This is a genomic window from Paenibacillus amylolyticus (assembly GCF_047302515.1).
Taxonomy (GTDB): Bacteria; Bacillota; Bacilli; order Paenibacillales; family Paenibacillaceae; genus Paenibacillus; species Paenibacillus amylolyticus_G.
Window position 1 is genome coordinate 6,801,480 of sequence record NZ_CP168019.1, and the last position, 57,671, is coordinate 6,859,150.

General features: G+C 49.7%; 32 protein-coding genes and 1 riboswitch (1 of these 33 only partly in view). Of the genes, 20 read left to right on the forward strand and 12 right to left on the reverse strand.

Features of this window, described 5'->3' with window-relative positions; genetic code table 11:
• From ACDJ59_RS29810 to ACDJ59_RS29830, 5 genes are all read left to right on the forward strand, one after another.
• Nucleotides 1-1,857 carry the end of an amino acid adenylation domain-containing protein gene (locus tag ACDJ59_RS29810; RefSeq protein WP_413409943.1) on the forward strand. The gene continues 13,122 nt to the left of window position 1, outside the view, so 1,857 of the gene's 14,979 nt are visible here — the last part of the coding sequence; its start codon lies off the left edge, out of view; the stop codon is at nucleotides 1,855-1,857.
• A gap of 166 nt (nucleotides 1,858-2,023) precedes the next feature.
• Complete coding sequence (locus ACDJ59_RS29815; RefSeq protein ID WP_413407113.1) at nucleotides 2,024-5,332, forward strand: non-ribosomal peptide synthetase; 3,309 nt, start codon at nucleotides 2,024-2,026, stop codon at nucleotides 5,330-5,332.
• Nucleotides 5,322-7,148 carry an ABC transporter ATP-binding protein gene (locus ACDJ59_RS29820; RefSeq protein ID WP_413407114.1) on the forward strand — a complete coding sequence of 609 codons (1,827 nt, stop codon included), beginning with the start codon at nucleotides 5,322-5,324 and terminating at the stop codon, nucleotides 7,146-7,148. The genes ACDJ59_RS29815 and ACDJ59_RS29820 overlap by 11 nt, the downstream gene beginning before the upstream one ends.
• Nucleotides 7,145-8,878: an ABC transporter ATP-binding protein gene (locus ACDJ59_RS29825; protein ID WP_413407115.1), complete on the forward strand. Its 1,734-nt coding sequence runs from the start codon at nucleotides 7,145-7,147 to the stop codon at nucleotides 8,876-8,878. The genes ACDJ59_RS29820 and ACDJ59_RS29825 overlap by 4 nt, the downstream gene beginning before the upstream one ends.
• Nucleotides 8,879-8,960: 82 nt before the next feature.
• Entirely contained in the window at nucleotides 8,961-27,854 is an 18,894-nt protein-coding gene (locus ACDJ59_RS29830) for a non-ribosomal peptide synthase/polyketide synthase (protein ID WP_413407116.1), read from the forward strand.
• Between the two features lie 364 nt (nucleotides 27,855-28,218).
• Here the strand turns inward: ACDJ59_RS29830 and ACDJ59_RS29835 are convergent, their stop codons facing one another.
• A complete protein-coding gene (locus tag ACDJ59_RS29835) occupies nucleotides 28,219-28,869 on the reverse strand; it encodes a nitroreductase family protein (RefSeq protein ID WP_413407117.1) in 651 nt (216 codons plus the stop codon).
• A 129-nt stretch (nucleotides 28,870-28,998) separates the two neighbouring features.
• Between ACDJ59_RS29835 and ACDJ59_RS29840 the strand changes: the two genes are divergently transcribed.
• Nucleotides 28,999-29,364: a MerR family transcriptional regulator gene (locus ACDJ59_RS29840; protein WP_413407118.1), complete on the forward strand. Its 366-nt coding sequence runs from the start codon at nucleotides 28,999-29,001 to the stop codon at nucleotides 29,362-29,364.
• A 49-nt stretch (nucleotides 29,365-29,413) separates the two neighbouring features.
• Here the strand turns inward: ACDJ59_RS29840 and ACDJ59_RS29845 are convergent, their stop codons facing one another.
• Together ACDJ59_RS29845 and ACDJ59_RS29850 are read right to left on the reverse strand one after the other, a co-directional pair.
• Complete coding sequence (locus ACDJ59_RS29845; protein ID WP_413407119.1) at nucleotides 29,414-30,088, reverse strand: VOC family protein; 675 nt, start codon at nucleotides 30,086-30,088, stop codon at nucleotides 29,414-29,416.
• 21 nt (nucleotides 30,089-30,109) lie between these two features.
• Nucleotides 30,110-30,991, reverse strand: a complete 882-nt coding sequence (locus tag ACDJ59_RS29850) for a LysR family transcriptional regulator (RefSeq protein ID WP_413407120.1) — start codon at nucleotides 30,989-30,991, stop codon at nucleotides 30,110-30,112.
• 169 nt (nucleotides 30,992-31,160) lie between these two features.
• Here ACDJ59_RS29850 and ACDJ59_RS29855 point away from each other — a divergent pair, with 169 nt between their 5' ends.
• Nucleotides 31,161-32,342 (forward strand): CynX/NimT family MFS transporter, encoded by a 1,182-nt coding sequence (locus ACDJ59_RS29855; protein ID WP_413407121.1) that lies wholly within the window; start codon nucleotides 31,161-31,163, stop codon nucleotides 32,340-32,342.
• A 37-nt stretch (nucleotides 32,343-32,379) separates the two neighbouring features.
• Here the strand turns inward: ACDJ59_RS29855 and ACDJ59_RS29860 are convergent, their stop codons facing one another.
• Nucleotides 32,380-33,348 (reverse strand): helix-turn-helix transcriptional regulator, encoded by a 969-nt coding sequence (locus tag ACDJ59_RS29860; protein ID WP_413407122.1) that lies wholly within the window; start codon nucleotides 33,346-33,348, stop codon nucleotides 32,380-32,382.
• Nucleotides 33,349-33,435: 87 nt separating this feature from the next.
• Between ACDJ59_RS29860 and ACDJ59_RS29865 the strand changes: the two genes are divergently transcribed.
• The 8 genes from ACDJ59_RS29865 to mmuM all read left to right on the forward strand — a co-directional run bounded on the left by ACDJ59_RS29865 (nucleotide 33,436) and on the right by mmuM (nucleotide 42,939).
• Complete coding sequence (locus tag ACDJ59_RS29865) at nucleotides 33,436-33,879, forward strand: VOC family protein (protein ID WP_413407123.1); 444 nt, start codon at nucleotides 33,436-33,438, stop codon at nucleotides 33,877-33,879.
• A 229-nt stretch (nucleotides 33,880-34,108) separates the two neighbouring features.
• Nucleotides 34,109-34,633, forward strand: a complete 525-nt coding sequence (locus tag ACDJ59_RS29870; RefSeq protein ID WP_413407124.1) for a VOC family protein — start codon at nucleotides 34,109-34,111, stop codon at nucleotides 34,631-34,633.
• 487 nt (nucleotides 34,634-35,120) lie between these two features.
• Complete coding sequence (locus ACDJ59_RS29875; RefSeq protein WP_413407125.1) at nucleotides 35,121-36,026, forward strand: methyl-accepting chemotaxis protein; 906 nt, start codon at nucleotides 35,121-35,123, stop codon at nucleotides 36,024-36,026.
• Between the two features lie 149 nt (nucleotides 36,027-36,175).
• The gene (locus ACDJ59_RS29880; RefSeq protein WP_413407126.1) at nucleotides 36,176-37,888 is read left to right on the forward strand and encodes a spore germination protein; all 1,713 of its coding nucleotides are present in this window, start codon (nucleotides 36,176-36,178) and stop codon (nucleotides 37,886-37,888) included.
• A gap of 38 nt (nucleotides 37,889-37,926) precedes the next feature.
• Entirely contained in the window at nucleotides 37,927-39,027 is a 1,101-nt protein-coding gene (locus tag ACDJ59_RS29885) for a spore germination protein (protein WP_413407127.1), read from the forward strand.
• Nucleotides 39,024-40,226, forward strand: coding sequence for a Ger(x)C family spore germination protein (locus tag ACDJ59_RS29890; RefSeq protein ID WP_413407128.1), 1,203 nt, complete (start codon nucleotides 39,024-39,026; stop codon nucleotides 40,224-40,226). Before ACDJ59_RS29885 ends, ACDJ59_RS29890 begins: the two co-directional genes overlap by 4 nt.
• A gap of 70 nt (nucleotides 40,227-40,296) precedes the next feature.
• Nucleotides 40,297-40,398: riboswitch (SAM riboswitch) on the forward strand.
• 92 nt (nucleotides 40,399-40,490) lie between these two features.
• Complete coding sequence (mmuP, locus tag ACDJ59_RS29895) at nucleotides 40,491-41,903, forward strand: S-methylmethionine permease (protein ID WP_413407129.1); 1,413 nt, start codon at nucleotides 40,491-40,493, stop codon at nucleotides 41,901-41,903.
• Nucleotides 41,881-42,939, forward strand: coding sequence for a homocysteine S-methyltransferase (mmuM, locus tag ACDJ59_RS29900; RefSeq protein WP_413407130.1), 1,059 nt, complete (start codon nucleotides 41,881-41,883; stop codon nucleotides 42,937-42,939). The genes mmuP and mmuM overlap by 23 nt, the downstream gene beginning before the upstream one ends.
• An 87-nt stretch (nucleotides 42,940-43,026) precedes the next feature.
• Here the strand turns inward: mmuM and ACDJ59_RS29905 are convergent, their stop codons facing one another.
• The 5 genes from ACDJ59_RS29905 to ACDJ59_RS29925 form a co-directional block, all read right to left on the reverse strand.
• Nucleotides 43,027-45,429: an ABC transporter permease gene (locus ACDJ59_RS29905; RefSeq protein ID WP_413407131.1), complete on the reverse strand. Its 2,403-nt coding sequence runs from the start codon at nucleotides 45,427-45,429 to the stop codon at nucleotides 43,027-43,029.
• A gap of 2 nt (nucleotides 45,430-45,431) precedes the next feature.
• Nucleotides 45,432-46,190, reverse strand: coding sequence for an ABC transporter ATP-binding protein (locus ACDJ59_RS29910; protein WP_413407132.1), 759 nt, complete (start codon nucleotides 46,188-46,190; stop codon nucleotides 45,432-45,434).
• A gap of 101 nt (nucleotides 46,191-46,291) precedes the next feature.
• The gene (locus tag ACDJ59_RS29915) at nucleotides 46,292-47,734 is read right to left on the reverse strand and encodes a sensor histidine kinase (RefSeq protein WP_413407133.1); all 1,443 of its coding nucleotides are present in this window, start codon (nucleotides 47,732-47,734) and stop codon (nucleotides 46,292-46,294) included.
• A gap of 20 nt (nucleotides 47,735-47,754) precedes the next feature.
• Nucleotides 47,755-48,456 (reverse strand): response regulator transcription factor, encoded by a 702-nt coding sequence (locus ACDJ59_RS29920; RefSeq protein WP_413407134.1) that lies wholly within the window; start codon nucleotides 48,454-48,456, stop codon nucleotides 47,755-47,757.
• Nucleotides 48,457-48,692: 236 nt separating this feature from the next.
• The gene (locus ACDJ59_RS29925; protein ID WP_315939870.1) at nucleotides 48,693-49,523 is read right to left on the reverse strand and encodes an AraC family transcriptional regulator; all 831 of its coding nucleotides are present in this window, start codon (nucleotides 49,521-49,523) and stop codon (nucleotides 48,693-48,695) included.
• Between the two features lie 198 nt (nucleotides 49,524-49,721).
• Here ACDJ59_RS29925 and ACDJ59_RS29930 point away from each other — a divergent pair, with 198 nt between their 5' ends.
• Nucleotides 49,722-50,498 (forward strand): sugar phosphate isomerase/epimerase family protein, encoded by a 777-nt coding sequence (locus ACDJ59_RS29930; protein WP_047841639.1) that lies wholly within the window; start codon nucleotides 49,722-49,724, stop codon nucleotides 50,496-50,498.
• 55 nt (nucleotides 50,499-50,553) lie between these two features.
• A complete protein-coding gene (locus ACDJ59_RS29935; protein ID WP_076212960.1) occupies nucleotides 50,554-51,573 on the forward strand; it encodes a Gfo/Idh/MocA family protein in 1,020 nt (339 codons plus the stop codon).
• Between the two features lie 269 nt (nucleotides 51,574-51,842).
• Here ACDJ59_RS29935 and ACDJ59_RS29940 read toward each other — a convergent pair whose 3' ends face one another.
• Complete coding sequence (locus tag ACDJ59_RS29940) at nucleotides 51,843-52,790, reverse strand: aldo/keto reductase (protein WP_100529885.1); 948 nt, start codon at nucleotides 52,788-52,790, stop codon at nucleotides 51,843-51,845.
• Nucleotides 52,791-52,810: 20 nt separating this feature from the next.
• Nucleotides 52,811-53,815: a Gfo/Idh/MocA family protein gene (locus tag ACDJ59_RS29945; protein WP_413407135.1), complete on the reverse strand. Its 1,005-nt coding sequence runs from the start codon at nucleotides 53,813-53,815 to the stop codon at nucleotides 52,811-52,813.
• Nucleotides 53,816-53,933: 118 nt separating this feature from the next.
• On the opposite strand from ACDJ59_RS29945, the gene ACDJ59_RS29950 reads away from it, so the two are divergent.
• From ACDJ59_RS29950 to ACDJ59_RS29960, 3 genes are all read left to right on the forward strand, one after another.
• Nucleotides 53,934-54,773, forward strand: a complete 840-nt coding sequence (locus ACDJ59_RS29950; protein ID WP_339195655.1) for an AraC family transcriptional regulator — start codon at nucleotides 53,934-53,936, stop codon at nucleotides 54,771-54,773.
• A gap of 106 nt (nucleotides 54,774-54,879) precedes the next feature.
• The gene (locus tag ACDJ59_RS29955; RefSeq protein WP_017692155.1) at nucleotides 54,880-55,287 is read left to right on the forward strand and encodes an RrF2 family transcriptional regulator; all 408 of its coding nucleotides are present in this window, start codon (nucleotides 54,880-54,882) and stop codon (nucleotides 55,285-55,287) included.
• A gap of 165 nt (nucleotides 55,288-55,452) precedes the next feature.
• Nucleotides 55,453-55,902 (forward strand): nuclear transport factor 2 family protein, encoded by a 450-nt coding sequence (locus ACDJ59_RS29960; RefSeq protein ID WP_074096526.1) that lies wholly within the window; start codon nucleotides 55,453-55,455, stop codon nucleotides 55,900-55,902.
• A gap of 202 nt (nucleotides 55,903-56,104) precedes the next feature.
• Here ACDJ59_RS29960 and ACDJ59_RS29965 read toward each other — a convergent pair whose 3' ends face one another.
• Nucleotides 56,105-57,484 (reverse strand): MFS transporter, encoded by a 1,380-nt coding sequence (locus ACDJ59_RS29965; protein WP_413407136.1) that lies wholly within the window; start codon nucleotides 57,482-57,484, stop codon nucleotides 56,105-56,107.
• Nucleotides 57,485-57,671: the final 187 nt, after the last annotated feature.

Below are 57,671 nucleotides of genomic sequence, written 5' to 3' on the forward strand. Positions count from 1 at the left end.
GAAGCGGTGGTGCTGGTTCGAAGTGATGCGAACGGGCAGAAGACGCTGTGTGCGTATTACACGCCGGATACTGGTGCGAAGCTGTTAGTGAACGATCTGCGCAGTGCGTTGGCACAGGAGCTGCCAGGTTACATGATCCCGTCGTACTTCGTGGAGCTGGAGCGCCTGCCTCTTACGCCGAACGGAAAGATGGACCGGAAGGCGCTGCCGGCGCCGGAAGGGGAAGCTGGAAGTGGAACGGAGTACGTCGCACCGCGCAATGAGCTGGAAACGAAGCTGGCGGTAATTTGGCAGGAGGTGCTGGGGCTTACGAAGGAGATTGGCGTTTACGATAACTTCTTCGACATCGGCGGGCACTCCCTGCGAGCGACGACATTAGCGGGCAAGGTATTTAAGGAATTAAACGTCAACCTGCCGCTGCGCGACGTATTCCGTCACTCCACGATTGCGGCGATGTCCGATGCGATTGCCCGGATGGAATGGCGGGAGCATGAGGCCATTCCTCAAGCGGAAGAGAGAGAGTACTACCCTCTGTCCTCCGCGCAGAAACGGCTGTTCATTCAGCATACGCTGGATGGAGCGGATCAGCTTTACAACATGCCGGAACTGGTGCAGGTGGAAGGTCAGTTTGATTTAGACCGGTTGGAAGCCTCATTGCGGAAACTGATAACTCGGCATGAATCGCTGCGCACCGGTTTTGAAATGGTGAAGGGCGAAGCGGTCCAGCGGATTTATACGCAGGTCGATTTTGCTATCGAGCATCATCAAGCGGATACAGAGGATGCAGCTCAAATCGAGCAGATCGTCCGCAACTTTGTTCGTCCGTTTGATCTCTGCAAGCCGCCGCTGCTGCGCGCCGGAGTCATCGAACTGGAGCCGAACCGGTATATTCTCCTTTTCGATATGCACCATATTGTGTCGGATGGCGTATCGATGGCGATTGTGATGGATGAGTTCTCGAGTTTCTACGCCGGGGAAGAACTGCCGCCACTACGCATTCAATATAAGGATTATGCCGTTTGGCAGCAGTCGGAGGTTCACCGAGAGCGGTTCGGGCGGCAGGAAGCATACTGGCTGCAAACCTTTGAAGGAGAACTGCCGACGGGGGATCTGCCGATGGACTACGAACGTTCTACAGTTCGCAACTACGAAGGCGCGCATCTGGAGTTCGATGTCGAAGCTTCTCTCTCTGCGCGGCTGCGTGAATTGGCGGCCGAGCTTGAAAGCACGTTGTACATGGTACTGCTTGCGGCATATACCGTGATGCTATCCAAGTACAGCGGACAGGAAGACTTAATTGTGGGCACCCCGGTGGCGGGAAGAACTAACGCCGATTTGGAGCCGGTCATCGGCATGTTTGTTAATACACTGGCGCTCCGCAATCGTCCGTCAGGCGAAAAAACGTTCTTGTCCTACCTTGATGAAGTCAAGGAAACGGCTTTGGGGGCTTTTGAGAATCAGGATTATCCATTCGAAGAGCTCGTGGAGCGTTTGAATGTGAAGCGGGAGCCGGGCCGCTTCCCGCTGTTCGATGCCGTTTTTGACTTGCAAAATATCGAAGAACGAGATGTCGAGCTGGAAGGGGTCAGCCTGAAGAATTACGAGCTTGACCATTTGGAGGAAGCGAAGTTTGATCTGACGCTGTTTATGTATGAAAACGAAAGGGCGCTGAGCGGGGGCTTTTTCTACGCCACCAAGCTGTTCAAAGAAACGATGATCCGCACCTTAACCGAGGATTACCTGCGGGTACTTTCTCAAATTGCGGAAAATCCACAACTTGAGCTAAGTCGGATTGAATGTCATAAACCGGCGGCAGGCGCAAAGAGTGCCGTCGATACGATCGAATTCGCGTTCTAATATTACAAGCGCGCTCCGCCGTCAAGCGAAAGTGGTGCGCATCCCAAGGAAGACGGCGAACAACTTGCACGTCCGTAAATCAAGCCCGTAAACGCGCAGGCCGAAAGCAAGCTTTATCGGACCTGCGCCGGGGCATGCGGTCACTTCATTTTTAGGGGAGGTACGAATGAAATCTTTATTTGAAAAGGAAGAACGGTACTGGAGCAGCAAGTTTGACGACGATGACAGCCTGAGCTTCCTTCCCTACAGTCAATCCTCCAAATTATCTGCGGGCGGCGAAGCTGCTGCAGAGCCGGCTTTGCTTTACCGTACCCTGCCGAGTGAACTCTCGGAGAGAATTATTCGCCTCGCCAATGGTTCGGATCTGGCTTTGTACATGATTGTTTTGGCAGGAGTAAAAGGCCTGCTGTTCAAATATACCGGGCAGGATCAAGTACTGGTCGGCATGCCTTCTTATAACGCGGACCCGGACGTGACTCAGCCGCCGCATGATATCCTGGTGATCAAAACGTCCGTAAGCAGCCAGAATACGCTGAAAACGCTGCTCGGGGGCATCAAAGCCTCCATCGGCGAGGCGCTGGAGCATCAGCACTTGCCTTTTCGGAAAATGGTGGAGCCACTCCATCTGGACTATACAGGGGGAGGCGTTCCGGTCATCAACACCGTCGCATCCTTCGCTCCGATTCATTCTGAACCGCTGGGTAACCGGGTGGCGGCCGATACGGTTTTTCGATTCGACCGCCAAAACGACTCTATCGAGCTGGAAATAAGCTTTGACGGGAATCGATACGAGCGGGCATTTGTGGAACAGGCGGCCGACCACCTTGTTCGTCTTCTGTCCGTGCTTGTATTTGAGCCGGATCTGGAGCTTGGACAAGCTAATGTGCTTTCCCCGGACGAGAGGGAGACGTTGCTGAATCGATTTAATGACACCGAAACCGGGTTTGAGCGGGGGAAAACGATTCACGGTTTGTTTGAAGAACAGGCGGAGCTTTACCCGGACAACATGGCCGTTGTCATGAACGAACGGCAGCTGACCTACCGCGAGCTGAACGAGCGATCCAACCGGCTTGCGCGCAAGCTGAGGGAGATGGGAGTTGAAGCGGACCAGCTGGTAGCGATTCTGGCCGGACGCTCACTCGATATGGTTATTGGCATACTGGCGATTCTCAAAGCGGGCGGAGCCTACGTGCCTGTCGATCCCGACTACCCGGAGGAGCGCATCCGCTTCATGATCGAGGATTCCGGTGCACCGTTATTGCTGATTCAAAAGCATCTGCATGAGAAGACCGATTTCGCAGGAACGCGCCTTGAAATAGATGATTTCGTTTGGGGCGACAGCGGGGCGGACTCGGAAGGTGCGCTGGACGCTTCGAACATGGAGCCAATTTCCGGGCCGGAGAACCTAGCATATGTCATCTACACGTCGGGAACGACCGGCAAACCAAAAGGCACGTTGATCGAGCATAAAAACGTCGTGCGCCTTTTGTTCAACGACAAGAACTTGTTCGACTTCGGGCGGTTCGACACGTGGACGCTGTTCCACTCGTTCTGCTTCGATTTCTCCGTCTGGGAAATGTACGGAGCGCTGCTGTATGGAGGCAAGCTGGTCATTGTACCGCCGCTCACGGCGAAAAATCCGACCGATTTCCTGGCGCTGCTGGGCCGCGAACAGGTCACGATTTTGAACCAGACGCCAACGTACTTCTATCAGCTGCTGCGTAAGGTCTTGGCGGATCATCCATACGATCTGCGGATTCGCAACGTCATTTTCGGCGGCGAAGCGCTTAGTCCACTTTTGCTCAAGGGCTTCAAGACGAAGTACCCGGAGACAAAGCTGATCAATATGTACGGCATTACCGAAACGACGGTTCACGTGACGTATAAGGAAATTACGTGGGTCGAAATGGAGGCGGCGAAGAGCAATATTGGCAAGCCGATCCCAACGCTGAGGGTGTACGTCCTGGATGAAAACCGCCGCCTAGTGCCGATTGGCGTAGCGGGCGAAATGTACGTGGCCGGGGAAGGGCTCGCGAGAGGATACCTGAACCGTCCGGATCTGACGGCGGAGAAGTTCGTTGATTCCCCGTTTGCGGAGGGGAAAAAACTGTATCGCTCAGGCGACTTGGCGACCTGGCTGCCTGACGGCAACATCGAATACCTCGGCCGAATCGACCATCAGGTCAAAGTCCGCGGGTACCGGATTGAGCTGGACGAAATCGAGACGCGGCTTCTGAACGTCCGGGGGGTGGAAGAAGCGGTGGTACTCGCCCGGGACGACGTGAACGGCCATAAGCAACTTGTTGCTTATTACGTCGCGGAAACAAAGCTGGCGGCGAATGAACTCAAGGAGCAGCTTGCCAAGCAGCTTCCGGGGTATATGATTCCTGCGCATCTTGTGCAGCTTTCGCAGATGCCGCTGACCGCGAACGGGAAAATCGACCGCAAAGCGCTACCCGCGCCAGAGGATGCCGCCACTGGAGGAACGGAATATATCGCGCCGAGAACGCTGCTCGAAATGAAGATCGCCCGCGTGTGGCAGGATACACTTGGCATTCCACAGGTCGGCGTAAAGGATAACTTTTTTGAGCTGGGAGGCAATTCCTTAAGTCTGATGAGGCTCGTTCAAGCCGTTTACGATGAAACGGGCATCGAGATACCGCTGAACCGCCAATTCCATCATGTATCCGTTGAAGCTATGGCTTTCGGAGAGGGGAATCTGGGCCTGGATAAAGGTGGAGACTCTTTCATTAAGCTGAATAAAGAAGGAGATCTGAACGTGTTCTGCTTCCCTCCAGGCAGCGGCTTCGGCATCGGTTACCGTGAGCTCGCAAGCAGACTCGAGGACGGGTTCGTGCTCTACGGTACTGATTTTATCGACGATGCCACCGATTACGAGGCCATGCTGAACCGTTATGTGGATGAAATTGTTCGCATCCAGCCGGAAGGACATTACGTGCTGCTCGGTTACTGCTTCGGAGGCAACCTGACGTTCGAGGTAGCCAAAACGATGGGAAGAAGAGGGTATTCCGTAACGGACGTGCTCATGGTGGACTCGTGGATTAAGGACACACTCACACCTTATGAAACGTCTGAGAAAGAGCTTGAAGAGATGCTTGCGGATTTCGACGAAGAAGAGAAGGAATTAATGAGCAATCCGCTCGTGCGGGAGCATGTTCATCGGAAGATCAAAGCCACATTGACGTACGAAGCGCAGCTTATTAATTCAGGCACGATAACTGCCCGGATTTACGAACTGATTGCGAAGGACAGCGAAGCGTTCCGCCTGGAGCACCAGTTGCCGTCCTGGCAGAGGGCAACGACGCAAGCATACGCCGATTACCGGCTGGAGGGCGCACACGAGGAGTTACTGGAACTCGCGCGCGTGGACGAAACGGCCGTTGTCATCCGTGACATCTTAGTGCAAATCAAGCGGCAGATCAAAGCGGAGGCCGGGGTCCTGCATGGGAGCTGACCGGCAGACTTCTGTTCAAGAACAACGCACAGCGGCGCCTTCCAAGCGCCGAACCGCCTATGCCACCTGGAAAGCGTTCCGCTGGCTGATGTCCTATGTAAGCCGTCACAAAGGCTGGATGATCGTCGGTATCCTGTCCGCAATTGCCGCCGCGGTTATTGAGATATGGACGGGACGTTTGGTCGAGCAGCTGACCACACAGGCCGAGAATGGGGCGGGGCCAATCGTTCTGCAGATCGTGTACACGGTCTTTGTGGTCATCTTGATCGGTGTGCCGGCGAAGTTTTTCATGAGCTTTGGTGTGGAGCGAAGCAGTGCCTCTGCGGTGCAGGATATCCGCAACCATGTCATGCGTCATATCGGTAAGCTCCCGGTCCCCTATTTGGAAAAACAGCACTCTGGCGACGTGTTGTCGCGGATCAACAACGATCTGCAGCTCATCCAGCAATTTATGATTCGGGACCTCGCCCAGTGGTTTTATCATCCGCTATTATTTATCGGCTGTTTCGCTTATTTGATGTATCTCCAATGGGAGCTGATGCTGTACAGCCTGCTGTTATTTCCCTTAGCACTGCTGGTTTCCCAATGGATCGGCAAGCAGTTGGAACAGTTGACGGAGGAAGCCCAGGCGAACATGGGCCGAATGAACGTCAACCTCCAAGATACGCTTGGGGGGATGCCTATTGTAAAAAGCTACCTGCTATCTGGTATGTTATCTCGCTCCTACCAAGTGCTGCTGCAATTGACGGCTCAAAAAAAGCTGGCCGTGAAAAAACGGGAAGCCTGGGTCAACCCGCTGCTTTCTACGCTGATGATCAGCCCGATCATTTTCGCCGTCAGTTACGGAAGCTATTTGATCTACAACGGGCAGCTAGGCGCTGGAGAACTGATCGCCTTCCTGTACTTGCTTAATCTGTGTCTGGAGCCGCTGGAGCATATTCCCGAACTCATCACGCGCACGTTCGAAATGAGCGGTGCCCTGAGAAGGGTCTCCGAAATCGTCGAGCAGCCGACCGAAACGGAAAATGGCCGTTTGCTTCCAAAAGCAAGCGCCGCCCCCATCCAGTTTCAGAACGTAACCTTCGGGTATGAAGAGAGTTCTCCGATTCTGCGGAATGTTAGCTTCTCGGTGCCGGAAGGCAAGACGATTGCACTTGTCGGAGCGAGCGGCGGAGGGAAGAGCACGGTGTTTAAGCTGGTATGCGGCTTTTATCCACTTCTGGAGGATCAGGGCGAGATCCGCGTGTTCGGAAGCCTGATCCACGGTGCAGATCCGGAGCAGCTTCGGTCGCATTTTTCCGTGGTAACCCAAGATTCATATTTGTTTAGCGGTACGATCGCCGAAAATGTCGGCAATGGGCGGGAAGAAGCGTCGATGGACGAGATTATCGAAGCCGCCAAAGCCGCTCAGGCTCATTCTTTCATTATGCAGCTTGAGGACGGTTACCAGACGTATGTCGGAGAGCGCGGCGGGTTTTTGTCCGGTGGGCAACGCCAGCGCATTGCAATGGCTCGGGCGTTTCTGAAGGATGCTCCCGTTCTGCTGTTGGACGAGCCCACATCGGCACTTGATCCGGAGTCGGAAAGCGCGGTTCAGGAAGCGTTGGGCGTATTGATGAAGCAGAGAACGACCATGGTGATTGCCCACCGGCTTTCTACGGTACAAAACGCCGATGAAATTTGGGTTATGGAACAAGGAAGTATTGTCGAAAAGGGCACTCATGAACAATTGCTCGAGAGGAAGGGACTGTACGCCCAGTCGTATTACCAGGAGTTTACCGAGTCTGCCGAACGCAGGGAGGTGTCGTACACATGAAAAAGGGCGGAAGGCTATCGCAAGTGAAAGAACTCGGCTACTTGCTGACGTTTATGAACCGCAAGCGCAAAACCCAGTACGCGATTGGCCTTGCTGTAACGGCGCTCACCCAGACATTGTTTCTAATCGCCTTCAGCTTGGTCGTACATAACTTGGTTGATTTTGCCGTGTCCCGAGATACGTCCCTGATGGTGGAAGCTTTTATTATTTTGGGCGTGGCCCTGTTCCTGGAAAATATAATTTCTCCCTGGTTCATTTACTTATACCAGCGCAGTGTCGAGCTGACTGTGCTGAATATCCGCAAACGTCTTTATGACAAGCTGTGCCGGGTGCGGCCGAGATTCCTGGAGCAGAACCACCATGGGGACTTGCTGTCGCGAGTGAACAACGACGTAACGACCGTTGAGTTTACATTCTCGCAGGTTTACTTCGTTTTGCTGCTTCAAGTTGTCTTTTGCATCGGCTCCATTGTCTCCATGGTGGTGATCGATTGGCGGTTTGCCGGCGTATCATTCGTCATTCTGCTGCTGTCCTCTCTGGTCAGTCTGAAATTTGCACGGGATATTCGTGTCTTGTCCGAACAAGGCTTGCAAACGCTCGGTAAAATGACCGAAAAATTCAAAGATTTTATGGGTGGCATTCAAATTGTGAAGTTGTTCCGCATCCGCACGATTTACGGCCAGTACGAGGCGTTGAACGAACAAATGACGCAAACGCTTCGGCAAACGGCGAAGAAGAACGGTATGCAAGCTGCAGTGAACCATTTTATCAGCTACGTCACGTTCTGCGGCATCATCGTCATCGGCAGTCTTCTTTATGCCTACGGAATGATGGGAATGGGAAGCGTCGCCGCTCTGGCAGTTTTGCAAGTGAATCTGACGCACGCCTTGTTGAACTTGGGGATGGTTCTGTCGATGACCCAAAATTCGCTCGCGGGTGCTCACCGGATTCAAGAGGTACTAAGCGAGGAAGAGGAACCGGAGCGTCTGGGATCTTCTCATAGCGAGCTTGTATCGGAAGCTGCGGTGGAGTTTCGCGATGTGGAATTTTCCTATCAGGCAGATAAAAAGGTACTTGTCGACATGTCAATGCAAGTGTTTCCTGGTCAGGTCGCTGCGATCGTAGGAGCCAGCGGCAGCGGTAAAAGTACGCTGATCAAGCTGCTGCTCGGCTTTTATCCTGTGGACAGCGGAGATATCCTGCTTCAGGGTAAACCTTTCGGCCATTACACGCTGGAAGAAATCCGCAGGCAGATTGCATACGTTCCGCAGGAACCATTTTTGTTTACCGGCACGATTGAGGAAAATATCCGTTATGGCAACCCGGATGCAACGGATGAAGAAGTGGTTGAAGCGGCCAAAGCGGCGTACGCTCACCATTTTATTCAGGAACTTCCTGAACAGTATAAAACGCCGGTGGGAGAGAGAGGAACGTCGTTGTCAGGCGGACAAAGGCAGCGAATTGCGATCGCCCGGGCGATTCTCAAAAACGCCCCGATTCTCCTGCTGGACGAAGCGACTTCTGCATTGGATAACGAATCCCAGCATTGGGTACAGCAAGCCCTGAACGTATTGATGAAGGGACGCACCACCATTCTGATTGCGCATCGTCTCAGCACTGTGGAACATGCGGATTTGATTACGGTCATGAATCAAGGAACGGTCGTGGAACGAGGCCGCCATCAGGACCTGCTGGCGCTCGGAGGTTATTACGCGCGGCTGTACGGCTAGACCATTACGACGAGTGGCTTCCTGCTGATATCTAGTTACAAAGCCTATCTACAAACAATCTCTAATACGGGAGTGTGTCGATGTGAGAGAGAATACGAACAAGCAATATGGATTAACGCAAGCCCAGCGCCGGATATGGTTCATGGAAATTATGAATCCGGGCACATCCATCACGATGCTTTCCGCGACCTACCAGATTACGGGCGAGATCGACACCAAGCTGCTGGAGCAAGCGGCGGCAGAGATTGTCAAAACCTATGACGCTTTCCGAATCCGCATTAGCGGGGATTTTCAAAATCCAACGCAGTGGTTCGAAGAGCCAGAGAATGTCCAAGCCAGGATAAGCCACCTCGAAATAGGCACAACCGAACAATTCTATGCTTGGGTGAAAGAAGTAAGCGAAAAACCGGCCAGCGTGTTCGACGAACACCTCTACCAATTTACGATGATCTATTTTGCGAACGGCCAAGTATGGCTCAATTTGACGGTAAATCATATCATTGCCGACGGCTTGTCCGTCACTGCTTTGCTGCATGCGGTGATGGAAAAATACCTGGAACTGCGCAAAGGCATCTTCAACAGTTATCAGGCCCCTTCCTATCTGGATTATATTTCAACTGAGCGTGAATATGAGCAATCGCAGCGTTATCAAAAAGGCAAGGAATATTGGCTGACCAAGTACAACACTTTGCCTGAAACGAGCGGCATTAAATCGGTTCCGCCATTCTCGATTGGCAGCGAATCAAATAAACGTTCCATCATTTTGGATGGTTCCCGCTATGACCGCATTCTGGCTTTTAGCGAACAATATCAGGTCAGCTTATATACGTTATTTTTGTCCGCCATGTATGTCTTATTGTACAAGCTGACCGACAGCACCGATGTTCCGGTCGGCACGGTTTTCGCCAATCGCACGAGCAAGAAGGAAAAAGAAACGATCGGTATGTTCGTCAGCACCGTGGCTACGCGGATTGGTCTGAATCCAGATGGGTCCGTGCTTACCTTGATCCAGACGGTTTCCAAGGAAAATACGGCGGATCTGCGGCATCAGAAATATCCTTATAACCAATTGATCCAGGATCTACGCGAACAACACGGCCGCAACGATCTTTCGGAGTTGTTCCGCACGTCTCTAGAATATCTGCCTTTGAAAATCGAGGAGTACGAAGAAATCAAGGTACGTCTGGAGGCTCACTTTGCTAGACACGAGATGGACGATCTACTTCTGCGCTTCGACCATATGCTGAATGAAGGCCATGTCATTCTCCATGCTTCCTATCGTACCGGCCTGTTCGAGACGACCGAGATTGATAGCATTATAGAACAGTATGTAACCGTTTTGGACCAGTTTCTTGAGACTCCCGAACTGCGGGTACGCGAGATTTCTCTACTGAGCGATGAGGAGAGACGCCGCATTCTGGACGTGTTTAACCCGCCGGTGGCAGCACTGAACGAGGGAATAGCGTTTCATCGGTATGTCGAAAAGTTTGCCCGAGACATTCCGGATCACCCGGCAGTTGTTTACATGGACAAAAAGCTGACTTACGGCGAATTGAACGAACGCGCCGAGCGGCTGGCTGCGCTCCTTCGTGAACAGGGCGTGGGAAGGGAGACGATTACGGGGATCTGGGCGGAGCGTTCGGTGGAATTGCTGGTCGGTGTGCTCGCCGTATGGAAAGCCGGCGGAGCTTATGTACCGCTGGACCCCGATTATCCGGCGGAGCGGATTGAGTACATGCTCAGCGATAGCGAAGCATCGGTGCTGCTTACGCAGCGTCATCTGTTGGAGGGGGCCGGAGGTTGGCTGGCCGATGACCGGCTGAAGCTTCAAGCAGTCTATGCGATGGACGATGAACAGATGTATAACGGGGATACCTCAGCCGTGGAATTTGAATCTGCTGACAGTGCTCCGCAAGACTTGGCTTATGTGATTTACACCTCCGGTACGACGGGACGCCCAAAAGGCGTCATGATCGAGCATGATAGTCTCATGAATACGGCGGATGCGTACCGCCGCGAGTACCGGTTGGATCAGTTCCCGGTGCGGTTGCTGCAACTGGCGAGCTTCTCGTTTGACGTGTTCGTTGGAGACATCGCGCGGACGCTGTATAACGGAGGGACGATGGTAATTGTGCCAAAGGATGACCGGATTGATCCGAACCGCTTATACGGCTGGATTCGGGACCAAAACATTACGGTATTTGAATCGACACCTGCGCTCATCCTACCGTTCATGCAGCATATTTATGAAGAAGGGCTGGACGTCAGCTCCATGAAGTTGCTGATTACCAGCTCGGATGCTTGCAGTGTCACCGATTACCGATTGCTGCAGGAAAGATTCGGCGGACAATTCCGCATCATCAACAGCTACGGCGTTACCGAAGCGGCCATTGACAGCAGTTTTTACGATGAGCCGCTGGACAAGCTGCCATCGTTGGGCCATGTGCCGATCGGCAAAGCCTGGCTGAACGCCCGGTTTTACATTGTCGATGCCGGGTTAAAGCTGGTTCCTGTAGGGGTTCCGGGTGAGCTTGTCATCGGCGGCGCCGGTGTGGCGCGCGGGTATTGGAACCGTCCGGACCTAACCACCGAGAAGTTTGCAGACAGCCCGTTTGTGCCTGGAGAACGTCTGTATCGGACAGGAGATTTGGCCCGCTGGCTGGAAGACGGCAACGTTGACTTCATCGGTCGAATCGACTATCAGGTGAAAATTCGCGGGTTCCGGATCGAACTCGGCGAAATTGAAACGGCCCTGCTCAGTTTCCCGGGGGTCAAGCAGGCTGTGGTGACTGACCGTACGGATGAGCAGGGGCAAAAGTATTTGTGCGGTTACGTGGCGGGGGATGTTTCCTTGCAGCTGAGCGATCTGCTGTCCCAATTGAAGCAAGAGCTGCCGGCCCATATGGTCCCGGCCCGACTGGTATCTCTTGATCAGCTTCCGCTCACACCGAATGGCAAGATTGACCGTAAAGCGCTGCCTGAACCAACCGGAGAGATAGAAGCCGGCCTTGAGTATGTGGCTCCTCGCACAACGCTGGAAACAAGACTTGCTCTTATTTGGCAGCAGGTGCTGGGTATTGTGCGAGTTGGAGTCCAAGACGATTTCTTTGACCTGGGTGGTCATTCCTTGCGGGCCTCCGCGCTTGTTTCCAAGATTCGAAAAGAGCTGCAAGTCGAGGTTCCGCTGCGGGACGTTTTCCGCTACACCACGATCGAACAGCTTGCCCAAAGGATTAGCGGTTTAAAGCAGCAAGAAACATATGAGATTACAAAGGCAGCAGAGGCCGAGTACTATCCGGTTTCATCCGAGCAAAAGCGTCTGTACGTCCTGCGCCAGCTTGACGCGGCCGAGCGTAGCTACAATATGTCGGCGGCGCTTCTTCTCGAAGGCAAGTTGGACCGCACGCGCGTAGAATACGCGTTTCGGGCGTTGATTCAGCGCCATGAGACGCTGCGTACCGGGATCGAGCAGGTTCAAGGCGAGCTTGTGCAGCGCATCTATGACGAGGTGGAGTTTGCTGTAGATTATTTCCAGGCGAGCGAGCGAGAAGTGGACCAAGTGGTGGAAGCATACTTTCACCCGTTTGATCTGACCAAGCCGCCACTTCTTCGCATCGGCCTGATCGAAGTCGCCGAGGATCGCCACATCCTGTTGTTCGATATGCATCACATCGTCTCGGATGGCATCTCGACAGCATTGCTTTTCGACGAGTTCAGCCGCCTGTATCGTGGTGAGGAGCTGGCTCCGTTGCGTATTCAATACAAAGATTATGCCATTTGGCAGCATTCCGAAGCCTACGGGCAGTTGATCCAGCCGCAGAAGGAGTACTGGCTGGAACAGCTGTCGGGCGAGCTGCCTGTATTGGAACTGCCGACGGACTTCCCGCGGCCTGCGGTGCAAAGTTTTGACGGCCGGACCGTGAAGTTTGATATTGGGAAAGAACGGACGGAAAAGCTGAAAGAACTGGCCGCACGGACGGGCACGACCCTGTACATGGTGCTGTTGTCTGCTTACTCGATCCTTATGCATAAATATTCGGGTCAGGAAGATCTGATCGTGGGAACGCCGATTGCCGGAAGAACGCAGGAAGAAGTGCAGCCAATCGTAGGTATGTTTATCAACACGCTTGCCATTCGCAGCCATCCGGAGCGTTCCAAGCCGTACCTTAAGTACCTGGAAGAAATGAAGGAAATCACACTCGGGGCTTTTGAACACCAAAATTATTTGTTCGAAGATTTGGTAGAAAGTCTTCACATTCCGCGCGCGACCGGCCGGAATCCGCTCTTTGATACGTTCTTCTCCCTGCAAAATACGGAGAATGAGCAAATTGTCATCGAGGGGCTGGAGCAATCGTTTTATCCGTTGGAAAACCGAACGTCCAAGTTCGAGTTGCTTCTGGACATTTCGGAACTGGATGGCCAGCTCGAATGCCGGTTGGAGTATGCTACGGCTTTGTATAAACAGGAGACCGTTGAGCGGTTCGCCAGACATTATGACAAGCTACTCGAAACTATCGCAACAGCGCCGGAAGGGGATATTGCTTCGCTGGAAATGCTAACCGAACAGGAAATCCGTGAACTGGTGCGCGGTTTCAATGATTCGGAGGCAGACTACCCACGGCAGCAGACGATTCATGGCTTGTTCGAAGAGCAGGCGAAGCTTTACCCGGATAACGTGGCCGCCGTCATGAATGAGCGGCAGTTGAGCTACCACGAACTGAACGAGCGATCCAACCGCCTTGCGCGTAAGCTGCGGGAGACAGGAGTCGAAGCGGATCAGTTGGTAGCGATTCTTGCCGAACGTTCACTTGATATGGTCGTCGGCATTCTGGCGATTCTCAAAGCGGGCGGAGCCTACGTGCCTGTCGATCCCGACTACCCGGAGGAACGCATCCGCTTCATGATTGAGGATTCGGGCGCACCGTTATTGCTGATTCAAAAGCATTTGCATGAGAAGACCGACTTCGCAGGAACGCGCCTTGAATTGGACGATTTCGTTTGGGGCGACAAAGGGGCGGACTCCGCTGATGCACTGGACGCTTCGAATCTGGAACCAATTTCTGGCCCGGGTAACTTGGCTTATGTCATCTACACATCGGGAACGACCGGCAAACCCAAAGGCACGTTGATTGAGCATAAAAACGTCGTGCGCCTTTTGTTCAACGACAAGAACCTGTTCGACTTTGGGCCGTCCGACACGTGGACGTTATTCCACTCGTTCTGCTTCGATTTCTCCGTCTGGGAGATGTACGGGGCACTTCTGAATGGAGGAAAGCTGGTTATCGTACCGCCGCTTACGGCGAAAAATCCGGCCGAGTTCCTGGCACTGCTGAGCCGCGAACGGGTCACGATTTTGAACCAGACGCCAACATATTTCTACCAACTGCTGCGTGAGGTTTTAGCGGACCATCCGTACAATCTGCGGATTCGCAACGTCATCTTTGGCGGCGAAGCACTCAGCCCGCTGTTGCTCAAGGGTTTTAAGACGAAGTACCCGGAGACAAAGCTGATCAATATGTACGGTATTACCGAGACGACGGTTCACGTGACGTATAAGGAAATTACATGGATCGAAATGGAGGCGGCAAAGAGTAATATCGGCAAGCCGATCCCAACGCTGAGCGTGTACGTTCTGGATGAAAACCGTCGTCCTGTTCCGATCGGCGTAGCAGGCGAAATGTACGTAGCCGGAGAAGGCCTGGCGAGAGGATACCTGAATCGCCCGGATTTGACGGCGGAAAAGTTCGTTGATTCCCCGTTTGCGGAGGGGGAAAAACTGTATCGCTCAGGCGACTTGGCGGCCTGGCTGCCGGACGGCAACATTGAATACCTCGGCCGGATCGACCATCAGGTCAAAATCCGCGGGTACCGGATCGAGCTGGACGAAATTGAGACGCAGCTTTTGAACGTGGAGGGCGTGGAAGAAGCGGTGGTGCTCGCCCGTCAGGACAGCGGGGGCGAAAAGGCGCTTGTTGCCTACTTTGTGGCGGACCGGACGCTGACGGTTAGCGAAATGAGAACCTCGCTGGCCCAGGGAATGCCGGGATACATGATCCCGTCATACTTCGTGCAGCTGGAACGCATGCCGCTGACGTCCAACGGCAAAGTGGACCGCAAAGCACTGCCGGAGCCGCAAGGCGGCTTGCAAACGGGCGTCGAATACGTAGCGCCGCGTAACCTTACGGAGTCCCAGCTTGTGAAAATCTGGGAGGAAGTGCTGGGTTACTCCGGCATTGGAGTCCTGGACAATTTCTTCGAGCTCGGGGGGCATTCCTTGCGGGCGACAAACCTTGTCAGCAAGATTCGGAAGGAAATGAACGTTGAACTTCCGCTGCGCGATGTGTTCCGCTATATGACGGTAGAATCGATGGCCGGGGCTATTGCCAGCTTGGAAGAATCAGAGCACAGCTCCATTCCAAAAGCGGAAGAGAAAGCATATTATCCAGTTTCCTCTGCGCAAAAAAGGCTGTATGTCCTGCACCAGCTAGATAGCTCGGAGCTGAATTACAACATTCCGAGCGCCTTGCAATTGAAAGGGAATTTGAACGAGGCCAAAGTGGAAAAGGCGCTGACTACTTTGGTGGCCCGGCACGATATGCTGCGCACCGGTTTTGAAATCGTGAATGGAGAGCCGGTTCAGCGTATTCATCCGCTCGTAGATTTCAAGGTCGAGAAGCTTCAAGCAAGCAAAGATCAGGTCGCGGCCATTCTGGAAGGCTTCATTCAGCCTTTTGACTTGACCCAGCCGCCTTTGCTGCGCGCCCTGCTGATCATACTTGAGAAAGAGAAATTCCTGCTTGCGCTGGATATGCATCATATTGGTTCCGATGGTCTTTCCATGGACGTGCTGCTACACGAATTTGTGGGGCTTTACAATGGGGAAGAATTGCCGGAGCTGCGGATCCAATACAAGGATTACGCCGTTTGGCAGCAATCCGACGAGCAATGTCAGCGTATCAAACGGCAGGAGGAATACTGGCGCGGGGTATTCAGCTCCGAGCTTCCGGTTCTTGAGCTGCCTCTTGACTACTCCCGTCCAGCCGTCCGGCAGTTTGACGGTCAAACGCTCACGTTTGCGCTGGATGCGGAGAAAAGCGAAGCTCTAAAACGGCTTGCCGGAGATTCGGGGGCGACGCTGTACATGCTTCTGCTGGCTGCTTACTCCGTATTGCTTCATAAATACGCGGGACAGGAAGATATCGTAGTCGGCACTCCGATTGCCGCTCGTTCTCACGCCGACCTGCAGCCGATTATCGGCATGTTTGTCAATACGCTGGCCCTTCGCTTGGGTCCGACGGCAGAGCGGACGTTCCTGGATTACTTGCAGGATGTGAAGGAAACGACGCTTGGAGCCTACGAGCACCAGGACTATCCGTTCGAGGAGCTGGTAGAAGCTCTTCAGGTGAGCCGGAATTTAAGCCGGAATCCGCTGTTTGACACCATGTTTTCTTTGCAAAAGCACGAAAGCCTGGATTTAGCCCTGGAAGGCTTGCAATGGTCGCTGTTTGACATCGAGGAAAAGAGAGCAAAGTTTGATCTTAGCCTGGATATCGTGGAAGAGGGTAACGAGCTGGTTTGCAAGATCGAGTACGCTACCTCGTTGTTTAGACAGGAAACGATGGTACGGCTGGCGGGTCATTACGAGCAGCTTTTGGCATCGATCCTGGCTCAGCCGGGTGCGAGGATCTCGGATTTGAATATCTTGAAGGATAGCGAAAAGCATGATTTGCTGGTCGGGTTTGCCGTGTCGTCTTCGACTCTGGCGAAGCAATCCGCCTCAGAGGGTCCAGGCTTGGAAGCGGATGAGTCGTGGAGAGAGAGAACGATCCACGAGCTGTTCGAGGAGCAAGCAGAGCGAACGCCGGAGCAGGTGGCCGTTGTCTATGAGGACAGCAGCCTGACTTACCGGGAGTTGAACGAGCGGGCGAACCGGCTGGCGAGATCCTTGCGTGCCTCTGGCGCGCAGGCCGATCAGCCGATCGCGATCATGGCCGAGCGCTCGCTGGAGATGATCGTGGGCATCTATGCGATCTTGAAGGCCGGGGGCGCCTACGTGCCGATCGACCCGCAATTCCCGCTGGAGCGCATCCGCTACATGCTCGAAGATTCGTGCGCTAGGCTGCTGCTGATTCAGAGCCATTTGCGGGAAAGCGCGTCATTTGCCGGGACAGAGCCACTTGGCGGTCTATCGCTCGTCGATCTGAACGATCCATCCGCGTATGATGAAGACGGCTCGAACCTGGAGCCGGCGAGCGGACCGGAGCACTTGGCCTACGTCATTTACACATCGGGCTCGACAGGCAAGCCCAAAGGCGTCATGGTGGAGCATCGTCCGGTGATCAACCGGCTACTGTGGATGCAGAATGCATACCCGATCGACTCCAGGGATACGATTCTTCAAAAGACGGCGATCACCTTCGACGTTTCCGTGTGGGAGCTGTTTTGGTGGGCTTGGACGGGGGCCAAAGTTTGCTTGCTGCCGCCGGGCGGAGAGAAGAATCCCGAGACGATTCTGGACACGATCGAACGGCAAGCCGTCACCACGATGCACTTTGTGCCGTCGATGCTGCACGCCTTCCTCGAATATGTCGAGCGTCAGCCGAGTGAAGATCTGGATAACAAGCTGTCTTCGCTGAAACGGGTGTTTGCAAGTGGGGAAGCGCTGGCGACATCGCATGTGAGCCGGTTCTGGCAGTGGATTTCGTCATCCGTGAATCAAGCGCAGCTGATCAACCTTTATGGGCCTACGGAAGCGACGGTTGATGTCTCGTACTACAATTGCGGACCGGAAGAGGCGTATGTATCGGTGCCGATCGGCAAGCCGATCTCGAACATCCGGCTGCATATTGTCAAGGAAGGGACGACAGCGCTGCAACCGGTCGGCGTGCCGGGCGAGCTGTGCATCGCGGGCGAAGGCCTGGCTAGAGGCTACTTGAACCGTCCCGAGCTGACCGCGGAGAAATTCGTAGAGTGTCCGTTTGCGCCGGGCGGGCGGATGTACCGGACGGGCGATCTGGCCAGATGGCTGCCGGACGGCAACATCGAGTATATGGGCCGGATCGACCATCAGGTGAAAATCCGTGGGTACCGGATCGAACTCGGCGAGGTGGAGGCGCAGGTCCTGAAAGCGGCGTCCGTCCAAGAGGGGGTTGTCATCGCCAGAGAGGACGAAGCCGGTCAGAAGCAGCTCTGCGCGTACTTCGTGGCGGACAAGCCGCTTGCGGCGAGCGAGCTGCGAAGCGCGCTGGCGGAGGATCTGCCTGCGTACATGATTCCGTCCTACTTCGTGCAGCTGGAGCGGATGCCCCTCACACACAGCGGGAAGCTTGACCGCAAGGCGCTGCCCGCACCGGAAAGCAGTATGCTCGTTGGAACGGAATACGTGGCGCCCCGGACGGCGGCGGAGCATACGTTGGTTGCGGTGTGGCAAAAGGTGCTGGGAACGGGTCGTCCGATCGGCGTGATGGACAATTTCTTCGAGCTCGGCGGGGATTCAATTAAATCGATCCAGGTGTCGTCCAGGCTACATCAGGCCGGGTACAAGCTGGAAATTAAGCATTTGTTCAAATATCCGACCGTAGCGGAATTAAGCCCGTATCTCCAGTCGGTCTTAAGACGCGCCGATCAGGGGGCAGCTACGGGAGAGACGGGGCTGACGCCGATTCAGCGCTGGTTCTTCGAACAGTCGTTCGCCGAGCTGCACCACTTTAACCAGGCGGTGATGCTGTACCGGGAGGAAGGCTATGACGAAGCGGCGCTTCGTCAGGCTGTGCGGAAGCTGGCCGAGCATCACGATGCGCTGCGCCTCGTCTTCAGCCGGACCGAGAGCGGGTATGCGGCATGGAACCGGGGCATCGCGGAAAGCGATGGCGAGCTCTACAGCCTGGAAGTGATCGATTTCCGTGGAATGACGGACTGCGCGCAGGCGATCGAATCCAAGGCGAACGAGCTTCAGCGCAGCATTGACCTGCAGGCAGGGCCTTTGCTGAAGCTCGGCTTGTTCCGCTGTGCAGATGGAGATCATCTGCTGATCGCGATCCACCACTTGGTCGTAGACGGCGTATCCTGGCGGATTCTGCTTGAGGATTTTGCTGCCGGCTATGAGCAGGCGCTGCAAGGGAAGCTGATCCGTCTGCCGCTCAAAACGGACTCATTCCAAACGTGGGCGAAACAGCTCGCTGATTATGCGAACGGTCCGGCGATGGAAAGCGAGAGAGCGTATTGGCAGCATATCGAGCAATTGACCTATGAGCCGCTTCCGAAAGATTTTGAACAAGGCACATCCAAGCTGAAGGACAGCAGGCTCGTGACCGTCCGCTGGACGGCGGAGGAAACCGAACAGCTGCTGAAGCAGGCACACCGTGCTTACCATACGGAAATGAACGATTTGCTACTTGCCGCGCTTGGCCTCGCGATACAAGCTTGGAGCGGTCGGGAACGCGTGCTGGTGAATCTCGAAGGCCACGGTCGGGAAGAACTTTTGCCGGATGTGGACATTACGCGGACGGTAGGCTGGTTTACAAGCCAATTCCCTGTCGTTCTGGAGCCGGGTCACGTCCAGGCGCTCGGTCATCAGGTGAAACAGGTGAAAGAAAGCTTGCGCCGCATTCCGAACAAAGGAATCGGCTACGGCATCCTGCGTTATTTGTCGGCGCCGCATGACGGCGAGCGCTTTGCTTTAGAGCCGGAGATCAGTTTTAACTATCTGGGTCAGTTCGACCAGGATTACGAAAGCAGCGGCTCGCAGCCGTCTCCGTTCAGTCCGGGCTCCGATTCAAGCCCGAATGCTGTGATGAATTATGTCCTCGATATCAACGGTATGGTATCGGAAGGCGTGTTGGAACTTACGATCCGTTATGGGGAAACCCAGTATCAACGGGAGACGGTTGAGCGCCTGGGCACCCTGTTTCAATCGAGTTTGCGTGAAGTCATCAGCCATTGCGTATCGAAAGAGCGGCCGGAGCTTACGCCTAGTGACGTACTGCTTCAAGATGTGACGGTGGAGGAACTGGAGCGGCTGTCAGAACATACGACGGCACTCGGCGAACTGGAGAATGTATACACCCTGACTCCGCTGCAAAAAGGGATGTTGTTCCACAGCTTGCTGGATGCCGATTCGGAAGCCTACTTCGAACAGGTGACCTTCGATCTGTCTGGAAGCCTGAATGTGGAAGCCTTCACTCGCGGATTGGATACGCTGGTACAGCGAAATGAGGCGCTGCGGACCAATTTTATTACCGGCTGGAGAGACGAGCCGATTCAAGTGGTATTCCGCGAGCGGAAGTGTGAAGTGTACTTTGAAGATATTCGCTCGGCAAGAGATGAACACCCGGAGAAGACGATAGCCGATTTTGTCAGCGCGGATAAAGCGAACAAGTTCGATTTGGCCCAAGGCTCTCTGATGCGCGTTACAGTTTTGCGTACGGGCGACGAGTCCTACCAAGTGATCTGGAGTCACCATCACATTTTGTTGGACGGCTGGTGCATGTCCTTAATGATCAAGGAAGTGTTCGACACCTACTTCGCGTTCCAGGAGCAACGGACGCTGGAGCTTCCTCCGGTTACCTCGTACTCTCGGTATATCGAATGGCTGGAAGCTCAAGATGTAGCGAAAGCTTCGGGTTACTGGTCTGAGTATTTGGCGGGTTACGATCAGCAGACCAAGCTGCCGCAGGAGAGAACGCAGCTGAAACGGCATGCTTTTGAAATGGCTGAGATCGATGTGGAACTCAGCAAAGGACTGACTGGGCAGATTGAGCGTGTGGCACGCCAGCAGCAGGTGACACTCAACACATTTATGCAGACTGTATGGGGACTGGTCTTACAGATATACAACAACAGCGAGGATGTTGTATTCGGTTCCGTTGTATCCGGCCGTCCGGCGGAAATTCCGGGCATTGAAAGCATGATTGGCCTGTTTATTAATACGATCCCGGTCCGTATTCAAGGTAAAGCCGAGGAGACGGTAGCCGATATTTTGAGAAAAACCCAGGATCAAGCGCTGGCATCGGGAGCTTACGAAACATTCCCGCTGTTCGAAATTCAGTCGCTGAGCGAGCAAAAGCGTGACTTGATCAACCATATTATGGTCTTTGAAAATTATCCGATGGAAGAACAGATTGAGCAGGTTGTCGGCGGCGGACAAGAAGCGCTGAAAATCGCTAATATCCAATCGCCGGAACAAACGAACTACGACCTGGACATTACCGTCATTCCGGAAGAGCATATTTTGCTGCGGTTTACGTACAATGCACTGACATTCAGAGAGCATGACATCAGGCAGATCCACGGTCATTTTGCCCGTGCATTGGAGCAGGTTGCGGCTAATCCGAATGTTCGTGTACATGAGTTAGAGCTTTTGACGGCGGCGGAAAAAGAAGAAATTGTAGGCGTGTTTAATCCGGTGCAGCCGGAAGTGGCTCCTGTTGCCGCCTTCCATCGCCTGTTCGAGGAACAGGCGGAACACACGCCGGAAGCGGAAGCCGTCGTATACGAGAACGATCGGCTGACGTATGCGGAGCTGAACGAGCGGGCGAACCGCCTGTCGGCAACACTGCGTGCAAGCGGCATCGGTAGGGAGACGATCGTTGGCATTCTCGCCGAGCGTTCGGTCGATTTGCTGGTGGCCGTGATGGCCGTCTGGAAAGCGGGAGGGGCGTATGTACCGCTTGACCCGGATTATCCGGCGGACCGCGTGCGGTTCATGCTGGAAGACAGCGGAGCGAAGGTACTGCTGACACAAACGCTGCTGCGAGAGCGTGCCGAATCCTGGCTCGGCGAAGAGGAACTAGCACTGGAGACGGTGCTGTATCTCGATGACGAAACGTCATACAGCGAAGATCGAGCGAATGCACCAATGGACTTCGGCCACGGCTCCAGCATGGTTTCAGGTCTGGTCTCCGGCGAGCTGACGGGTGCTGTGAACGACCTTAATGAGAGTCACCCAAATGATGTTGATGTTGTCGGTATGGGCAGCTTCCATGAAGCCCGTCCTGAGGACTTGGCGTATGTCATCTACACGTCCGGAACGACGGGCAAGCCAAAAGGTGTGATGATTGAGCACCGCAGTCTAGTGAACACGGCGGCGGGTTACCGGCGGGAATACCGGTTGGATCAGTTCCCGGTAAGGCTGTTGCAGCTCGCCAGCTTCTCGTTTGACGTATTCGTGGGCGATATCGCGCGGACGTTGTACAACGGCGGCACGATGGTCATTGTACCGAAGGACGATCGGATTGATCCGTCTCGTCTGCACTACTGGATAGAGCGGGAGCGAGTGTCGATCTTTGAATCAACGCCGGCACTGATCGTGCCGTTTATGGAATACGTGCATGAGCAGGGGCTAGAGTTAAGCAGTATGGAGCTGTTGATTACAAGCTCGGACAGCTGCAGTGTGGCAGATTACCGGACCTTACAGGAACGGTTTGGCTCGTTGTTCCGCATCATCAACGCCTACGGCGTGACGGAAGCGGCAATTGACTCCAGTTTCTATGACGAGCAGTTGGCGAAACTGCCGCAGACAGGCCATGTCCCGATTGGCAAAGCGTGGTTGAATGCGAAGTTTTACATCGTGGATGCACATCTGAACCCGGTGCCAGTCGGCGTGCTGGGCGAATTGGTTATCGGCGGAGTCAGTGTGGCGCGCGGGTACTTGAACCGTCCAGAGCTGACGGATGAGAAGTTTGTAGACAGTCCTTTCACCGCTGGTGAGCGACTGTATCGCACAGGAGACTTGGCGCGGTGGATGGAGGACGGCAACGTGGACTTCATCGGGCGGATCGATAACCAGGCAAAAATCCGGGGCTACCGGATCGAGACGGGCGAAGTCGAAGCAAAGTTGCTGAGTGTAGGTGGCGTGAAGGAAGCGGTCGTTGTTGTCAGGGAAGATCAAGAAGGGCAGAAAGCGTTGTGCGCTTACTATACAGTGGAAAAAGGCTTGACGGCGGCAGATGTGAAACGGGCGATCTCCAGCGAGCTACCGGGATACATGATTCCGTCGTATTTCGTCGAACTGGAGCAATTGCCTCTAACGCCAAATGGGAAAATTGACCGGAAGGCGCTGCCAGCGCCGGAAGGGGGAGCAGGCGGAGGCCGCGAATACGTGGCACCGCGCACCGAACTGGAGGCAAAACTGGCCGTCATTTGGCAGGAAGTGCTTGTTCGGGAGAAGGCGGTAGGCGTAACGGACAACTTCTTCGACCTCGGAGGACACTCCCTGCGGGCGACAACACTTGTCAGCAAAATGCATAAGGAGCTGGGCGCCCAATTCCCGCTTCGCGACGTATTCCGCTACTCGACAGTTGAGGAAATGGCTGTGGCTATGGAGCATTTGGAGATCGGCTCGTTTATGGCTATTCCGGCTGCGGAACCTAGCGAGTATTATCCGCTCTCTTCTGCGCAGAAACGTCTCTATATCTTGAACCAGCTGGAAGGAGGCGAGCTGAGCTACAACATACCAGGAGCTATGCTGCTCGAAGGGCAGCTCAACCGGCAGCAGTTTGAAGAAGCATTCCGCGGGCTTGTAGCTCGTCATGAAACGCTGCGTACCGGCTTTGAGATGGTTGAGGGCGAAGCGGTTCAGCGGATTTACGAAGAAGTCACCTTCCAGGTGGAATATGTGCAGATCAGCGGGGAGCAGGCGGAAGAAACGGTGCGCCAATTTGTTCGTGCGTTTGATCTAGCGAAGCCGCCACTTCTGCGGGTGGGCATTGCCGAACTCGCGCCGGACCGGCACATCCTGATGTTCGATACACATCATATCGTATCGGACGGCGTTTCAATGGACGTACTGATCGAAGAGTTTGTGCACTTGTACAGCGGGGAGCCGCTCAAGCCACTCCGCATTCAGTACAAAGATTATGCAGTATGGCAGCAATCGGACGAGCAGAAAACGCAGCTTGCCAAGCAGGAAGCCTACTGGATTGACATGTTCCGCGGAGAACTGCCAGTTCTGGAAATGCCGACGGACTATCCGCGCCCGGCTATGCAGAGCTATGAGGGCCGCACGCTGCAATTGTTTATGAATATTGAGAAAAGCGAAGGTCTGAAACGGCTTGCAGCTGAAAACGGCGCAACGCTATACATGGTTTTGCTTGCGGCATATAACGTGCTTCTGCATAAATATTCAGGTCAGGAAGACGTGGTGGTAGGTACGCCGATTGCGGGCAGAAATCATAGCGACGTTCAACCGCTGATCGGGATGTTCGTTAATACTTTGGCCATCCGCAGTTACCCGGCTGCCGGTAAAACGTTCCTTGACTACTTGAAGGAGATCAAGGAGACAACGCTGGGTGCTTTTGAACATCAGAATTATCCGTTTGAGGAACTGGTGGATAAGGTAAACGTGGCTCGTGATCTACGCCGTCATCCACTGTTCGATACGATGTTTGCTTTGCAGAATACAGAAAATGTGGAAATTCAGCTTCCGGGACTACATTTGTCGACGTATGCCAGCGATGAAATTGTTTCCAAATTCGATCTCAGCTTGGACGTTACGGAGATTGAGGACGGCTTGGAATATCTGTTTGAATACGCCACGGCTCTATATAAAACCGAAACAGTGGAGAAGTTGGCTGCCCACTACTTGCAGTTGCTTGAATCCATTCTCTGCAACCCGTCGGCGACTATTGCCGAGCTGGATATTTTGACACTAGCGGAAAAAGAAGAAATTGTCAGCACGTTTAACCCTGCGCAACCGGAAGAGGCTCTTATGGCAGCGTTCCATCGACTGTTCGAGGAACAGGCGGAACACACGCCGGAAGCTGAAGCTGTCGTTTACGAAAACGATCGGCTGACGTATGCGGAGCTGAAGGAGCGGGCGAACCGCCTGTCGGCCACGCTACGCACAAGCGGCATCGGCCGGGAGTCAATCGTTGGCATTCTCGCCGAGCGTTCGGTCGATTTGCTGGTGGCCGTGATGGCCGTCTGGAAAGCGGGAGGGGCGTATGTACCGCTTGACCCGGATTATCCAAGAGACCGGGTGCGGTTTATGCTTGAAGACAGCGGAGCGAAGGTGCTCCTGACACAAACGCCGCTGCGAGAGCGTGCCGAAGCCTGGCTCGGTGAAGAGGAACTGGCACTGGCGACGGTGCTGTATCTCGACGACGAAACGTCATACAGCGAGGAACGAAGCAATGTGCCAATGGACTTTGGCCAAGGCTCCAACAGTGCTCCCGATCGAGTTAACGGCAAGCTAACGGGGGCTATGAACGGTGGTGGCGTGAGTCATCCAAATGATGTTGATGTTGTCGGTATGCACAACTTCCATGAAGCTCGTCCGGAGGATCTGGCGTACGTCATCTACACGTCGGGAACGACGGGCAAGCCAAAAGGCGTGATGATCGAGCACCGCAGCCTGGTGAACACGGCAGCGGGCTACCGACGGGAATACCGGTTGGATCAGTTCCCGGTAAGGCTGCTGCAACTCGCAAGCTTCTCGTTTGATGTTTTCGTGGGCGATATCGCACGCACGTTGTATAACGGAGGCACCATGGTCATTGTACCGAAGGACGACCGGATTGATCCGTCTCGTCTGCACCACTGGATAGAGCAGGAGCAAGTGACGATCTTTGAATCAACACCAGCACTGATCGTGCCGTTTATGGAATACGTGCATGAGCAGGGGCTAAAGTTAAGCGGTATGGAGCTGTTGATCACAAGCTCGGACAGCTGCAGTGTAGCGGATTACCGTACCTTGCAGGAGCGGATTGGCTCGTCGTTCCGCATCATTAACGCCTATGGTGTGACGGAAGCGGCAATCGACTCCAGTTTCTATGACGAAGAATTGGCGAAACTGCCGCAGACAGGCCATGTGCCGATTGGCAAAGCGTGGTTGAATGCGAAGTTTTACATCGTGGATGCACATCTGAATCCCGTACCCGTCGGTGTGCTGGGCGAGCTGGTCATCGGCGGCGTTGGGGTAGCACGTGGGTACTTGAACCGCCCCGAGCTGACGGAAGAGAAGTTTGTAGACAGCCCTTTCATCGCGGGTGAGCGGTTGTATCGCACGGGAGATTTGTCGCGGTGGATGGAGGACGGAAACGTGGATTTCATCGGACGGATCGACAATCAAGCGAAAATCCGGGGTTACCGAATCGAAACGGGTGAGATTGAGTCGCAGCTGCTGCGGGTGGTAGGTATACGCGAAGCGGTGGTGCTGGTTCGAAGTGATGCGAACGGGCAAAAGGCGCTGTGCGCCTACTACACAACGGATATCGAACTGACGGCGGCTGACCTGAAACGAGTGATCTCCAGCGAGCTGCCGGGTTACATGATCCCATCGTACTTCGTGGAGCTGGAGCATTTACCTCTGACACCAAACGGGAAAATCGACCGGAAAGCGCTGCCGGCGCCGGAAGAGGGAGCAAGTGCAGGGCGCGAATACGTGGCGCCGCGCACCGATCTGGAGACGAAACTGGTCTCCATCTGGCAGGACGTGCTTGGGTCAGTTACGATTGGTGTGACGGACAACTTCTTCGACCTCGGCGGTCACTCGCTGCGGGCGACGACGCTGGTCAGCAAGGTGCACAAGGAGCTGCACGTGGACCTGCCACTGCGCGATGTATTCCGGTACTCGACTATTGAAGCAATGGCTGAAGTGATTAGCCGATTGGAGCAGCAGGAATTCCTTTCCATTCCGGTTCTGGATAAAAGGGAGTATTATCCGCTTTCCTCTGTGCAAAAGCGGCTGTACATCCAGCAGCAGATGGAAGGCGCCGAGCTTAGCTACAACATGTCCGGCATGACGGTTCTTGTCGGGCGCTTGGATCAGAATCAATTCGAGGCGGCGCTCCAAGAATTAATCGCTCGTCACGAAGTTTTGCGAACTGGCTTCGAAATGGTCGACGGCGAACCGGTACAACGGATTTATTCGGACTTGGAGTTTGCCGTCGAGTATACAAAGGCGACGGAAAGTGAAACGAAAACCATTGCGGATGCCTTTGTACGTGTCTTTGATTTGGAGCGGCCGCCGCTGCTGCGTGTGGGCTTAGTTGAATGGGAAGCGGAACGTCATCTGCTTATGCTGGACATTCATCATATCGTCACGGATGGCATGTCGATGGGTATCTTTATCGAAGAGCTGCTACGCCTATATAACGGTGAGACGCTGGAACCGCTTCGGATTCAATACAAGGAATTTGCCACTTGGCAGCAGTCCGAACCTGTAAAAGAACGGCTGAAACGCCAGGAAGCCTACTGGCTGGACATGCTGGAAGGTGAACTGCCAACGCTTGAGCTACCTACGGACTTTGTCAGACCTGCCGCTCGCAGCTTTGAGGGAGATGTGCTGCCTTTCAGTATCGACAAGCAGATGACTGACAACTTGCAGCGCATTGCCGATGAGAACGGTGCTACCCTATATATGGTGTTATCGGCGGCCTATTCAATCCTGCTCAGCAAGTACTCGGGACAAGAAGACTTCATTGTAGGCACACCGGTTTCAGGCCGCACACATGCCGACCTGGAGCCGCTCATCGGAATGTTTGTCAACACGTTGGCGATTCGTCACTATCCATCCGGGGAGAAGACGTTCCTTGCTTACTTGAACGAAGTCAAAGAAACGATGCTGGGGGCCTACGACCACCAGGATTATCCGTTTGAAGAGCTTGTGAAAAAGCTGCAGGTGCCGCGAGATCAAAGCCGCAATCCTGTATTTGATGTCATGTTTGCGCTGGAAACGAAGGAAGATAACGTTCAAAACTTCGGGGATATCCAGATCGAATCTTATCCGGAAACGCATGCGGTTTCCCAATTTGACCTTACCTTGGTCATTTCGTTGCTGGATGAGGGAATGAACGGGCAGTTTGAATATGCGACGAAGTTGTTTACGCGCAATCTGATCGACAATTTCGCTCAGGACCTGCTCGAGATCATCACCCAAATTGGCGAACAGCCTTCGGTGCTGCTCAAGGATATTTCCCTGAACGGGCAATCCGAACAGGAGCAAGATGAGCTAGAGGCTATTGATATTATTTTCTAATCCTTTACCCGGCTTGTGTGAAAATAGATCATTTAAGCACGTTATATGCGAGATTCGGTATATTGAGGAAGTGGTAATGAAAATTTGTGGTGGTTTCACGACTTTTTTATCACCTGACAAAAGTATTTAAGTTATGTAACAGAGGGTCCTGATGACAGTTGTCATCAGGACCCTCTGTTTATGAACGTATAATTAATGTTCCTATGTCCAAATCAGTATGAGGCTATTATAATGAAAGCCTTTAACTGATATAGGATGAGTACTCTGGTATTATGGGATGCACAGTGATTTTCATCTATTTTTCAGACTTAGTATTTACTATAGCATCATCCATAGTCATTTTAGTCTTGAGAGTAGCTGTTGATTATACCCAAGTTGTAATCGTTTCAACCGGGAGACGATAGGAAGGATAGCCATCTTTGGCTGCTTTACCTATGGAGATCAACATCACGGGCTGGAACCGTTCTTTATCCAGGCCGAACGCTTCGGCGATCTGACCTTTGTCATAACCAGCCATAGGGTTGGTATCATAACCATGGGCACGGGCAACGAGCATGAGTTGCATGGATATGAGGCCTGAGTCAATGAGGTTCATGTCACGCAATTCGGATGCGTTTATGTTCGCATAATAAGGTTTTACCTGCTGCATCTGCATATCCATGATGTCTTGGGGCATGTACCCAAGTTCCACTGATTTGCTGAAAATCTCTTCCATGTATTCAACGTTGTTGGCATCGTAAAACACGGCAATGACAGCGGAAGACGTTAGTGCCTGTGTCTGGTTAAAAGAGGCCAGTGGTGCAAGCTTCTCTTTGCCTTCAGCACTGTCGATAACAAGAAAACGCCAAGGTTGCATGTTAATGGCCGAAGGGGCACGTGAAGCTTTCGCCAGTATTTCGGTCATCTCCTCGCGGCTGATCTTCATTTCAGGGTCGTAGGCTTTAACGGAATGGCGCTCCAAAACGATGTTATCAAAATCATTTGTTTTGTTGAATTGACCGGTAATTGTGTTCATATTGAAATCTCTCCTCATATCTATATTGGTGAGAGTAGGGTATAAATTATATCTCCATCTGTCTCACTATGAGGATTGTAAACTATGAAGTATACTTTATAGCAAGAAGAAGAAACGGGGGAAATACATATGAAGATTAGTGAAGTAGCGAACCATGTAAACCTTCCGATATCCACGATTCGTTACTACGAGAAAATAGGTATTATCCCGGATGAACATATGCTGAGAGATCATAATAACTATCGAATATATGCGCAGAGCATTATTCAGCATCTGGAAGTGGTCAAACAATGTTTAGCTGTTGGTTTTACGATCCATGAGATCCAATCTATGATCTCTAAACATGGGTTTTCAAGTAACGATCAAGCAAGCGTTATCCAAGCGAAAATATCAGAAATTGAAGAAATACAAAATAAATTAGAGAATTCCAAACAAAATCTGTACGAAATTCTTAAATCGGATATCACGTGTGAGGATGGTTTTGGTAAGTATTAAGCCGGAAGTCGAAGTCCCTCTTAAGGTTTTCATTCAGTACGTTCTTACATCATATCGATTCAATCGAGTACATATCGTCCTGTATACGCAGATTACCGGGCTGCCCAGTTTCCACCTTCACCTCTGTAACAAATACACCAGGCATACGTCCGTCTGGGAACCAGGGCATCTGTATATCAATGACAATAAACATGCCTTCTGCATCACCCGTGGGGGAGAATTGTTTTCCGTCTCCGGCAAATGGTTCAAGTTGATAATGCTCATTAAATGTGTTCATTGTCTCAGGAACATCATCGACAGGCAGACCGATTTCACTAATACATAACAGATGCTTCGCTTCGAAAGCTTCATCAACTGCATTATCGAGTGAATGGTGAGCGATAAATTCCATCAAGTTGCCGCTTGGATCATAAAAATAGAAGGCTGTTGCATCCCAGTAGGGGAAATAAAATTCATCCTGTCCATCTTTGGAGAGCAATGGAATGTTGCGGTCTTGAGCCCACCTTTTTGCATCAGCAAGTTTATTTGTTGGAATCGTAAATGCTACATGATAGTAGGGCTTCTCTTGTTCTGGCGCCTTCTTGAAAGATAGGAGCGAGTTCCCCGCGCGGAATGAAACACATATTGCATTATCCTCCACAAGCTCAAGTTCCAGTAGTGTACCGTAAAACTCCTTTATGGCCTCAATTTGATGTGTCAACAAACCAATTTCTCTTATTATCATTTCAAAATCCTCCTTTTAATCTCACCTTTGATTGAAATACTCGATTGTTTTCTCAATAAATGCCTTGGCCGATTGCGTCAGGTAACGGTCGGACCGATGGATGATTTCAAAGTGCCGGTATGGCGGATCGTCTGTAATTTCGATGCAACGTAGCGTGGGCTCATTCATGGCTTTGATCAGAGGATAAGGCAGCAGTGTTCCTCCGACGTTGGCTTTGACCAGGCTAATGATGGAGGTTGCAGAACTGGTCTCCATGATGGTATTTAGGGTGAAGCCGTATTTACGGCAATAGCCGTCGACCAATTCTCTTCCTGTGAATCCTTCGGGGAACATCACCGTTTGGATATCACGTAGCTCCTGAATTTCAATTGAGCTTCGTTCAGCCCAATCATGATTCTCGGATACGACCAGTACATATTCTTCACTGCACAAAGGAATGCGTACAAGCCGCCTATCAGGGGCAGACGTGATCTCGATGCCAATGTCGACTTCATTTTCCAACACTTGATTCACGACATAGATCGAAGAGATAACCTTCAATTGCACTTTGGGGAATCGGGCATGAAAATCAACGAGCAGCGGAGTGATACGGTAATCCAAATCCGACGGAAGAACACCTATAACCAATCGTCCCCGCTGATCATTCCGGAATTCAGCTAGCGCATCCTGGGTATTCTGTAAATGCCGGATCATCTGTACACAGTGCTCCAGAAACAGAGTGCCTGCCTGGGTCATCACAATCTTTTTACCGACGCGGTCAAACAAAGGAACACCAAGTTCATCTTCCAACCCACGTATTTGTTGACTCAACGTAGGTTGAGATATGCCAAGTTTCTCAGCTGCCCGTGTAAAATGAAGCTCCTCACACACTGTAATAAAGTTTTCCATTTGACGAATCTCCATGAATTCACCTCTGATCATTGGTTTTAGTAATCATTTTAATAGAAATAATAGTATTGTTCAATCATTATAATGATCCTATACTTAATTTGTGCACCACCCGAAGATCTTGTCATTAAAGAATAGGATCTTTGGTGAAGGCAACGAGACTACTACCATGAGGTGATCCATAATGAAATTTTTTTATATTGTATTGGCGCTTATTCTGGCTTCACTGAACTTAAGACCACCGATTACTTCCATTTCTCCTCTGATGAGTACCATACAGAATGATCTGGGTTTGAGCGGCATGACCGCCAGTCTGTTAACTACACTACCGGTATTATGTATGGGCATATTCGCTCCATTCTCTGTAAGACTAAGTAGAAGGTGGGGGAACGAAGGTGGCATTGTGCTGGCTTTAATCCTTATTGGGATAGGTACGGGATTACGATTGTTCGTAGGCGCAACTCCGTTGATGATGTTCACTTCTTTTCTGTCAGGTGTAGGGATTGCATTGGCAGGGCCGCTGTTGTCCAGCTTCATTAAGCAGTATTTCCCTAACCGAGTGGCAGCCATGGTCGGCATCTACTCTACAGCAATGGTGATGGGGGCCAGCATTAGTGTGGGGTTATCGGTTCCGCTCCAGCATACGCTGGGTGGATCTTGGAGAGGTTCTTTGGCTACATGGGCATTACTCGCAGCCATTGCATTGCCGATCTGGTTAAAATTAGCTTGGTCTGCGCGTACAGAGCGGCAATCCGGACAAACTTCGGCTGTAGTCCATGCACCACTTCCGGTGAAGAACAGGCGTGCATGGGTGCTGACACTGTTCTTTGGACTGATGGCCGCGATCTTTTATTCATTAACCGCCTGGCTTGCGCCAGCCATTCAGAGCCATGGATATAGCCAAGAGACTGCTGGCAACATCCAAACGTTATTTACATTGATATCACTGCCCTCAACGTTATTCATTCCCATGCTTGTACACCGTTACCAAAGACGTGTCTTCTGGCTTGTTGGATGTGCGATGTTGGAGTTAATAGGTGTCCTGATGCTGAATCTCTCTGTCAGTCCGTGGCTCGCGGCGATTCCGCTCGGTATTGGTGCAGGTGGACTGTTCCCGATTGCACTTATGTTGCCGATTGATGAGACAAACAATGCTCAGGAAGCGAGTAGCTGGTCCGCTATGACTCAATCTGGTGGCTACATTCTTGGAGCACTTGGACCGCTGGCGATTGGTTGGCTCCGCGATCTAACAGGCAGCTTTGTGCAAGCATTTTATGGTTTGGCTATCATCATCGTGTTGCAGATTATCGTTCAAGTTGCTATTGGCAATAAAAAAAGTTTAAAAGTTAGCCAGGAGCAGAGCTAAAAGGCATGTAAAGTAAATGGATATAGAAATATGATCTTTATACATGATCCAACAAGTCCAGATAGTACTGCCTTAATGCTTTCTGTAAGATGACGGGCTCCATAATCTTAATCGATTTACCATAGCCTGCAAGATATCTCACTATGAAATCAAGCTCGTGAGGTTCATACGAACCAACAAGATACATGTGTCCCATCTTCTCGATGATCTGCATAGATGGGAAATGTTCTTGCTGGAATAGCTCAATCCCGGCTTCGTCCATCAGGCATTTGAATGGAATTGCTTGTTCCGATGGTTTCCATAGAGATTGGGCATCCTGTGAATAGAGTTCCTTTACATGAGTTAAAGGTTCAATCTCCGTTGTTTCGGCTGAAATGATGCGGTCGCAGCGGAATACACGATAAGCTTGTTTATGCAGATCATAGGCCTGACAATACCAATAGCCTTTCCTGGCATAGAGCGCGATGGGTTGAATGGTGCGGATATTGGTGTTTGCAGAAGATGACCTTTGATCAGAGGATCTACGCTGATTAGCATACGTAATCTGGATCACTATATTCTGAACAGCAGCCATCAACAGAAACTCCAAATGTGCACTGTCGCGGATCTGCTCGGTATGTTGGAAGTAAACCCGGTGTTGGATGTTCTCAATATCCTGTCGTTGCTTGTCGGATAACGCGCTCATAAATTTCTCATGAATGGTACGGAAAGAGACTTGAAAGGGTAAGCTGGAGAAGCTGCGGAGAGCCTGCATCGCAAAATAAAGGGCATGAAGCTCCCCCGTATTAAACGAAATGGGAGGCAGCTGCATCTGTTGCAGCAGTCGATATCCGCCGTAGCGTCCATATTCGACATAGATGGGCGCACCTAACTCTTCCAATGAAGCAATATCTCTTAACGCGGTTCGTTTGGAGATCTGGAACTCCTGCATGAGATCTTGCAGGGTGAACTGTTGTTTTTGATTAATAAAGCGTAGCATCTGGTTCATACGTTCTGATTTTTTCATATTAAACCCTCTTAATGGTGCCATGGATTGGCACCTTTCGTTGTTATAGTGATAAGTGTAATCCAATAGGAACAAGGAGGCAATATAATGAATTTTGAAGTGATACCATTTTTGTCGATGAACGGGGATGCGGCGGCAGCCATTGCTTTTTATGAGGAGTTTCTGAACGCCAAGGTGATATTCAAGAAAAGTTATAAAGAGATGAAGGAGATGAACCCGGGTTTCGAGTACCCTGCCGGTCAAGATGAGTATATTACACATTCGGTGCTGGAGATTGGGGTTAACAAAGTCATGATTGCGGAAGAAGCAATGGACACGGAGAGAGCATGGCAGCTGGGGAACAGCACGTCGCTATGTATTCAATCCAAGGATAAAGATACCATCGATCAACTGTATCATTCTCTGATGCAACATGAGGGTGTGAAGGTACTGGTACCGTATGAACAAAATGAATTCAGCCCAGGATACGGTATTGTACGGGACCCATTCGGCATTGCGATTCAGCTATGTGTCACTGTGCATGATTTTTAAAATGAGTTCAGACCCTCGGTTAAGCACTCGGTATGTAAACCTGTAACTAACTTAAAAACATCAAAAAAAGAAGAGCCATGGATATCATGCGCTCTTCTTTTTTCGGTTTCTATACATAGGTCGTTCGAGCAACCGATGGTTATAGCGGCCCTCTTTTCGTGTAAATCATATAGGTACGGATGTCGCTGTGTACAAGCAAGTTCAATGGATAGAGGAAAGAAGGGATAACATGATTACGAGAGGAATCGACCATATTGGAATAACTGTACCGGACATGGAGCAGGCGACACTATTTCTACAAGAGGCGTTTGGAGCTCAACTTGCCTATGACCATATAACGCCGGATGATCCCCCACAGGAAGGACCCGAGGCAGAGCTTAAATTAGGACTGCGTTCAGGAGCAAAGGTTATTCATATTCGGATGTTATCGCTCGGGGAGAGCGCCAGTATAGAGTTATTTCAGTACGCGAATACAGCGCAATCAGAGCCAGTTAGGGCATCGGATTATGGTTTGCAACATATGGCGTTGTATGTGGACGATATGCAAGAAGCTGCACGACACTTCAAAGAAGCGGGTGGGGTGTTGCTAACAGAGCCTGGGGCGTTAACCGGTCATATTGAAGGTGGGGAAGGCAATCAGTTTGTGTATGGAAGGGCACCTTGGGGGATGCTGATCGAGCTGATCTCCTATCCTTCGGACATTCAGTATCCGAATCACAGTGAAACGAAGCGCTGGACACCACGAAAAAAATAATAAAGGTGAGACTGGATGAGAAACAGGACGACGCACGACAAATCGTTCTGTTTTTCTTGTATATAGGGGCTAAACGGTTACTGAAAAACAGAATTTATGTTACAAATACGTTACAAATACAGAAGTGTATACCTCTTTGCCTTATGTTACGATACGTACAAGTAGATACAGAGATATTTTACGGATAAGATAAGTTATAACGTCTCTTTGCTGGACGATGAATAAGCTCCGAAAGTATGAAGATGGAAGCCTTTTATCCAGGATACTGAAGAAGCATTGAAACGAAGGAACAACTATATATTTTGACTGAACAGGGTTGCAATAAAAATAAATGACAACAGGTGATCCAAAATGCTACAAATCGGGTATCCATAGTAGAGCCATCTAGAACCTGATGGATACATATGTTGTTATGATCGTTTTTTGCTAGTTAAAGGCTATCTATTATGGAATGAACTGTGGGGGTTATCAAGTGTCTATATTAGATATGGAAAAGAAAGATGTTGTCACCGATGCAATGGTCATCAAGGCGATGGAGAAAAGTCTTGCTATCATTCGATTTGATCTGGATCGCCGGGTAACCTACGTGAATGAAGTCTTTGCCCAGACGATGGGATATACGGTAGATGAGATGTACGGCATGAAGCATCAGCAACTGTGTTTCGGTCAATTTGCAAATACTCCGGAATATGATGCTTTTTGGAATAGCATATTTAATGGGGTCAGCTTCCAGGACAAGGTTGAACGCAAGGATGCAAAGGGGAATTCCGTATGGCTTGAGGCGACATATATGCCGGTGTACGATGAGACGAATCAGAAGATACTGGGTGTCTCCAAAATCGCCACCAACATTACCAACCGTCAGAACAACATTTCGGTCGTAGTGAATGAGCTGAAAACGATGTCTCATGAACTGAATGGGCAGGCAGATGTAGGGATTGAACGCAGCCAGGAATTAATGTCCAGCATCTCCTATATCTCAGAGGTGTCTACTTCTAACCGTGCAACGTTGACTCATTTGCAGGAACAGGCTGGATCGATTCAGGGTGTGGTACGAACGATACGCGAGATTTCGTCTCAGACGCAACTGCTCGCGTTAAATGCTGCCATTGAGGCTGCACATGCAGGAGAATTTGGACGAGGATTCGATATCGTGGCCAAGGAAGTTAAGAAACTATCTGCAATGGTAGAGAGTTCGATTAATGAGATTCGTGATAGCGTGACTGGAATAACGAAGGAGATTGGTAATATCACAGGAGGTACCAAAAAAGTAGAAGAATATGTGGAGCAGAGCCAGAAGCAGATTGAGATTGCATTGAATGATTTTACAGCAATTGCTGCTTCAGCTCACTTGTTGGATGCCAAAGCAGAGCATGTGACCAGAATCGTATAATTATAGAGCAAATAGTGGTTCCTAATACAGGAACCGCTTTTTTTTGCTGTTCTGTACACAAAAAAACGGGAATTATTGTGATCAAACGGGGACACAATACTTGGGAATACCTGCAGCTATGTCATGCAGAGAAATGTTGGGGTGGGAACATGTGGTCAACAATTGTATCCTACGTGCCGGATTGGTCCATATGGATTCAGGCATTCTTGGTCTTCATCATTCCAATTGGTATCACATTGAGCACGCGCTGGATCAATGCTGCCATTAAGCGCGGAAGCTTCTCTCGTTCGAAGCAATCGTCCGTATCCTCGAAGGATATCTCGCCAGTACCCAAAGGGCAGGGTGAAGGGACCGAAACAGGCCAATATGCCAATATTAAATTAACCGAAAAGTACAGCATAAATCTGACGAGTGTGAAAGAAAGCTTTGGACTCAATGCAGACGTGCATATTCGGGAATTTATTATTAGAGGAACGAATACACGGGCTGCGGTCATTTATACCGAAGGCCTGGTAGATCAGGACTTAGTTGATGATCACTTGATTACACCGTTGATGTTAGAAGGTGTTCCTCTACTTAAGCAGGAAGGTTTCCTTCATCCGGACAATGCACACTTACTGTCGGCATATTTGCAAGATCAATTACTTCCTGTCAGTTTGGTTGAGGAGACGAAGTCCCTTCAAGAGCTCGCAGTTGGTGTGCTTTTCGGGAAAAATGCACTATTGGTTGATGGCTTGCCAAGTGCTTTATTAATTGGAGCCCATAATATCAAATCACGAGGTATGAATGAACCCTTGTCCGAGGGGTTGCTTCGTGGACCACGTATTGGTTTTACAGAGCAATTAAGTGATAACACAGGCATTTTGCGTCGGTATGGAAGTGACCAAAGCCTATTTATTAAGAAGTTTGAAGTGGGTTCACGAATCAAAAAAGATCTGGCGATTGCCTATATCCAGGATATTGCCGATCCCAATCTCGTGGCGGAAGTCTGTAAGCGAATCGAAGAGATGGATATGGATTCGATGCTGGAATCAGGTTATGTGGAACAACTCATCGAAGACAGTACCCTGAGTCCTTTTCAACAGGTACTGAATACGGAAAGACCTGACCGGGTGATGGGTGCCCTTCTGGAAGGTCGAGTGGCAATTTTGTTGGATGGAACGCCATTTGTATTAATTGTACCGGTTACCTTTAGCATGTTACTTCAGTCTCCCGAGGACTATTATGAACGCTGGATTCCCGGAACATTTTTGCGAGTGCTGCGTTTTATGGCCGCGATGCTGGCATTGCTTGCTCCGGCGCTCTATATTTCGTTTATATCGTTCCATCCGGGTCTTATTCCAACCAAGCTGGTATTGACGATTATTGAAACGCGGACAGGAGTGCCTTTTCCTTCAATCATTGAAGTACTGATCATGGAGCTATCAATTGAGATTTTGAGGGAGGCGGGGATACGCTTGCCCAAACCGATTGCGCCAGCGATGGGAATCGTTGGAGGTCTGATTATTGGCCAAGCAGCGGTGCAGGCGGGAATTATAAGCCAATTTCTGGTCATTGTCGTAGCGGTTACGGCCATTTCTTCCTTTACGATTCCCGTCTATAGTGCAGGGTTAACGCTGCGGATTCTGCGATTTTCTGCCATGTTTAGTGCAGCTATACTTGGACTATATGGCGTTGTAATGTTCTTCCTGCTTGTATGCACGCATCTGGCACGACTCTCAAGCTTTGGCGTACCTTATGTTGCTCCAGCCGTTCCTTATCACATCAATGAATGGAAAGACTTCGTTATCCGTGCTCCGTTAAATATGATGAGAATGCGTCCCAAGATGACTAATCCGGTAGATGATGATCGAAAAAAATAATGGAATTCCATCTACAGAAGGTCTGGAGGTGAACTAAAGTGAATGACTCCCAAGGAAAGCTGACCACGACACAGACTGTTGTAATTATTGTCAATTACATGCTTGGTGCCGGGATATTGACGTTGCCTCGAACGACCAGCAAGGCTGTAGGAACACCAGATGTTTGGATTTCCATTATCCTATCTGGATTCATTATCACAGGTATCGGAATAATTATGGTTACCCTGTGTCGCAGATTTCCGGGGAAAACCGTGTTCCAGTTCACCCGTGAAATTACGGGGAACTGGATTGCTTACATACTGGGAATTGCTATGATTATGTATTTCACGGTCATTGCTGCTTTTGAAGTAAGAGTCATGGCTGATGTGACAGGAATGTATCTACTCGAACGCACCCCCACCTGGGCAATTGTGATGGTTTTCATGTGGATCGGTATATATATGATCTCGGGTGGGCTTGGTGTCATTGTACGCGTGTTCGAGATTATTCTGCCGATTACGATCATTATATTTGTCATCGAAATTCTGCTTAGTAATCAGCTATTTGAGATTGGGAATCTAAGACCTGTACTTGGGGATGGGGTTATGCCCGTTTTCAAAGGACTGAAGCCCTCACTACTGTCATACACGGGATATGAGGTGATGTTAATCATGACTGCCTATATGAAAAATCCAAAGAAGAGCAATAAGGCAATGAGCTGGGGGATATTCATATCCACCACTATCTACTTGATCACGGTTGTCATGGTCATAGGCAGTTTATCCCTTGATGGGATCAAAACGCGCACCTGGCCAACGCTGGATTTGGTAAGAAGCTTTGAGATACAAGGTTTAATATTCGAAAGATTCGAATCCTTATTGCTGGTCATCTGGATTATGCAAATTTTCTCGACTACAGCGATCACACATTACTGCGCTTCGGTGGGCATTCGTGATTTGTTTCGTACCAAAAAAATCAAGGGCATTATGTATGGTCTGCTTCCGTTCATTTATGTGACAGCCATGATGCCCAAAACGGTGGATGATACCTTTGCACTCGGGGATATGCTCGGCAATGTATCTGTGATTCTATTCGCCATTTTACCTCTGGTCCTACTGTCGTTAAGTCTGATTCGCAAAAAAGGAGGCAAGCGTGCATGATGCCATTCCGTATGCTCTTACGTGTAGCTTCTGTCTTGTGCATTCTGTTGACGCTGTCTGGATGCTGGAGCAGTCGGGAAATAGAGGATCTAAGTCTCTATGTCGGTCTTGGAATTGATGTCGGCAAAGAGACTGAATTCGAGAAAGACATCGCTGCTCAGGGAGGAACATACCCAAAGAAGAACTATGTGACCGCTACTGTGCAGATTGCTCCAGGATTTTCCGATAGTAAAACGAGTCAACAATCTGGTTCACCTTCTTCTGGCAAAACATCCTATTCCAATGAACAGCTTACCGGGGATTCCTTGCTGCAAATATTCCGTCAGTTTGCGCTAAGAAGAGATAAGCCTCTTATCGGACATCATCTGAAAGTTATCGTTGTCTCCAAGGATATTGCCAAAAAATATGGTTTAGACCAATTGCTTGATTTTGTACTACGGGATAATGATATTCGACCGAACTGCCTGGTGCTGATCAGTCATCATCGTGCCTTAGATGTGTTGACTTCCCAGGACCCTTCTCGAATTCCAGCATTTTATCTCACAGGGATCACGAATAATTCGTATCTGTCCAACAAGATCCTGGACCCGGTATTGCTGTCCAAGCTAGACGCGCAAATGCAATCCGGATCCAGCTTCCTGCTCCAAAATGTACTGAATTCCGATGGAGAGGACAAGTTCTCTGGAGGTAGCATATTTGATGGGAAAACGACTAAGTTCATTGGGGAGCTAAGTCAAACGGATCTGGAAGGTTTATCGTGGCTTAAGCCTAAAGAACATGGAGGCGTCTTGAAGACACACAACAAACAAGGATTCACCGTTGTATATGAAATGAAGAATAAAAAAACAAAAGTAATTCCCAAGGTGGTTGGTAATGACATTTCATTCCATGTAAAGGTCGATTCCGAAGGCTGGTTGATGGAGGATTGGCGTGCTCCCGAGGAAGAGGAAAAAGGTGCTTATCTCAGAGAATTGGAAAAAGAATTTGCTGAACTGGCCGAACAACAGATTCGACAGGTGTTATACAAACTTCAGCATACCTACAAAGTTGATGTTGCGGATTTTCGGGATAGCTTGCGTATTAAAGAACCTAAAACATGGAAAAAAGTCAAAGACGATTGGGATAAAATTTTTAGCACCGTGCCGATCACGTATGAGGTAAAGACCACTATCACCAATCCGGGGTCTTCCACCGAATAGCGAGGTGTGCCATTTATTATTTAAATGTTGACACATTCATGATAGATCGCTATATTAGTAAAAAATCATTTTCTTATCCAGAGAGGTGGAGGGACTGGCCCTTAGAAACCTCAGCAACAGATCTGAAAGATACTGTGCTAATTCCAGCGGGTGAAAGCCTGATAGATAGGAGCGTTTGTTTTTATTTGTCAGTAACGGCGCACTCTTTAGGCAGAGTGGGTCTTTTTTGTTTTTTCTGGATGAAGAAGTAGGGGAGCAGCAGGTATGGAGAACAACAACGACAAAGGGCATTTTCAGCGGAAAATGCAGACACGGCATGTGGTCATGCTCTCTCTGGGTGGAGTTATTGGAACGGGATTATTCCTCAGCTCGGGTTATACGATTCAGCAGGCAGGACCACTGGGAACGATTCTGTCGTATCTGATTGGAGCCATCGTTGTATATCTGGTGATGCTCTGTCTTGGTGAACTCTCTGTTCATATGCCAGAGACGGGAGCATTTCATAGTTATGCAGCCAAATATATCGGACCAGCAACAGGCTACACGGTGGCATGGTTATACTGGTTAACCTGGACCGTTGCGCTGGGTTCCGAATTTACAGCCGCCGGACTACTGATGCAGCGCTGGTTCCCATCGGTAAACGTATGGATATGGAGCGCGCTCTTTGCATTGATGATCTTTCTATTCAATGCATTAACGGTGAAATTTTTCGCGGAATCCGAGTTCTGGTTCTCATCTGTGAAAGTAGTTACTATTGTAATCTTCATAATTATCGGTGGTGCAGCCATGTTTGGCATCATTCCGATGGCGGATGCTGAACCGGCTCCGTTTCTATCGAATATTACCGCATCCGGGTGGTTTCCTCATGGGGCTACAGCAATACTGATGACTATGCTTGCTGTAAACTTTGCATTCTCGGGTACCGAGTTGATCGGCATTGCCGCCGGAGAGACGGAGAATCCGGAAAAGACGATACCAAAGGCTATTCATACAACACTATGGCGTTTAGTTATTTTCTTCATCGGAACGATTGTTATCTTGTCGGCCTTGCTGCCCATGTCGGATGCCAGTGTACTGGAAAGTCCGTTTGTAGCGGTAATGGAGCGGGTGGGTGTACCTTATGCAGCAGACATTATGAACTTTGTTATTCTGACGGCGATTCTCTCTGCTGCCAATTCAGGCCTATATGCATCTTCACGTATGCTCTGGTCTCTGGCTGACAAAAGAACGATCTCTCCGTGGTTTGCCAAATTGACCAAAAGCGGGGTACCGCTGAATGCACTTCTGATTAGTATGGTGGGTGGTGCGTTGGCATTGCTGTCCAGTATTATTGCGCCAGGTACGGTGTATATTACGCTGGTTTCCATTTCAGGTCTGGCTGTCGTTGCGGTATGGATGAGCATCAGCGCTTCTCAATACATGTTCCGCAGACAGTATATCCGGGAAGGAAATGCGGTCAAAGATCTGGTCTACCGCACACCACTGTATCCGGTGGTACCCATTGTTTCATTTATATTATGCCTGGCTTCATGCATAGGTATTGCCTTTGACCCGACACAGCGAATTGCGCTGTATTGTGGGGTTCCGTTTATCGCAGTATGTTACGCTGCTTATTATCTGACAGAACGTGTGAATAAGAAAAGAGGACAAGTACATGACGCAAGCACAACAGACTAACCCCATAGAACAGATCCTGCGTGAACATCCGGTCATGATTCTGGATGGAGCGTTGGCAACGGAACTCGAACAGCATGGATGTGATCTGGATGATCCACTATGGTCTGCTCGTGTGTTGCTTGAGAATCCGGATGTTATTGTTCAGGTTCATGCAGATTATTTTCGAGCAGGAGCCGATTGTGCGATTACATCCAGTTATCAGGCGACGGTGGATGGTTTCCGCAAGAGAGGGATTGGTGAACAGGCAGCACTGGAGCTGATCCGCAAGACGGTGGAACTGGCAGCGCAGGCGAGAGATGACGTGTGGGCAGAAGTGCAGAGTGGTTTAGTAGAGAGAGAAAGCTCGACAGGTCAGCTTGTAGAAGCTCCTTCGGTACGTTCCGGGAACGTGGAGAACATAACAGATCGTACAGGGGATCGCGAAGCAGACAGTCTTCGTCTACGTCCAATTATTGCCGGGTCCGTTGGTCCGTACGGCGCCTATCTGGCGGATGGTTCAGAGTATGTGGGACATTACGGCGTGTCGGATGAGACCTTGGTTGAATTCCATCGTCCGCGCATGGCAGCGTTGCTTGAAGCAGGTGCAGATATTCTGGCGTTTGAGACCATTCCATCCTTGCAGGAAGCAAAGGTTCTGGTTGATTTACTGAAGGAGTTTCCTCATGCGTATGCCTGGTTATCTTTTTCTTTAAAAGACGGGACAAGCATCAGCGAGGGCACACCGCTTGAGGTATGTGCACAGACGTTTGGCTCCGAGCCGCAGATTGCGGCGATTGGCCTGAACTGTGCTCCGATGGAAGTGGTGACGGAAGCAGTGGGTATTCTCAGCAGTGCTAGCGACAAACCTGTTATTGTGTATCCGAACTCAGGTGAGACGTATGATGCAGTGACGAAGACGTGGAGCGGACAGGGTACCTGTGGCAGCATGAGTGATGCTTCGGAGCAGTGGGTTGCTGCGGGCGCTAAAATCATTGGGGGCTGTTGCCGTACTACGCCACATCAGATTGGTGCACTTGCGAAGAAATGGCGGAGATAGTTCGTTCATATGATGATAACAAGCCCTTCCACATCCTATAGAGGTATGGAAGGGCTTGTTTTATTGTGTTAAGGCATCCTGATTACATTATTCGATAACCAGCATACGTGGCGATGCTTCCCGAATGATTCGCGAAGAGAACCATGAGCCAAGACTGGCTGCAATGATGCTTAGACAGGTGAACAGTACCATACCACCCCAATGCAGGATCAGTGGAAGTTGTACGATACCATAACCGGAAAGGACCATTTCGAGTAGAAGAGGCAGCAAGTATACGCCGACGAAAATACCCAGTATGGCTCCCACGGAGGACAGTATGAACATTCCCATGGTGAGCGACAACCGAATCTGGCGGGATGTCATTCCCAGCGATTTGTATATCCCGTACGTTCTGCTTTCTTTACGAATATTGATTCTACAGGTACTGAAAATAATGATGAACGTCACAATGATAAACAGCAATCCAATCAGACTCATCGGATAGATAAGGATGTTAGCGGCTTCCGCGTAAACCGAATCAAGCAATGTCTTCTGAGTGACTACCGAAGCAAAATCTTTAAATTGCTCATTTAATTCCAAGGCAACCATACCCGCTTGTGCCATATCGTTTACATTGATGAAGATATCATCAAATTCGCTATAATCCGGGTTCACACTTCTCATGGCATCAATGGTGATTCTGCCTGAAACAGACATGTTGGCGATCGCCTGATAGATGCCTGTGATGAGGAATGTACGCTTTTCTCCTTCAATATAGATGTCGATAAGATCACCGAGATCTTTATCTGATGTTTTGGCTACACTTACACCAATGGCAATTTCATTCGTATGTTGTGGGTTAACCCCTTTTAACGTTTCGAATCCAAGTTCCTGATAACTCCCGTCCAGTACACTCAAGTTGAGACTGATGGATTGGCCCTCTACTGCTGCCAAAGACTCCGGGCTAATTACACCCGTTGTGTTCCCTTGCCAGCCTACATTGCTGATCCTCGAATCCTGCGCTAACACGTGCTCTAGTTCAGCCTTGGGGAAGTTACTTTTGTTCACTACGACTGCTGCGATATTGGCATTGTCATACCCCCATTTAGCTGCGGTCTGTTCAATTCCGTTTATACTGGTCAGCAGAACATACCCCAAAACTAGTACGGAGGAAGCCATGGTAGTCAGCAGGATTGTTAGAACAGAGCTTTTGGTGTTTTTGAACACATGTCGGAATCCAAGCACGGCGGTCACAGGCAGTCGTGTGAACCCGATCCAGTGCGCCAATGGCGAATTCATTTTGCCAGCCCTCCGGCTGTGATCTGTCTCCGACATACCATAACGAATAGCCTGCACGGGCTGTATGCTGCGTGCCTTTTTGGCATATAACACAGTGAACAGAATCACTAGAGTAAATAGTAGTACGCCGGCCAGTATGGCCGCATCCAATCCTTGGACTGGAATGTTCTGATTCCCCACTCGAAGAGAGGATACAGAAATATTAATGATCCATTTGGATATCCATATACTGAGTGCAAGTCCTGGGATAATGGCTACGATGGATATCAATGCATATTGAATAACATAGGTGCCTATCGTTTTTCGGGAAGTCAGACCTAGTGATTTGAGGATTCCTATCGTTCTGTAATTAGCCAGGATGGCATCCGCAATCGTAAACCCGATGGTCATCAGGGCGATAGAGAGCATGACAACACCCATGAATATCATGATAAATCCAATAACCTGATTGATGATCAGATAAAAAGAGGCAATGGCCTCGAACTCCATTTTGGATTCCAGAAACGGAATACCTGTCTCACGATTGTACCGTTCCCAATACACCGAATTCATGCTGTAATCGTTAAAATGGATGCCCATCATACGATTCTCGTTGCCAGCAAGTGTAGCGAGATCATGTTGATAATCGGTAGGATTCATCCAGACCCGTGCTGTACTGGAGAAGGGTGCCCCGTATGGTACATCGATGACAATGCCCGATACATTCAATTCAAGTGTGCTTGAGCCGGTTTTGAAGCCAATGGTATCACCTACCGAGATATGATAAGCATTCGCCATGGACGTTGGAATCCAGACGGAGCCTTGTTCGGGAACTGTGTCGGGCTTCCCGCTTGAGAAAATTAGTTCATCCACACCCCAAGGCGGCGGAGGCGTATTAAACATGTACAGGTAGATGTTAGGGATGTGAGTTTCATTCAAAATGATGCCTGACAATGTACGATACGTTAGCAAAGGAGACACCTGAGCTCCATCCTGAGAAGCCCACCAGTCGTGCACCGCGTCCGGGTCATTCAGTCCTTTTTCAAACGTCAGGATCTGATGAGATCCATGGGTTCGGGTATGCATTTCATAAAACTGATTGCCTGTGTTCGCCAGAATGACAATAGCTGTAGATACAAGAAGTGTCGAGAGTAGCAGGAGCAGCGCAATCAACGCATTTTGTATTTTGTTCCTGCTCAGATACGACAAGCTAAGTTTAAACATGACTGCCATCGTTATTCCTTCCCCGTAACCAAAGCGAAGATAATCGCTTCACGATCCTGAATTTGATGTTTGTCATAGGTGTTAAACTCAAGGATTCCGCCAATCTTGCCGTCCAAAATGTAGATCAGGCGATCTGCCCGACAGGCGGCCTTGATATCATGCGTCACCATAACAACGGACTGTCCTTTCCGGTTAAGGTCCGTAAGGGTATCAAGAACAGCTGTGCCGTGTTCCATATTCAGGCTTCCGGTCGGTTCATCCGCAAAAATGATATCCGGCGAATTGATCAAAGCCCGTGCAATGGCAGCTCGCTGCTGTTGTCCTCCGGAAGTTTGGGAGGGAAGGCGGTTACGCTGTCCATCAATATCCATGGCATTCATCAGCTCAACAGCGCGGGATTGGATGTCCTTCTTTTTGTTTCCTGCGATATATCCCGGTAAAGCAATGTTCTCTTTGATGGAAAGGTCCGGGACCAGATTGATACTCTGATAGATATAACCGATCCGGCGGGTGCGGAAGTTGGACATTTCCCGTTCACTGTAAGCGTCAATTCGCTGGTCGCGAAAATAGACCTCACCTGCTGTAATCTGATCCAGTCCGCTTAACAGATATAGGAGGGTTGATTTGCCAGAGCCAGAGTTACCCATGATGACCGTGAATTCCCCTTCATAGATATCGAGATCAACATTACGTATGGCATGATGTTGCTCACTTCCGCTGTTGTACGTTTTGCACAGATTCCGTGCACGGATAATCACCTTTTTGGACAAATTGAATCACTCCCGAGTGCAATATAGGATTCATTCTAGAGGAGGGATGTTGAGGAAGCCTTATCAAATTATGAATAATGTATTACAGCTGTGGAGGGTGCTCAGCAGATCGGCAGATAGAACCGGAAGGTTGTACCTTGTCCTTCTTTACTAGTAAAGGAAATATGGCCTCCATGTGCTTCAATAATGCTTTGGCAGATAGAAAGGCCCAGCCCTGTACCTTCCTGAACACGTTGTTCTGCATGACTCGCCTGGCCTCTGAAGTAACGCTGAAAAACAAACGGCATGTCCTGTACACGTATTCCCTGACCCGAATCGGCAATCGTCACTTTCAAATGCCCGGATTCCAGTTCCATATCTATATGGATCGTGTCTCCTGGAGCTGTATGTTTGAGGGCATTGGCGGCAAGATTGGAGATCACCTGTTCAATTCGAGTGGGGTCGATAGCGATTAACACATTGGGTATGTATTTGGGTCCTTTATAGATAAGCCCCTTTGTTAGGACAACATGTTCAATAGGTTTTAACATCGTCTCAAGTATAGGGCCACTGTACATTTCATGGGTTTCCACCGAAATTTGCCCCAATTCCTGAAGTGCATGAACCAGCAGGTCCTCCACAAGGCGAGCCGTTTTATCCGTATGGGTTCGCATCACTCCCATATATTCCATCAGCGTCTCCTGATCGTTGCATAGTCCTTCCTCAATAGCTTCTATGTATGCTTTTATCGTCGTAATTGGTGTTTTAATATCATGAGATATATTGGTGATGAGTTCTTTTTGTGCTTGTTCCTGCTGAATACGTTGCTCGCTCATATGTTTAATCTCCGTGCGCATTAGATCAAACATGGCATATACTTCGAGCAATTCATCGTTCCGGTTGTACTGGATTTTTTCTTCATAATTGCCTTTAAGTATGGATTCCGCATGTTGCTTCAATTGATGGATGGGAGAGAGCAGGTGTTTGTCCAGTTTTCGTTTCATCCAGAATAGAAATAAGCTCAGAATCAGTGACAGGAGCATGAGTGCGCTAATCAATATAACCGGAAAAGTCATCGGTTGCTGAACCGTAACCATGGCTTGGGGGATGGAAAAGATGGCATTGCCGATCTGACTTCCCACGGGTCCATCCATCACGGGAAAAGCAATATCAAGCAAATCATTACTGTCCGTGGCCTGCGTGGCATGATGCAGATCATAATGGAGAGCTGTACGCAGATTAACTTGCTTTCCTTCAGAAATGGGGTCGGAGGACAGAATGACTTTTCCATCCAAGTTTAGATAGGTAAGCAGAACCCCGGTCTCTCTGGCGGTGGAACGTATGTCTTCACGAATATTTTGTTCATTAAGATGCTGATGATTTTGCTCCAAAGCGAGTAAGAGCGGATTGACCTTGAGGCGAACCTGATTCAGGGACAGATTGGATTCGCCTGAATTTCGATCTTGTAACAGCATCATCGACAGTACAAGGATACTTAAAACGATAATAATGAGAAGCCCAAGTGTTGTTAACAACCAGCGTTTGGACCAGCTGTTCAATGACATGTGGGTGCCTCCAATCTCACTTATTCGTAATTGAGCTTGTAACCGACACCCCATACCGTCTTCAGAACGGTCGGATGCGAGGCATCTGCCTCGATCTTTTCACGTAATCTGCGAATGTATACGGTTACGGTATTTTCATCGCCGTAGGTTGCATATCCCCAGATGGCGTCAAGCAACTGGGCTTTGGAGAATACCTGATTCTTATGGCTTGCCAGATAATGAAGTAGTTCAAATTCCTTGGCAGACAGAGAAACTTCTGATCCGTTTAATGTAACTTTATAGGCTTTTTTATCAATCACCAGGTTTCCAAGATGCAGCAGATCTGTTCTGTTCCGATCCGAAGCCATGCTGTCATAACGCCTGAAGTGGGCATTAATTCGTGCTAACAGTTCGCTCAGCGAGAAGGGCTTGGTCATATAGTCGTCTGCTCCAAAGCCAAGTCCAAGTACCTTATCGGTATCACTGCCTCTGGCACTTAGAATGAGGATGGGGATATTGTTGCGCCTTCTGATCTCTCGACAGACCTCGATCCCGTCCATGTCCGGAAGCATAATGTCCAGAATGATATAGTCTGGTTGAATAAGCTCCATAATCTGAAGTCCATCTTGTCCAGTGGCTGCCACGGCGGCTTCATATTGATTTCTGGTTAAATAATCTCGCAGAATGCGCGAAATATCTGATTCATCCTCAATGATGAGGACTTTGCGCTGGTGGGTTAACATATGTATCGCTCCAGTATGATAGATATGGATTTAATGGATATGTATGAATTTGTAAAAAAACTGTCTCTATAATTGTACAGTCTTGTTCTGTGGGAGTCACATGAAAAAATATTGAAGTGAACTTCATTCTTATAAAAAACGTTCTGACTTCCAGTCGTACTGAGAGTTGATCAAAGTTCAATGTATCAAAATAACCCATGAACCTCTTTAAGGTCATGGGTTTCTGATACTGAACATCATACATGCTCCAGATCATCGATAGGCTCATGCTGTCTGGATTTGAGATACTCCGCCGGAGACACACCGAAGTGCGCCCGGAATACCCGGTGGAAATAGGAGTAGCTCGCAAAACCGCAGGATTCGGCAATATGCTCCAGTGTCATTTCACTGTATTTCATTCGTTCCAATGCCGCATTCAGACGGATCTCAATCGCATATTGAATCATGGTCTGATTGTAGTGCTCCTTGAATAAACGGACTGCACGTGACAGACTGAGCCCTGCATAACGTGCCGCTTCCTCAAGCTTGAACGTAACCGTGGCATGTTCCTCAATAAAACGCTTTAACTTCAACGCAGAGGAAACTGCCCGATCGGTCTGAATATTCTCTTTAATTGCCCGGTCGATATACAGACATAATCCGCGCAGTAACGCATCCTTTAGCTCCGCATTTTCCTCAAGAGGTCCGCGACGTTTCTCAAGTAACATATTTCTCCACAGGCTGATGAGTTTATCATCAAGTCCAATCCGGCTCACGGTAGATCGATGCTGCCGTTTCCACCAGTTCTCGATCCAGCTGCCCTCGCAGAAAAGATAATAATCTCCGCTGGACAAACGTCCTTCTTTATGTGGTTCATCTACAACGAGATGATAGTCGTCACCAGGCTTTAAGAGCAGCAAATCCCCGCTAGTCATCCTGAATTCTTTATCCTGTACATACACTTTGCACGAGCCTTCGGTCTGCAGACGGAACAGATAGGTTTGCAGCTCGCCCTTCATATTATGAGTGAACGCCTTATAGTGGTATGAGTAGTCACAGATCAGTACAGATGTCTCTAACGTATCCAAAGATAAAATCCCCCAATATGTACATCCTGCATGCATTCAAATGGGCTACATTCGATTGATGCAAAATGATGGAAATAAAATTTGATCAGATAGTTCATGTTCTGACTATATTGTATATGTTCATTCTAGCCTGTTTTGCGTTAGGATGATACCAGATAGAGCAATGAAAGCAAATTTGAGAACAGAGGTGTATCCTACATGAAAAAACTTAATATTGGTTTGCAATTGTTTACACTCCGTGATGAAACTGCAGCAGATTTTCGTGGTACGTTGCGTAAGGTAGCGGCCCTTGGATATGAAGGTGTGGAGTTTGCCGGATATGGCGATATTCCAGCTGAGGAAATGAAAGCGCTACTAGATGAACTTGGACTGAAAGGATTCAGCAGCCACGTTTCACTACATGCAATGCGCGAAGACTTGCAAAAACAAATCGATTACCTGAAAACAATTGGTGCACAATATATCATTTGCCCTTACCTGATGCCAGAAGATCGTCCTGAGAATGCAGAAGGTTGGACCAAGCTATTCGCTGAGTTACAACAATATGGAGCTGAAGCTGCGAAACAAGGGTTGATCTTCGGATACCATAACCATGACTTTGAATTCCATGGCCAAGTTGGCGATGCCAATGCGTTTGATGCCATGTTCGCTCAGACATCACCGGAAGCGGTAAAAGTGGAAATGGACGTATGTTGGGTACAATTTGCGGGACAAAATCCGATCGAGTATATTAAACAATATGCGGGTCGCTTGCCGCTACTTCATCTGAAGGACTTCAGCAAAGACGAACAGGGCCAGATGAAAACACTGGAATTGGGACAAGGTTCGGTTGACCTGCCAGCTGTTATTGAAGGCGCTACGAATGCAGGCGTGGAATGGCTGATCGTGGAACAAGACGTATGTCAGAATCCTCCGCTTGAGAGCGTATCCAACAGCTACAACTGGTTAAAAGAAAACTACCTGAATCAATTCTAATGGACCATCGAACCATGAAAAATGCTAATCTATTTGTCAAAGGAGACTTATGTACATGAGTAAAATTAAAGTTGCTGTATTCGGCTGTGGAGCCATTGCCGAGCGCAGACATATTCCAGAGTACGCTGCCAATGAGAACGTAGAACTTGTCGCTTTTGCCGATCCGGTTGTGGAGCGTGCGGAGAAGATGGCCGAGACTTACGGCGGTAAAGCGTATTCCAGTTACGAAGAATTGCTTGCAAACGAAACAGTGGATGCCGTTAGTGTGTGTACACCAAACTATCTGCATGCGCCAATGGCGATTGCTGCTGCAAATGCAGGCAAGCATGTATTGGTTGAGAAACCAATGGCAGTATCCACTGAGGAAGGCGAGCAAATGATCGAAGCTGCCAAGAAAAATGGCGTGTATTTGATGGTTGGACACAACCAGCGTTTGATGCCTCCTCACGTAAAAGCAAAAGAAATTCTCGACTCCGGCAAACTCGGTAAAGTCCTTAATTTCCGTACATCATTTGGTCACCCGGGTCCGGAAGGCTGGAGTGTGGACGGAGCCGAAAGCTGGTTCTTCCGTAAAGAAGAAGCGATTATGGGCGCAATGGGCGACCTGGGCGTGCACAAATCCGACTTTATCCGTTATCTGCTGAATGATGAAGTATCTGAAGTGGCTGGTTTCATCAGCACACTGCACAAGGAAGGCACTAAAGTTGACGATAACGCAACTTGCTTGCTGCGTATGAAGAGCGGAGCGATCGGAACGCTCGTAGCAAGCTGGACACAATACAGAGCTGGAGACAACAGTACAGTGCTGTGGTGCGAGAATGGTGTTATGAAGATCGGAACAGTGGAAGGCGATGAAGTTATCGTTGAGCTGACCAATGGTACAGTTGAGACGTACAAAGTTGGTGCCATGGCTACCAACGAGAAACAAGTGCCGAGTGGTGTCATTGACGCATTTGTAGAGTCGATTGTAACCCAAACACCTCCAGCGATTTCAGGGGAAGAGGGCTTGCGTTCCCTGCAAGTGATCTTGGCAGCATTCGAATCCGAGAAAACAGGTCAGATCGTTAAACTGTAATCCAACCGAATGACAGTGCAATTTCTAACATTCTATATGTCTTAATCTATGATATAAGGGACTTATCTTCAGAGAAGTGTTCTGGGGTAAGTCCTTCTTTATTTGTTCCCGGGCAAGTGGGGGAAAGTGAACAGGGATACGGTAATTGTGCAATAGGTTTTACAATAGTGGATCGCTTTTACACAACAGAAAAGGCTGATATTACGCCCTATCGCGTAATATCAGCTCTTTAGAGTCATCAAAATTAATGATGGAATGATTAATTTTCTTTAGATGCCAGCCGGTACATCACTGCCCAGATCCAACCATGCGATTTCAGCAGGAGTAAGCGTGATGCGTGATCCTTCGTCACAGGAGAGCAGTTCTGCCTGATTCTGGGCTCCGATCAGGGCACAAGTTGGGAACGTCTGATTCAATACATAAGCGAGTGCAATCTGAATGGGTGAGGTTTTCTTCGAATTAGCCAATTGTTCAGCCCGATGTAACCGTTCCCAGTTGTCATCACTGTAGAATACACGCACCAGATCTTCATTATCCCGAACTTCAGGTGTGAACCTTCCAGTGAAGAAACCACGTGCTTGAGAGGACCAGGATAGCAATGGTAGTTTGGTTTGCTCATGCCATGCCAGCGTCTCTGCATCTGCTGACACACAGCCTTCCCAGAAAGGTTCGTTTGCTTTGGCGAGACTGAGATTTGGACTGCTGAATGTGAAGCCTTTCAGGCCATTTGCCGCAGCATATGCATTGGCTTCCTCGAGCCGCTGCCAGGTCCAGTTGGAGGCGCCAATTGCGCCGATTTTACCGGATTCAATATGTTCGTTCAGTGCTTCAAGAATAACACTGACAGGGGTATTGGGATCATCGCGGTGCAAGGCATACATCTCTACGTGATCTGTCTGAAGACGCTCCAGACTTTCCATCAAGTCACTGCGGATGGCATCAGCGTTCACACGTGGTCCATTCTGGTCATGATGCGCGCCTTTGGTGAGAATGACGATCTGGTCGCGGTTACCACGTTCTTTCATGTAACGACCAAGGACTTCTTCACTCTGTCCACCACAATAGATATGAGCTGTATCTACAGTGTTACCGCCAATCGACAGAAAAGCATCCATGTTCGTAGCTGCTTTGTCGTAGGCATTATGCACGAAATAATCGGTTCCTTTAATCAATCTGGAGACACGTTTACCTGCACCAGCAATTTCGATATATTCCATAAGTCAGTTCATCCTCTCAATTATAGTGTAATTCGTGTACGTTCTTCCGCTGAACGAAGGCAAGCTTCCAGTACTTTCATATTAGCTACCGCATCGGAAGGGGCGAAGCGCAGACCCTTGCCCTGAAGTACAGCACGTGCCATATCATCTCCCTGTAGAGAGTAGTGGTTCACTTGCGGGACTTCAATCTCTCTGCGTTCACCACCAGCCGTTACATAAAAGTTGGAACTGCGGTCCTGTCCACTGATAAATGCCGAAGGGACTTCAATAATACCGTCGGATCCCAATACTTCGAGCGTGTTGCGGAAGGCTGCCCACATGCTGCTGTCAAACGTCACGCCAACGTGATTATCGAATTCCAGCAGTCCGGAAGCCATCATATCGACTTGATCATGCTCTGGGGAGAACATGCCAATAACAGTGGCTGCACTTGGTTCTTGACCAAGCAGCAGACGTGCTACGCTGATGGAATAACATCCGATATCATACAGTGCACCTCCGCCCCAATCCCGCCGAAAACGGACATTGCCGGATGCATTGGAGTTATTAAATGAAAATGTGCTGTGCATACCACGAATCTCACCGATCTCACCGCTGGCAATGATATCCCGGATCTGCTCATATCGTGGATGATGGCGGTACATGAATGCTTCAGCCAGATGCACACCTGCATCTGCACAAGCTTGAACCATCTCCTGAGCTTCCTGCTCTGTCAGAGCCAGTGGTTTCTCGCACAAAATATGTTTGCCTGCTTCAGCAGCCCGGATCGTCCATTCTCGATGAAGATGATTCGGCAGTGGGATATATACGGCATCGATGGAATCATCAGCGAGCAAAGCTTCATAACTGCCATAAGCCTTGTCGATCCCAAGTTGTTCGGCCGTCTGTTTGGCTTTATCTTCGTCTCGACTGGCAATCGCGGTTACTTGATTTAACTCAGATTGCTGCAGGCCTGGAATGACGGATTCCACAGCAATGCTAGCGCTACCAAGAATGCCCCAACGCAGTTTTTGAACTGAATTCATGTGTTGTATCCTCCTGTGTATGAATGTATATTGTGATTATAAAGAATAGACCAATGAATTAAAATGATAATATATTGAAGTTAGTTAACACAATATTGTTGATCAAGGAGAACCGGCTATGATGAGACAAACCGTATTGCTTACCCTGCAGGATATTCCATATTTTTGTTATCCCGAGTCCGTTGGACATTATATGGACCACGTCCAGCATGCCGTGTTGCGTGAGGCCGGCGCACTGAACAACTTTAATATTCACTACGTCGCTTCGGGCAAGGGATATGTGGAAGTGGACGGGGTGGTGCATGAGCTTCGCGCAGGTCAGGCGTTTCTCTATTTCCCGCAGCAGCGGCAGCATTATTATAGTAGTGAAGATGATCCATGGGATGTACGATGGGTTCATTTTTACGGTGAACGTCTGCATGATTATATGATCGAGCGGGGGTTACATCGCAATCTATTGTGGACACTACGGCAACGCAGCTCTTGGGAAGAGGCTCATCTGGCCTTGCTCACTGAAGCCGAACAGAACACCATGCTGCGTCCGGCTCAACTATCCACACTGACCTATGCCGTACTTGCCGAGTTCGTGCAGCATGCAGTACCTTTAAAGAGCACACGTACCACAAGTAAGGCGGAGAGTCGGGTTCTTGCACTACTTCCACAGATGCAGCAGGAGGCCTGTCAACCTTTCCTGTTACAGGACTGGGCGGATCTCGCAGGTGTGAGTTCGTATTACTTTTGCAAAATGTTCAAGAGTGCGGTGGAGATGACGCCCATGGAATTTATTACTCGTTCACGACTACAGATGGCGAAGCAATGGTTACTCGAACGGCCTACGGCTAACATTGGACAAATCGCGGAGGAAGCAGGGTATCCCAATGCCAGTTATTTTAATCGCCAGTTCATGGCCCATGAGGGGATGACACCTACGGATTACCGCGGATTGTATCACAATTAACCCGTATCCTTTCGATGTTGCCAGCGCTTGAGGAATAGTGGTTTGACACAGAGCTCAATCAAGTCTATTATGGATAAATTAAATCCGTGTATAATGAGGTGCCCTCATGAAATATTCAAAAGCGACAAATTATGCTTTGCATACGATGCTTCATCTTGTAAGTACTGCCCCCGAACAGCTGGTTAGTGTACACCAACTTGCAGAATTGCAGAAGGTATCACCAACCTATCTGTCCAAAATTTTGACCAAATTGGTTAAGGCGGGCATGATCGAATCAACTTCTGGCGCCAATGGTGGCTACCGGCTTAGTCGTAAAAATCCGGATCCTTCTTTCCTGGAGATCATTCATGCGATTGAAGGTCAGGCGTCCCTGTTCGAATGTTCCCAGAATCATAACGCAGGCTGTTTGATCCAGCAGGTGATGGTGCAGGCGGAAGAAGAGATGGAAAGTTTTTTGAACAATAAAAAAATGTCGGAACTGGCTTCCCAGATGAAGGGTGCACACTCCCTGTAACTTGCACTAGAAGTGATCTTTCCCCAACCTCGCGAGAGGTAAGGAAAGATTTTTTTGTATCGTTGTACCTAATAGAAGGCAAATGGTACAATAAGGAAGGTATAGTATGCATACATACATGATCCTAATTTTACATCACATTTTACATCTCTGGAGGGACAACACATGAGCCAATCAACGATCACAGGACTGGAACAATTGCTCGCGCTTGAAAACATTCGGAATACCAAGGCACGTTATTGCCGCTATATTGATACGAAACAGTGGGATACCTTGGGTGATGTGTTTGCTCCGGATGCAGTGGCCGATTTCAGCACAGAAGGCAATCCAATTCCGGTATTAACAGGCCGCGATACGATCGTACAAGTATTCCGTGATCTGGTGGATGTTGCCGTAACTGTGCATCATGTTCATAGCGCCGAAGTTGAATTTGTATCTGAGAACGAAGCAAAGGTCATCTCCCCAATGGAAGATTGGGTCACGTTCCCGGAGGGCAATGAGAACAAATCCTTCCACGGATTTGGGCATTACCACGAAACTTTTGTCAAAATCGACGGCCAGTGGTACATCAAACATACAAGTCTGAAACGTCTTCGTTTGGACCTGTTTGAATAGTATACTCAGTTTAGAAGAATAGAGAAGTTGGTCAACCATAAAATAATAGCCCCGAGGAGCGTGATGAACGCATCCTTGGGGCTTTTTTGTGTTAGTGGAAGAGGGCAGCTGACACATGTATCATTCATAGAAAATAGGTAGAAAAAAAGACAGGTTCAGAACCCGAGGGTCCCTTCCTGACTTCTTTTGGTTAAATGAGATATTAGATCTGATGACTTGTTTTCGTGACTTTCCGTGACTGCATTCTCAGATACACCTGAGAGAAAATAACGGATGCCAGTGCAACTACGGTCATACCCCAGAAAATATTGGTGTACGCTGAGGACAGCGGCATGTTCTGCATTGCCGTTAATGCTACGCCAGTAACAGCAACACTGAAAGCACCGCTGAAGAACTGACTGAGTTGGAACAGCCCCATACCTGCGCCCACCTGATCCATGGTCAGATTGCCTGACAATTCATTGGACACGCTGGTGGTCAGGGAAGAGAAGCCAACGCTGAGCAGGACATAGACAGCCATAATGGCGTAGATGTTATTGTCTGCAAATAAGGCGAATAGCCCGGCCGCTGCCAGTAGCAGCCATGGTGCAAATTTCAATAGCAACGTATTGCCGTGTCGGTCAATCATGCGGCCGATCCGGTTGGACAGTAGCATAGACACGACTGCACCGGGGAAGATGACAAGTCCGGATTGAGCAGGTGTCAGTCCATACAGATGCGCCAAAATTTGAGGTAACAGGAACAACGTTGAGAAGTTATTAATGTACGATACAATCCCCAGCGAGCTGAGCATCATATATTTTTTGTCTTTGAACAAAGCAGGTTGAACAAATGGATCTGCCGCGCGCCGAATTCGGAGCCAGAACAGAAGCAGTGCCGCAGCACCGATAACAAGCGTGTACCACTGACGGGAAGTCAGGAATAACAGCACACCGGTAGTACCGATGGCGAGAAGCACGGCACCCAGCAGGTCAAATGAACCTTTTTGCGGTGTTTCCCGCGGGAGCAGTTTGAAGAATACAGGAATCAAGAATAACGTTAATCCCGTAACGATGAACAGATCATGCCATCCCAGAAACTGAGTAATACTTCCGCCAATGACGGGACCAAGTCCAAGCCCCAGTGAACTCGCGGACATGATGACAGCCATCGATTTACCCCGGCGTTCATGTGGAATGTACCGGGTAATCAGCACAATGGCAAGCCCCGGAACCGAAGCAGCACCTGCAGCCTGAATTAGACGTGCAATGAGCAAAATGATGAAATGATCACTGAAGAATCCTAGAACGGATGCTGCACCAAGTAACGTAAGCCCGGTCGTGAATAATGTACGAATGGGTATGAAATCGGATAGACGTGAGAACGTAATCGAGGAAATGGCAAATACAATGGAGTACCCTGTAACAATCCATGAGGAAGCGACGGATGTAAGCATAAATTCGGCTGCTATTTTGGGCAGGGCCAGATTAAACATCATTGTATTCATGACAACGAGTACAACGGTGAAGCCAAGCAAGCTTACAATTAATCCTTCCTGTATTCCGGTCCGTTCCCCTGATGATGCGGTTGCGGTGTTGTTCATAAAAACCTCCTAGAGTGATGTGTATTTCGCAACATTTCAGAAACGGTGTGTAACATTTGCAAAATGTAGTATGATGTCAATCCCGTGCCTAACAGCAGGGGTTACATAACGAAATCATTAAAGTTCGATTGGTGTCGAACATTAGAAATATATCATGGATGTGTGTTAAAATACAATGGATAGTCTG

Bases quoted from the DNA above. Each gene is read 5' to 3' on its own strand.
- ACDJ59_RS29815 (WP_413407113.1), top strand. From the start codon at position 2,024: ATGAAATCTTTATTTGAAAAGGAAGAACGGTACTGGAGCAGCAAGTTT.
- ACDJ59_RS29820 (WP_413407114.1), top strand. From the start codon at position 5,322: ATGGGAGCTGACCGGCAGACTTCTGTTCAAGAACAACGCACAGCGGCG.
- ACDJ59_RS29825 (WP_413407115.1), top strand. From the start codon at position 7,145: ATGAAAAAGGGCGGAAGGCTATCGCAAGTGAAAGAACTCGGCTACTTG.
- ACDJ59_RS29835 (WP_413407117.1), bottom strand. From the start codon at position 28,869: ATGAACACAATTACCGGTCAATTCAACAAAACAAATGATTTTGATAAC.
- ACDJ59_RS29840 (WP_413407118.1), top strand. From the start codon at position 28,999: ATGAAGATTAGTGAAGTAGCGAACCATGTAAACCTTCCGATATCCACG.
- ACDJ59_RS29845 (WP_413407119.1), bottom strand. From the start codon at position 30,088: ATGATAATAAGAGAAATTGGTTTGTTGACACATCAAATTGAGGCCATA.
- ACDJ59_RS29850 (WP_413407120.1), bottom strand. From the start codon at position 30,991: ATGGAGATTCGTCAAATGGAAAACTTTATTACAGTGTGTGAGGAGCTT.
- ACDJ59_RS29855 (WP_413407121.1), top strand. From the start codon at position 31,161: ATGAAATTTTTTTATATTGTATTGGCGCTTATTCTGGCTTCACTGAAC.
- ACDJ59_RS29860 (WP_413407122.1), bottom strand. From the start codon at position 33,348: ATGAAAAAATCAGAACGTATGAACCAGATGCTACGCTTTATTAATCAA.
- ACDJ59_RS29865 (WP_413407123.1), top strand. From the start codon at position 33,436: ATGAATTTTGAAGTGATACCATTTTTGTCGATGAACGGGGATGCGGCG.
- ACDJ59_RS29870 (WP_413407124.1), top strand. From the start codon at position 34,109: ATGATTACGAGAGGAATCGACCATATTGGAATAACTGTACCGGACATG.
- ACDJ59_RS29875 (WP_413407125.1), top strand. From the start codon at position 35,121: ATGGAAAAGAAAGATGTTGTCACCGATGCAATGGTCATCAAGGCGATG.
- ACDJ59_RS29880 (WP_413407126.1), top strand. From the start codon at position 36,176: ATGTGGTCAACAATTGTATCCTACGTGCCGGATTGGTCCATATGGATT.
- ACDJ59_RS29890 (WP_413407128.1), top strand. From the start codon at position 39,024: ATGATGCCATTCCGTATGCTCTTACGTGTAGCTTCTGTCTTGTGCATT.
- mmuP (WP_413407129.1), top strand. From the start codon at position 40,491: ATGGAGAACAACAACGACAAAGGGCATTTTCAGCGGAAAATGCAGACA.
- mmuM (WP_413407130.1), top strand. From the start codon at position 41,881: ATGACGCAAGCACAACAGACTAACCCCATAGAACAGATCCTGCGTGAA.
- ACDJ59_RS29905 (WP_413407131.1), bottom strand. From the start codon at position 45,429: ATGGCAGTCATGTTTAAACTTAGCTTGTCGTATCTGAGCAGGAACAAA.
- ACDJ59_RS29915 (WP_413407133.1), bottom strand. From the start codon at position 47,734: ATGTCATTGAACAGCTGGTCCAAACGCTGGTTGTTAACAACACTTGGG.
- ACDJ59_RS29920 (WP_413407134.1), bottom strand. From the start codon at position 48,456: ATGTTAACCCACCAGCGCAAAGTCCTCATCATTGAGGATGAATCAGAT.
- ACDJ59_RS29930 (WP_047841639.1), top strand. From the start codon at position 49,722: ATGAAAAAACTTAATATTGGTTTGCAATTGTTTACACTCCGTGATGAA.
- ACDJ59_RS29935 (WP_076212960.1), top strand. From the start codon at position 50,554: ATGAGTAAAATTAAAGTTGCTGTATTCGGCTGTGGAGCCATTGCCGAG.
- ACDJ59_RS29940 (WP_100529885.1), bottom strand. From the start codon at position 52,790: ATGGAATATATCGAAATTGCTGGTGCAGGTAAACGTGTCTCCAGATTG.
- ACDJ59_RS29945 (WP_413407135.1), bottom strand. From the start codon at position 53,815: ATGAATTCAGTTCAAAAACTGCGTTGGGGCATTCTTGGTAGCGCTAGC.
- ACDJ59_RS29950 (WP_339195655.1), top strand. From the start codon at position 53,934: ATGATGAGACAAACCGTATTGCTTACCCTGCAGGATATTCCATATTTT.
- ACDJ59_RS29955 (WP_017692155.1), top strand. From the start codon at position 54,880: ATGAAATATTCAAAAGCGACAAATTATGCTTTGCATACGATGCTTCAT.
- ACDJ59_RS29960 (WP_074096526.1), top strand. From the start codon at position 55,453: ATGAGCCAATCAACGATCACAGGACTGGAACAATTGCTCGCGCTTGAA.
- ACDJ59_RS29965 (WP_413407136.1), bottom strand. From the start codon at position 57,484: ATGAACAACACCGCAACCGCATCATCAGGGGAACGGACCGGAATACAG.